This window comes from Streptoalloteichus tenebrarius (assembly GCF_024171885.1).
Lineage (GTDB): Bacteria > Actinomycetota > Actinomycetes > Mycobacteriales > Pseudonocardiaceae > Streptoalloteichus > Streptoalloteichus tenebrarius.
Genome location: NZ_JAMTCP010000010.1, coordinates 101868 through 156331, shown reverse-complemented (window position 1 = coordinate 156331; position 54464 = coordinate 101868). Strand labels below are relative to the sequence as shown.

Sequence of the window (54464 nt, the reverse complement as noted above, 5' to 3'; positions counted from 1 at the left end):
CTCCCACCGGCCGTCATGTTCATCGCTGCTCAACAGGATCAGCGCAAGTCGAGCTTACCGAGCTTCGCTGCCGCGACGAACGCGGTCAACGTCCCAGAAGCCACGACCAACACCGGCCCCGTGGGATTCTTGCTGTCCCGAAGAGCACCAGCACCGCCGTCGAACGCCAACTCAACACACTCTCCGTTGGGAGTGCTGCGAGAGGACTTTCGCCAGGCCCATCGGCACATCATGGGGACAGTCATCCAGCACACCCCTTCCTAGCCGTGATCCCGCCCGATCCGCGAGACGAGATCGACAGACTCCTGAGGTTCCAGCGCCAGTTCCGTCAGACGCTGGAAGGTTAGCTCACAGCGCTCAACATCATCTTCTTCCTCCACGAACACGCCCCTGGTGAGGGCGTCCGTGTACGCGACCGGGGCCGAGTGGTCGCCGAGGTGGAGGAGGGGAGAACGAGACACCCATCGCGGGATGCGCTCCGACCTGCTCACGAAGCACCTGAATCGTGATGTTGGGCAGCTCCGCCATCTCCACCAGGTGCAGCAGTTGTGCCCGTATCGTCTCGGGGCCGCCGACGGGCGCACGGAGCGCGGGTTGGTAGATCACCGCATGGAGGTGCAGCGGAGGTTCCGCATGCAGCCTGGCCTGTCGCTGAACTCGTACGGCGGTCCGATCCTCCACCACGTCGTCACTCGGACCCAGCTCCCAACCTCTGGCGATCGCCTTCGCGTAGTCCTCCGTTTGGAGAAGCCCGGGGACAACGGTGGTCTCGAAGTCGTCCAGCTTGACGGCTTCGGACTCCAGCTCGATGAAGTCCTTGAGAGATCCGGGGAGAACGTCCGCAGGGAACCGGCGAAGCCAGTCCACCCGAGTGCCCTGGCGGGCCAACCCCGCGTACTCGTCGCGTTCGGCCTCGCTGATTCCGTAGATGGTCGCGAGCACGATGACCTCCGCCGGTCCGGCGATGGTCATGGCCGTCTCCAGTCGGCTGAGCTTGGCCTCGGACCAGCCGCACCGACTTCGAGGACAGGCCCCAGGGCGTGTCTGATGATCTTGTTGTTAGGGGTCGGATGCGGCGCGGGGCCGTGTGGGAGCCATTGTTGCCGGATCGGTCGCCGCGTCGGGGCGGCAGGCCGGAGCGGGTGATCGCGGACAAGGGGCTACTCCAGCCGCGCCAACCGGGAACACCTGGCCCGAACGCGGTATCAGATCGACCCTTCGGGAGAAGGGGTGGCCAGGTCGAGAATCCGTCGCCATCACGGCTCGGCCGGCGGGCGTCCCCGCACCTTCAGTAAGCAGATCGACCAGCGACGCCACTGCGGTCTAGCGCTGCTTCAACCGGTTCAAAGGTTGTCACGGCATCGCCACCCGCTACGACCGGCTGGTCCGCGACTACCTCGGCGAGCTGAACCTTGTTGTTGCTCGACTGGCTCCATGATCCGTCAGACGGGCCCTAGGCCGGCACGGCTCTCCTGGCGGGCACGGGGACGCGGACGAGGTCCTCGGCGACCACGATCTCGCCGCCGAACAGCTCGGCGGCCTCGTGGTGGAACCGGGTCGGGTCGTCGTACCGCTGGGAGAAGTGGGTCAGTACCAGCCGGCGCACGCCGCACTCCTCCGCCACCCTCGCCGCCTGGGCCGCCGTCAGGTGCCCGTAGTCGGCGGCCAGCGCGCGGTCCTCGTGCAGGAAGGTCGACTCGATCACCAACAGGTCGGCCTGGTCGGCGAGCGCGTACACGCCGTCGCACAACCGGGTGTCCATGACGAACGCGAACCGCTGGCCGGGGCGCGGGGCGCTGACGTCCGCCACCCGCACCGTGCGCCCGTCCACCTCCAGCGACCCCCTGCGCTGGAGCTCGCCGACCAGGGGACCCCTGATCCCGAACTGGGCCAACAGCTCCCGCACCATCCGCCGCCCGTCCGGCTCGACGAGCCGGTACCCGTAGGACTCCACCCCGTGGTCGAGCCTGCGGGCCTCCAGCATGCCGAATGGGCCGGTCGCCACCGGCCCGTCCCGCTCGACCGGCTCCTCCCGCAGGTCCGCCGTCTCGTGGAAGGCGCAGGCGTGGCGGAGCCTGGCGAAGAACTCCCGTCCCGAGGCGGGGTAGTGGGAGTGGACCGGGTGCGGAACGCGGTCCAGGGACAGGCGCTGGACGACGCCGGGAACGCCGAGGCAGTGGTCGCCGTGGAAGTGCGTGAGACACAGGCGGGTCACGTCCGAGGCGGCCACGCCGGCGAGCAGCATCTGCCGCTGCGCGCCCTCGCCAGGGTCGAACAGCAGACCCTCGCCGTCCCACCGCAAGAGGTACCCGTTGTGGTTGCGACGCCGGGTGGGAACCTGGCTGGCCGTGCCGAGGACGATCAGCTCCCGTGGTGACACGTGCGGACGATACCGGGGCACCGGTGTCTCACCACACCGCCGAGAGGTGCTCGCTCAGTCCTCGGAGGTCGTGCGACTTGACTGCCTGGAGTCCACGGCGGAACCCCGCACGCCCGCGAGTCCGCGGATGCTCGACCTCGCCGGAGGATGGGTCGCGGTCGGGGACGAGTTGTGCGCCCAACGGCCGGGGTGGCGCCGGCGCGGGGCGGCGCGGGGATCTTTCAGCCGGTGAAAGCGATCACTGCGGGGAGGTGCTCGTCCCCGCTAGCGTCGTCGCGACGGCGACCGGGACGGACGACCGGGAGGGCGGGCATGGCGGAGCACGACGAGCTGCCGGCGGGCGAGTGCCAGGTCTGGTGGGTCCGGCCCGACCCGGCGCTGGCCGGGCTGGCCGGCCTGCTGGACGACGACGAACGCCGGAGGTACGGCCGGTTCCTGCGCGAGGGCGACCGGTGGCGGTACGTGGCGGGGCACGCCCTGGTCCGGCTCGTGCTCGCCCCGCTGGTCGGGCGCTCCCCCTCGGAGCTGCGCTTCTCCACGGTCTGCCGGCACTGCGGGGCCGGCCACGGCAAGCCCCGGCTCAGCCCGGGGTCGGACGTGGAGTTCTCGCTCTCCCACTCCGGCGACCGGGTCGTGCTCGCCGTCGCCAGGGGGGTCGAACTCGGGGTCGACGTCGAGGAGCTGGGCCGCCGCACCGAGGAGGGGCTGGCCGAGCACGTGCTCTCCCCCGCCGAGCAGGCGGCGCTCGCGGCGCTGCCCGAGGACCGGCGGCACGCCGGGTTCTTCACCTACTGGACCCGCAAGGAGGCCGTGCTCAAGGCGACGGGGCACGGGTTGGCGATCGCCACGCAGGCGGTCGAGCTGTCGGGTCCGACCGAGCCCCCGCGCCTGGTGCGGTGGTCGGCCGAGGACCCGCTCGACTCCCCGGTCCTCCTGCACGACCTGCACCCCGGCGAGGGCTACCTGGCCAGTGTCGCCCTGTTGACCGACCGGCCGCACAGCGTGGTGGAGCGGGACGGCGATCCCGTCCTGCGCCGGGCGCTCGCCGAGCTGCCCGCCGTCGGCTAGCGGACCCGTCCGTTCACGCCAGCGCGTCGCCCCTGGCGGCGAGCAACGCGCGCACCCGGCGGAGCCGGTCCAGCCACCAGTCCCGGCGTCGGTCGTCGACGGGTTCGGCGGCGGCCAGCAGCTCGGGGTCGGGGACCGGCGGGGCCTGGGGCACGCGGATCTCGCCGTCGACCGGCCGCAGGCCGTCAGGGAGCAGGTCGCCCTCGAACAACGCGAGCGTGCCCAGGCCGCAGGCGAAGTCCAGCTCGGGCAGGGCGGCGGCCAGCGCCACCTGCGCGGCCAGCCCGACGCTCGTCTCCAGCGCGGAGGACACCACGCAGGGCAGCCCGCACGCCTCGGCGACCCGCAGGGCGCGGCGGACCCCGCCGAGCGGGGTGCACTTGATCACGGCGATGTCGGCCGCGCCCGCGACGGCGACCCGCATCGGGTCCTCGGCCCGCCGGATGGACTCGTCGGCGGCGACGCGCACGTCGACCCGGCGCCGCACCGCCGCCAGCTCCTCCACCGTCGGGCAGGGCTGCTCGACGTACTCCAGCCCGCCGGCGGCGCGGTCGAGCTGGCGGATCCTGGCGACGGCGGTGTCCACGTCCCACCGCGCGTTGGCGTCCACCCGGACGCGCCCGTCGGGGCCGAGCGCGTCCCGCACCGCCTCCACCCTGGCCACGTCCTCGGCCGCGGAGTCGGGGTGGTCGGCCACCTTCACCTTCGCGGTGCGGCAGCCGGAGCCGGCCACGATCGCGGCGGCGCGCTCCGGCCCGACCGCCGGGACCGTGCAGTTGACGGGGACGCGGTCCCGCACGGGCGCGGGCCAGCCGTGGTCGGCGGCTTCCAGCGCGGCGGCCAGCCAGCTCACCGACTCACGGTCGTCGTACTCGGAGAACGGGCAGAACTCGCCCCACCCGACCGGTCCCGGCACCACGACGCCCTCCCGCACGGTGATGCCGCGGAAGCGGGTCCGCATCGGGATCGCGTACACCCTGGCCTGCTCGACGTCCACGTCCGGATCCTGCCACCCGGTCTTGACGCGTGTTTGGTAACACTGTTTCATAACAGCGTTACCACTCGTTACCACTCGTTGCCGCCGGAGGCCCCCATGCGGACGCTCATGCTCAGCGCCCCGTCCCGCCTGATCGCCGGACTCGTCCTGCTCACCGTGGTGACCATCGAGGTCGGCGGCTGGCACCTGACCCGCGTGGCCGCGGGGCGGGTGCCCCTGACCGACTTCCAGAAGGCGTTCGCCAGGGCCGGCCACGCCCACGCCGGCGTCCTGGTCACCCTGGGCTTGGTCTGCCTGGTGCTCGCCGACGCGGCCCGGCTCGACGGCGTGCTCGGCTGGGTGGCCCGGCTCGGCGTCCCGTCCGCGGCGGTGCTCATGTCGGCCGGGTTCTTCCTGTCCTCCCTCGGTCGCAGCGTCACCCGCCCCAACGGGCTGGTCGCCGTGTTGTGGGTGGGAGCCGCCGCGCTCGCCGCGGGCGTGGTGACGCTCGGGGTCGGACTCCTCGCGAGCTGACCGCCGTCGGCCGCGCGCGACACGACCGGGACCTGTTGCGCCGGGCCGCCGGACGCGGGCAGGCTCCCTGGCGTGCCGCGGCTGCTGATCGTCCACCACACGCCCTCACCCCACCTCCAGGCGATGTTCGAGGCGGTGGTGTCCGGCGCGACGACTCCGGAGATCCGCGGCGTGGAGGTCGTCCGGCGCGCGGCGCTCGCCGCCACGGCCGTGGACGCCCTCCACGCCGACGGCTATCTCCTCGGCACCCCGGCGAATTTGGGATACATGAGTGGCGCGCTGAAAAACTTCTTCGATCTCGCCTACTACCCGTGCCTCGACTCGACTCAGGGCCGCCCGTACGCCCTCTACGTTCACGGGAACCAGGGGACCGAGGGCGCGGTCCGGAGCGTGGAGAGCGTCGCGAAGGGCCTGTCCTGGAAGAAGATCGCGGATCCCGTGGTGGTCATGGGCGAGCCGACCAGGGCTGATCTGGAGGCCTGCTGGGAGCTGGGGGCCACGGTGGCCGCGAGCCTCGCCGAGGACGTCGACTGAACCGAGATGACGGCCCGTGACGATCACGGGAATAGTCCCCTCCTTCAGGTGAAAGTGGGTCCGCGGCCCTCCCTCCCAATCCGGTGATTGGCCCGGCTGCGGTTTCGCGGTTCGGCCAGGGCGGTCATGCTCGGTTCATCGCCATTACCGAGGGTGTTCCCATGACTGCCAGCAACCAATTGGCGCACAAGGCGCACGACTCCGCGGTGCCGGTCGGAGAACGCGAGTTGTCGTTGACCGACTTCCTGGCCGGCTGCCTGGACACCGCGCGCGGCTCCGGCCCGTGCGACGCGGAGCTGGCCGACGCCCACCGGGCGTTCCTGGCCGCCGGCATGGCCGCGCTGCGCGCCGGAGCCGAGCAGCGGGAGTGGACGCAGGTCGGGCTCGCGGCACGGCCGGACGCGCAGACCGTCCTCCCCGGACTGGTCGCCGACACCGCGCGCGAGCTCCTCGACCACGGTCTGGCCGTCAACTTCTTCTTCATGCACAAGCCGCCGGGGCTCCGGGTCCGGTTCCAGGCGGCGCCCGGCCGGTTCCCCGAGCTGCGCCGGCGCGTGCTCGGCTGGGCCGAGGAGCTGCGGGCGCGCGGCACGGCGCAAACCGTCCTGCCCGCCGTCTACGAGCCGGAGACCCCGCTGTTCGGCGGCCCGGTCTCCATGCGCCACGTGCACGAGCTGTTCACCGCGGACTCCCTGGCCTGGCTGGAGGTCCACCGGCACGCCGACGCCAGGGAGGACCTCGCCCCGCCGTGGGCGATGTCGTTGTTGTTGCTGCGCGCCGTCTTCGACGGACTGGAGATCGTCGGCTGGGAGCACCGGGACGTGTGGCACCGGGTCCAGTGGGAGACCGGACGCCGGTTCCCCGCCGAGGCCCGCTCGGTGTCCGGCCTGGCCACCGCCGCCGAGGGCATCCGCAGGATGTGGGAGCGCCCCGACGCGCTGTTGCGCCGGCTGCCGCCGTGGGCGCAACGGGTGGCCGAGCGCCACCGCGCCGCCGCGCTGGACATCGGCCACCGGTGGCGCGCCGAGTACTTCCACACCGTGGGCGCCGACGTCGGCCCGCGCAGGGCCGCGGCGTTCTACGTCGTCTTCCACTGGAACCGGGGCCGCCTGTCCGCCGCGCGCCAGTCCCTGCTCGCCGAGGCGCTGGCCAGCCCCGGCCGCGATCCCGCGGAGGTCGGGGACGGTGTCGGCTAGTCACCCGGGTCACCAGGGCACGGCGTTGCTCCGGCTGGCGGGCCTGCCGGTGCGGCTGTGGCTGGCTGGCTCCTGCCCCCGCCTGTTCACGCTGCTGGCCGAGGCCGACCGGTCGGCGACCGACTACCGCGCGGCGGCCGGCCGGCTCGCCGAGCGGATCGGCGAGCACCTGGTGCCCCGCCCCGAGCTGACCGACAGGGACCGCGCCCGGCTCCTGGACCTGCGGCGCGCGCTGCACAACGGCCACCCGGTGGACGCGCGGCGCTGCGCCGCCGTCGCCGGCCTGGTCGCCGACCTGCCCGAGCCCGCGCCCGAGATCGCTGGGGAGCTGGGCTCACTCGCGGAACGCGCCCGGTGGCTGCGCGCGCTCGACGCCCACATCGAGAGCGAGATCGCCGGGGAGCGGGCGCGGCTGCGCGGCCTCCCGTGGCGGCTCCTGCGCTCCTCGCCGGCCGGGGCCGCGACGCTCGCCCACGACGCCGCCGAGGTCGTGGCCGACATCGAGTCCCGGCTCGCGGCCGGCGAGGACTGGGAGGCGAAGCGGCTGCGGCAGCGCGGGGACTACCTCTGGCGGTTGATCGGCCGGGGCGCCGTGAAGACGACACCGCGCTCCTGGCTGGGGCAGGTCGCCGTGCTCCCCGTGACCGGTTCCACCGGTTCCACCGGTTCCGCCGGTCCCGTCGGTCCCCCCGCGGGCGGCGGTCGCCCGGCCGGAGCGGCGGGCGCGACCAGCCCAGGGGACGACGCTCTTCTGTCCGGTGTGGACGGTCAACCGCCGACCGCCCACCGGTACGCGGTGCACCAGGTGTCCAATGTGCACACCGCGCGCGAGCGGCTGGCCGCCGACCGCCCCGACCGCGGGCCGGAGCGGGCCGGGCGGACCGCGCGCGCCGAGGTGACCCTCACCGGCCTGCACTGGCCGGACGGGGACGACCTGGTCTGGTGGGTCGTCGACCCGGCCGACCGGAACCGGATGCGGGAGGTCAGGCTGCGGGCCACGCCCGCGCTGCGGGCCGTCCGCCGGGTCCTGGCCCAGGGCCCGCTGCCCGTGGCCGACCTGCTGGAGCGGCTGCTGGGGCCGGGGGCCGACGGTCCCGGACCCCGCGCGGCCCTCGCCGGGTTCCTCGACCACCTGGCGGAGCTGGGGGTGGTGCAGGGCACGGCCGAGGTGTCCGACCACCTGTCCGACTGGCGACACACGCCCACCCTGGAGTCCACTCAGGACGGACCAGCGTTCGTGGACGTGTACCGGCAGGTGCGGGCCGTCGTGTCCGCCCCCGCCGTGGAGCGGGTGCGCGCGGCGACCGGTCAGGCGCTCCGCCTGGCCGCCCTGATCGACCAGGAGCGCCGGGACCGGCGCCACCCCGCGCTCGCGTTGGTCGACGACCGCCCCAGGACCGTTCCCGACCTCGTGCGCCGGTTCCTCGACGAGCACGGGGACACCCCCGGCCCCGACCACCGGTGGCCGGGCTGGCCCACCGCCGACCGCCCCGACTCCGGGTACGCGCGGCTGCTCGCCTGGCTGGCGGACCGCTGCGACCGGGGCGAGGACCCGATCCGGCTGGACGAGGGGCTGTGGGACGCGGTCGGCGCGCCCGAGGTCGACGAGGACTGGCCGCTGGACGTCCTGCTCCGCCCGCTCGCGCGCGGCGGGCCGCTGGCCGTGCTGGAGACCGCCGCCGCCCCCGCGGCCACCGACGCCCGCTTCGCCCACGGCCTGACCAGGCTGCACGGCGAGCCCTCCTCGGTGCGGGACTACCGCGCGTTCCTGCGGGAGCTGGAGCGCCGGGACGGGGGCCGGTTCGTGGAGGTCCTCGTGCCCCCGATGACGGAACGCGCGGCGAACGCCGTGCGCCGCCCCCGGTACACCGACCTGTGGACGGGCGATCCCGACCACCGGCCGTACCACGCGCCGGGCGGCTCGTGGGAGGGCGGGCACGAGTACGTGCCGTTGCACGAGATCACGCTGCGCCGGGTGGACGACCGGGTCGTCGCGGAGGCCGACGGGCGCGTCCTGTGGCCGATGTACCACGCGACGCGCGTCCCGCTGCCGCCGTGGGACGTCGTGGTGACGCTGCTCTGCGCCGCCGCGCCGGAGGGCGCGCGCCGGGGATGCCGGTGGAGTCGCCCGCTGGCCGCCTTCCCGACCAGGGACCACCTCCCCCGCGTCCAGATCGGCGACGACCTGGTCCTGTGCCCCGCCCAGTGGCGACTGCGGCGGAGCGAGCTGTGGGCGCCGGGGGCCTCGCTGGGGGACAGGTTGCGCGTGCTGTCCGGGCTCATGCGGCGGCGCGGGGTCCCGCGCTGGGTCTTCGCCACCCGGGACGGGCACACCCGCCCGGTGCCCGTCGACCTGGCCGGCCTGCCCGCCGTCCGGGCGCTGGACCGGCTGCTCGCCGCGCCCGACACCGCCGGGCTCGTGGTCGAGGAGATGCTGCCCACCCCGGAGCAGTTCCTCGTCACGGACACCGCGCACGCGCCGGGCGACCGGCTGGCCGCCCAGCTCCTGCTCCGCCTGCCGGTCGGGGTGACGCCCGCCGAGCTGGCCGCCCGCGCCTCCCGACGCACCCCCGCGACCGAGCCGGCCGCGGGGGCGTGAACCGACGACGTCCCACTGGAAGGAGGAAGTCATGGAAGCCACGCTGGAGCTCGAGGACCTGGACGGCCTGATCGAGGACCTCGAGACGAGGGTGAACGAGATCCGACTGCCGGATCGCGGACTGGACAACGCGACGAGCCTGATCGCCTGGTGCACGGTGGGGTGCACCGACCACGGCAGTCACTAGCGGCCCGGGTGGGCGCGGTGCGAGCGCGCCCACCCAGCCCGGGCCGGTCACCGACGGGGCGGGCGGTGACATCCCGGGCAGGCGAGGTCGACCGCACCCGACGCCGAAGGAGGCGAGCGATGGGCGAGTCCCTCCCGCTCCGCGACCTTGACCAGCTCATCAGGGACCTGGAGGCCCGCACGGCCGAGTTCCGGCTCCCGGACCCGCCGGACGGCGGGCGGCTGAGCAACCTGCTGTGCAGCGTCCTCGACCCCGAGTGCCAGCCCCGCACGGTCCTGGGCTGCCAGTGACCGCTCCCGCCCCTGGCGGGGCGGGAGGCCGCGAGGGGCTCCCCGCCGTCGGGGAGGACGTGCCGGGGGCGCCAGGGGCCCCGCCCGGCGGTGGGGGCCGGTGATCCCTGGGACGCCGGGAGGGGCCGGGCCGGCACGGGGGGCGGGCCGTGCCGGCGGGCGGGGCCACCGCGCGCGGGGCCGTTCCCCTCGGCGGGCGTGACCGCTGACCGGTGGGCCGGGTGACGCGACCCCGCGCCACCCGGTCCACTGTGGACGTTCCTAGCGGGACGGTCCCGGATGGACAGTCTCGGATGGACAGTCCCGGATGGACAGTCTCCGAAGGTCAGTTCCGGGCGGGCGGTCCCGGCGGGAGCGGACACAGCCGAACGGACCCAGCCGAGCGGACACAGCCGAACGGACACAGCCGAGCGGACACAGCCCCTGGGTCGCGCGACGTCTCGTCGCGCCCGGCGCTCGCCGGCACCGGGGCGGCGCGGCCCACCGCCCCCACGCCGCCGGGGCGGACCTCGCGGCGAGGAACGAAGAACCGAAGACCACGAGACTCTCCCGGAGGATGTCGTGACCAACCCCCGTTTCCCGGCCCGCCGACCCGGCGGTCGCTCCGCCGGCCAGGGTCCCCGTCGGCCAGCGGCCGGGACGACCGGCCCCGCCGCCCACCCCGACCCGGGGGTGAGGTCACGATGACCACGAGACTGGAGCCCGGCACCCCGAGCGCCGCCCTCGACCTGGCCGGGTGGGCCCTGGCCACCTGGGCGGCGCGGGGCCGCCGGACCACCGACCCCGGCCCCGCGGTGCTGGCCTTCCTGCTGGGCCCCCGGCACTCCGCGGTCGCCCCCGCGCTGCGGCGGTGGCTGACCGAGCTGGACGACCCCCAGCCCTCCCCCGGCCTGCTCGACGGCGGCCTGGCCGGGCAGCTCGCCGGCCTGCGCCTGCTCTCCCCGCTCTACCCCAGGGTGTCCCGGGTGGCCGAGGCGGTGTCCACCGCGCTGACCAACGCCGCCAACCGGGGCCACTGGTCGGCGGACGCGGTCGGGTTCGCCACCTACGACCTCGTCAGCGGACCCGCGGGCGCGCTGCTCGCGCACTGCGTGCACGGCCCGAGGGAGGGGGAGCTGGCCCCCTTCGCCACCGTCCTCGCGAACCTGTGCTCGCGGCCGGACCTGGCCGGGCTGCGGTGCACCGCGTACGCGGGGCACGACGTGCTCGGCTGGCACCAGGGTCGGATCAACGCGGGCCTGGCCCACGGCGTCCCCGGGGTGGCGGCGGCGCTGGCGGCCGCCGTGCGCGCGGACTCCTCGGACGACCGCGTGGCCGCCGCGCTCCGCAGGGTCGGCCGGTGGATGGCCGCCGAGGCGTTCCGGGACGAGCGCGACATCCAGACGTGGACCTGGGCCGGCAGGGACGGGGCGGCGCCCCCTCGGGAGGCGAGCCCCCGCCAGGCGTGGTGTTACGGCTGCCCCGGCGCGGCGTGGGCGTTGCGCGAGACCAGCGCGGCCCTGGCCCAGCACGGCATGTCCGGTGTCGCGGCCGAGCTGGGCCAGGTCGCCCTCGTCGCGATGCGGTCGCTGGCCCAGAACTTCGACGAGGACTTCCACCTCGTCGGCGAGTCGACGGCCGACCGGCTGGCGGTCTGCCACGGCGCGGCCGGCGTGCTGGCGGTCGCGGACGCGTTCGCGCACTGGACGGGCATGCCCGACGCGGCGGCGCTGCGGGACCGGCTGCGCGCCCACGTGCTGCTGCGGCTGGACGAGGTGGCCGAGCTGGTCACGACGGACATGGGACTGCTCGCGGGCGCGGCGGGCGTGCTGGCGGTCCTGTTGACCGTCGACGGCGGCAACCGCGCCTGGCTCCCCCTGCTCGCCCTGCGCTGAACGTTCCGTGGACCGGGGCCGGGGGACGGGCGCGCGCGGCGCCCGGCCCCGTTCATCCACTGTGGACACTGTCTCGGCGGCCCAGTCCTGTCGCCCATATGTCGTCGCCCTCCGGTGGCATTCGGACGAACCGACCGCGAGGGAGGAGTGGTCGCCGCCCTCCGCCCGGTGACCCCGCCCGTCGCCCTCCGGCGGAGGGAAGGCACGGCGCCGGGGCGCCGGGCATCGGCGCGCCGGGCGCGCGGGACCAGCGCCCTGACCGGCACCCTGACCGGCGCGTGCCCGACCTCGTCCCCGTGCCGGGGGTCGCCGTCAGCCGGGTGGTCCGGACCAATGCCGGGGCGGTCCCCCGCCGCGGCACGGCCCGCGCCGCCGACTACGCCAACCAGGTTCTGTTCGCCGACCACACCCCCCGTTCGTCGGAAGGGGTGCGGACGGAAGGCGTACCCGGGACCGGCCGCGCCCCGCGTCCCGCCCACTAGCCTCGACCACGCCGGCTCGTGTGGGGGAGGCAGTGGTGATCAGAGTGGGCATCGCGGACGACGAGGCGCTCGTCCGCGCGGGTGTCCGCGGGATCCTGGAGACCGCCGACGACCTGGAGGTGGTGGGGGAGGCCGACGACGGCCGGTCCGCGGTGGAACTGGTCAGGACCCTGCGCCCCGACGTGCTGCTGCTCGACGTCCAGATGCCCGGCATGGACGGGCTGCTCGCCGCCGACGTGGTCCGCGACACCGCCCCGGAGACCGCGGTCGTCGTGCTGACCACGTTCGACTACGACGAGTACGTGATGCGGGCGCTGCGGGCCGGGGCGGTCGGCTACCTCCTCAAGGACACCGACCCCGCCGAGCTGGTGCGCGCGGTCCGCGTCGTCGCCGACGGCGACGCGGTGCTCTCCCCACGGGTGACCCGCACCCTGGTCGAGCACTTCAGCGGCGGCTGCGGGCTGACCGCGGAGCGGTCGCGGAGCCGGGTCGCCTGCCTCACCGAGCGCGAGCTGGACGTGCTCACGCTGATCGGGAGGGGCATCTCCAACTCGGAGATCGGCCACCGGCTGCACCTCAGCGAGGGCACGGTGAAGGCCCACGTCAGCCGGGTGCTGACCAAGCTCGGCTGCGAGAACCGGGTGCAGGCCGCGATCATCGCGCACGAGGCGGGCCTGCTCCGCACGCCGTGAGCGCCGCGAACACCGCGAGCACCGCGCGACCGCGACGCCGTCGGGCGCGACGCTGTTGGGGCGCGACGCGTGAGGCCGCGGCTCAGCGGCGCGCCGGCACCTCCCCGACGGGAACGCGCACCAGCACGAGGTAGTCGCCGCCGGCCTGCCGGCCGTGCTCCAAGGACCCGCCGAGCAGCGCCACCCGCCTGGTGAGCGCGGCCAGGCCGGTGCGCGCCCCGGCGGCGGTGCTCGACGGCGGGGTGTCCGGGGCGGCGTTGCGCACCTCGATGCGCAGCTCGTCCCCGACGACGCGCAGGCTCAGCCGGGTGGGCACCGCCCCGGCGTGTTTGTGCACGTTGGTGAGCGCCTCCCGCACCACCCGGTGCGCGGTGCGCCGCAGGACCGGGTCGAGCCGCCACACGGCGTCGTCGACCGACTCGTCGACCGGGACGCCGGCGCGCCGGGAACTGTCCACCAGCTCGGCCAACGCCCGGTGGTCGGCGTGGTCGAGCGGCTGGTCGTCGCCGTCGCCGTCCCGGAGCACGCCGATCACCTTCCGCAGCTCCCGCATCGCCTCCTGGCCGGTGCGCCGCAGCAGCTCGGCCTGCGCGCCCTGCCGCCCGCCGAGTTCCAGCGCGCCGGCGTGCAGGACGATCAGGCTCAGCTTGTGCCCCAGCGAGTCGTGCATCTCCTGGGCGATGCGGTGGCGTTCCCGCAGGATCGCCCGTTCCGTCGCGATCCGCTCCTGGCAGGACAACGCCTCGGCGCGGTCCCGGTACGCCGCCAGAAGCTGGCGGGTGCGCCGCAGGTGCAGGCCGACGAGGAGGGGTAACACGACCTGGAACGCCAGTTCGAGGAGCCGGTCCATCGGGGACGCGTCCGGCCACGGCGCGAGGGCGAAGGCCAGCACGGCGGCGCCCGAGGCCGCCACGCCGCTCCCCCACCGCGAGCGCACCCCGACGGTGTAGGCGGCGCAGCCCAGCGCGGGGAAGACGTTGGGTCCGGCGAACGCGTGGATCGCGATGGTCCCGACCAGCGCGAGCGCGGGCGCGGGGCGTCGCAGCACCAGCAGGAGCGCGGCGGCCACGCACCACCACAACGCGGTTCCCGACTCGCCGATCAGCGTCGCGCCGCCCCACAACAGCACCGCCAGCGCGTCCGTCACCAGCTCGCGCCAGCGCGCGGGCACGGCGTACCAGCGGTCCTCCCACACCGTCCGGCCCGGATGTTCACCCGACGCGTCGTCCCCGTGCTGCCCCACCCCGTCCACAGGGCTCCAGTCTGCCCAGCCAAGGGCGCGCGGGACAGCGTTCCGGCAGGTCGTCAAGGGTTCAACCGATCCTTCGGCAGGTCAGGCGCGGGTCGGGCGCGAGGTCGCCTAGGGTTCCGCTGGTGAGGACATTCCGCGTCGCCCTCGTCGGTTACGGACTCGGCGGGTCCGCCTTCCACGCGCCGTTCCTGGCCACCACGCCGGGACTGGAGCTGGCGGCCGTCGTCACGGGCAACCCGGAGCGACAGGCCGCCGTACAAGAGCGCCACCCGTCGGCGGAGGTGCTGCCGTCCCCGGACGCGCTGTGGCGCCGGGCCGACGAGTTCGACCTCGCCGTGATCACGACCCCGAACCGCGAGCACGCCCCGCTGGCCAGGACGGCGCTGGAGCGCGGGCTGGCCGTGGTCGTGGACAAGCCGTTCGCCGCCACCAGCGCCGACGCCGCCGGTCTCGCCGAGCTGGCCGACGCCAGGGGCCTGCTGCTGTCGGTCTTCCACAACCGGCGCTGGGACGGGGACTTCCTGACCGTCCGCCGCCTGGTCGAGGAGGGGCGGCTGGGCCGGGTGCACCGCTTCGAGTCGCGGTTCGAGCGCTGGCGGCCCGAGGTGCGCCCCGGCTGGAAGGAGAGCGCGGACCCGGCCGACGCCGGCGGCATCCTCTTCGACCTGGGCAGCCACCTGATCGACCAGGCCGTCACCCTGTTCGGCCGGCCGAGCCGGGTCTACGCCGAGGTCTCGACCCTGCGCGGGGGCGCGGTCGTCGACGACGACGCGTTCGTCGCCCTCCACCATGCCCCCGCGCCCGGCGCCGCGGGACCGGGCGTCGTGTCGCACCTGTGGATGAGCGCCCTGGCCGCCGACCTGGGGCCGCGCTTCCGGGTGCTCGGCGACGAGGCGGCCTTCGTCAAGCACGGCCTCGACCCGCAGGAGGCCGCCCTGCGCGCGGGCGAGACGCCCGGCGGGCCGGAGTGGGGCGCGGAGCCGCCGGAGGCATGGGGCCGGGTCGGCGCTGGCGAGGACGTCGAGCTGGAGCCGACCGATCCCGGCGCCTACCAGCGGTACTACGCGGGGGTGGCCGAGGCGCTGGCGACCGGCGGCGAACCCCCGGTGAGCGCGGCGGACGGGGTGGCGGTGCTGGAGGTCATCGAGGCCGCGCGCCGCTCCGCGGAGGAGGGCCGCGTCGTCACGCTCCCCGCATGAGGTGGGTCCGGCCGCCGGACGGGCGACAACGCGCGTCGACCGGCGGCCGGGCCTCCGCGCCCGTGGTTAGGTGCGGAGGTGACCGACTACTGCCAGGTCGTGACGACGACGGACTCCTACGAGGCCGCTGAGGAGTTGGCCAGGGGCGTCGTCGAGGCCAGGTTGGGCGCGTGCGTGCAGATCATCGGTCCGATCCGCGGCGTCTACCGGTGGCAGGGCGAGCTCCAGGTGGACCAGGAGTGGCAGTGCGTGGTCAAGACGACCACGGCGCGCCTGCCCGACCTGACGGAGTACGTCCGCACCCACCACGACTACGAGGTGCCCGAGGTCCTGGTGACCCCGGTCATCACCGGCAACCCCGACTACCTGGCCTGGTTGGCGGACGAGACCTCGTGACCCCGGGCGGCGTCGGCCGCCCCGATCACACCCGCCCCGATCACGGCCAGCCCGCGCGGCGTTCCCGGCTCCGACGGCGGTGACCCGCCCGCCACGGCGTCATTCGTGCCGTCCGTGCCATCCATGTCGTCCGTGTCCGTGCGCGCGGTCCGTGACCGTGTCGTCCGTGCCGGGCGCGCGAGCGGTGATCAGGCCGGGAGCAACGCCCGGGACGGCGAGGCCGACCGGCCGAGCCGGTCGAGCGCGCCGCGCAGGTGCGTGTCCGCCACCCGCCACCGCACCGACTCCGGCACGGCCAGGCCCGCCGCCCTGGCCGCCCGCAGGCCGAGAGTGGCCACGGCACGGGGGAACGGCTGGTGGCCGTGCAGCTCCAGCGCCCAGTCCGGCAGCAGCGAGTAGGCCAGGTGCCCGATCGGCTGGTAGGCGACGGCCCTGGGCGGGACCAGCCACCAGGGCACCGGGGGCTGGTGCAGGAAGTCGTAGATCACCTCCGACTCGGGCGTGCGCCGCAGCTCGGGGCGCATCCTGGCGAAGTACTCCTCGAACTCCGCCACCGAGCCGGGCACCTCGTCGGCGCGCAGGCCGACCAGCACGGCGGACCGGCGTTGTTCGGCGAGGTACCGGTCGGCCTGGGAGGCGGAGAGCCGGAATCCGGCCCTGCGCACCACCGTGAGGAACGAGTAGACCTCGGCGCAGTGCACCCAGAGCAGCAGTTCGGGGTCGTCGATGCGGAACCGCCGCCCGGTGCGGGGATCGACGGCGCGCAGGGCGCGGTGGACCGCCCTGACCCTGGCGGCGGCCCGGTGGGCCTCGGCCGTGGTGCCGTAGGTGATGACGCCGACGTAGGCGGCTGTCCGGAAGAGTCGGCCGAACGGGTCTCTGCGGAAGTTCGAGTTCTGCACCACCCCCGCCACCGCCAGGGGATGCAGTGCCTGGAGGTACAGCGAACAGATCCCGGCCACCCACATGGCGGGGTCGGCGTGCAGTTGCCAGGTCACCGAACGCGGCCCGAACAGCCCCGTCTCGACCGCCTCCGTCGTCGCGAGTCCTTGACGCACAACAAGAGTCAAAGGATCTCAGATCGGCGGCGCAAGCGCCGCCCGCGCCGCCAAGTCCACCCGTTCGGCACGCGGGGTTCATCCAGACAACGGCGCGGAACCGCGCCGATCCGGGGGCCTGCCGCCGGCATCACTCTTGACTTCCATGTATCTTGGCCATCAAGATAGTTGACGAACGAGGGACTTGGTCCCGGAACGGAGGGGGTCATGCACGACATCCGTGTCCCGGTGCTGGTGGTCGGCGCCGGACTGGCCGGCGCGTCCACCGCGTGTTTCCTGGCCGCGCGCGGGGTGCCGGCGTTGGTCGTCGAGCGCCGCGCCGGCGCGTCACCACATCCCAGGGCGATCGGCCAGAACGCGCGGACGATGGAACTGCTGCGCTGGGTCGGGCTGGAGGAGGCCGTCCACGAGGCGAGCCCGGTCATGGACGGCCGACTGCGGATCGTGGTCGCCCAGAGCGTCCACGGCCCCGTGCTTCACTCGATCGTGGAGGGCACGACGCCCGACACCAGCCACCTCAGCCCCGCGAGCTGGGGGCTGGCCGGCCAGGAGCGCATGGAGGCCCTGCTGCTGCGCCGCGCCGGGGAACTCGGCGCGACCGTGCGGTTCCACACCGAGCTGGTGGAGTTCGCGCAGGACGAGGACGGCGTCACCGCCGTGCTGCGCGACCGCGCGACCGGCGAGGAGGAGCGGGTCCGCGCCGACTACCTCGTCGGTGCGGACGGCAACCGGAGCCAGGTCCGCGAGCGGCTGGGCGTCGGCACGCACGGCGCCGGGACGTTGACGTACAACATCAGCACCCTGTTCGAGGCGGACCTGGGACAGATCGCCGACCCGGGCGAGCAGGTCCTGTACTACCTCCAGCACCCCGAGTTCATCGCGGCCCTGGCCACCCCGGCCGGCGACAGGGGCCGGCACGTGTTCTCCGTCGAGTACCACCCCGACCGGGGCGAGTCGCCAGAGGACTTCACCGAGGAGCGGCTCACCGAGCTGCTCCGGGTCGCGATGGACTCACCCACCCTGCGCCCCCGGTTCCTCAGCCACGGCCCGTGGGAGATGGCGGCCCGGGTGGCCGACCGGTTCCGCGTCGGACGCGTGCTGCTGGCCGGCGACGCCGCCAAGGTGACGCCGCCGACGGGCGGGCTCGGCGGCAACACCGCCGTGCAGGACGGGTTCGACCTCGCGTGGAAGCTCGCGGCCGTGCTCGACGGGGTGGCCGGCCCCGGCCTGCTGGACAGCTACGACGCCGAACGCCGGCCGTTCGCGGAGATGGTGGTGGGCCAGTCGCTGCGCAACGCCGCCTTCCGCATGGCGCCGCACCTGCTGGACGGGCAGCTTCCGGAGGAGATCGACCCGGTCGACATGGTGCTCGGGTTCCGGTACCGGTCCTCGGCGGTGCTGGCCGAGCCCGGGGAGGACGACGGCGCGCCGGTGGAGAGCGCGAGCAAGCCGAGCGGGCGCCCCGGCTTCCGCGCGCCGCACGTCGCGCTGTCCAGGTCGGGGGAGACAGTGTCCACTGTGGACCTCTTCGGCACGGACTGGGTCCTGCTCACCGGGCACGCCGGCGGCCTGTGGCACGAGGCGGCCCGGCACGTCGCTGACCGGCTCCGCGTGCCGCTGCGCGCCGTCGGGCTCGACGGGCAGCTCACCGACCCCGAGGACCGGCTCGTCGAGGCCTACGGCATCGGCGACGGCGGGGCCAGCCTCGTCCGACCGGACGGCGTGGTCGCGTGGCGCAGCGCCGTCGAGGTGCCGGACCCGACCGCGACGCTGCACCGCGTGATCTGCCAGCTCCTCGACCGCGCGGAGTGAGGGGGGCCGCGGGGTGACGACGGGACGGGCTTCGGCGACAGCCGGACCCGCGTCACCCCCACGGCGGCTTCCCCACCTCACGGATCGCCCGCGCGGCCCCGCGGCAGGAGAGTGGAGACGCCGTCGCCGCCGTCCGGGGCGACCGGGAGGAGGAGGGACCATGGCCACGCCGTTCGCCTCGTCCGCCGACCTCGCCGAGCGGACCGAGACGTTCGAGGTCCTCGCCGACGGGGTGTACGCGCTCACCGCCGAGGGTGACCCGAACGTGGGCGCGATCGAGGGCGAGGACTTCCTGGTCTGTTTCGACGCGCGGGCGACGCCCCTGATGGCCGAGCGGTGGCTGGGCCGGCTCAGGGAGCACACCGGCAAACCCGTGCGCTATCTCGTGCTGTCGCACTACCACGCGGTCCGCGCGCTGGGCGCGGAGGCGTTCGACGCGGAGATCGTCGTCGCCCACGCCGCCACGCGCCGGCTGATCGCCGAGCGGGGAGAGCAGGACTGGGCCAGCGAGCTGGGACGGATGCCCCGGCTGTTCCAGGGCCACGAGTCCATCCCCGGGCTGACCTGGCCGACCCTGACCTTCACCGACCGCGTGTGCCTGGACCTGGGCGGCGACCGGGGCGCGCTGGAGCTGGCCTGGTTCGGGCGGGGCCACACGGCCGGCGACGTGGTCGCGTGGCTGCCCCGGCAGCGGGTGCTGTTCGCCGGCGACCTGGTGGAGACCAGGGCCGCGCTCTACACCGGGGACGCCTACCACCACGACTGGCTGCGGACGCTGGACGCGCTGGACGACCTCGGCGCGGAGGTCCTGGTCGGGGGCAGGGGCGAGGTGGCGAGGGGCCGGGAGGCAGTCGAGGCGGCGTTCCGGCTGACCCACGACTTCCTGACCACGCTGCTCGGCTGCGTCACCGCCGTCGTGCGCACCGGCGGGAGGCTGGAGGAGGCGTTCCGGGCCGCCGACAACGCCCTCACCCCCACCTACGGGCGGATGCCGATCTACTCGCACGTCCTGCCGTTCGACGTGACGCGGGCGTGGGAGGAGCTGACCGGCGAGGAGCACCCGGAGATCTGGACGCCGGAGCGCGACCGCGAGGTGTGGCGGCGACTCGTGGGGTGATGACCTCGGCGCCCCGCCGCCCTCACGGTGCTCGCCGGGCCGAGTGACACACTCCTCGGTCGGCGGCTCCCCTGCCAGGACTACCGTCGCTGGAGTGGACGACGGGCGGGAACGGACGCGCTGGCCACGACGGGTCTACGGGGTCGGGGAGGAGCCCGACCCCCGGTTCAGCCTGGCCAACGAGCGAACGTTCCTCGCCTGGCTGCGGACCTCGCTGGCGTTGATGGCCGGCGGCATCGCCGTGGAGGCGGCGCGGCCGTTCGAGGGGGTGCCGCAGTCGGCGCTCGCGCTCGGCCTGCTCGTCGTGGGGATCCTGACGGCGGGCAGCGCCTTCGTCCGCTGGATGACGACCGAACGGGCGATGCGCGCCGGCCTCCCCCTGCCCGCGCCCCGGCTGGCCGCGGTGCTCAGCCTGTGCGTGGTGCTCGCCGGGACCGTCTCCGTCCTCCTCATGGTGGCGCGATGAGCCCGTGGGACCCCGGGCTCCAGCCCGAGCGCACCGCGCTGGCGTGGGTCAGGACGTGCCTGGCGTTCCTCGTCGTCGTGCTCGTCGCGGTGCGGTTCACCGCCAACCACAACGTGGTCGTGGCCGTGGTCTCCGCCGTGGTCACGCTGCCCCTCGCCCCGGTGCTCGGCGTGCTCGTGTGGGGCCGTTACCGCCGGGGCCGGCGGCGGCTGCACGCCGAGCGCCCGCTCCCGGACGCCAGGCTGCCGGCCGCGGCCACCGCGCTGGCCGTGCTCGTGGGCCTCGTCGGCGTCGGGTACGTCCTGCTCGGCTGATCCCCCGCCCGGCCCCGGCCCTTTCGGCGGCTTCGCCGACCCGCCCGCCCGGCTATGCCGGGAAGACTGCGCGACGAGCCGAACTTCCTCGGACTCACCCCCGGCAATGAGCCGAACAGCCTGGTTGCCCCCACCCGAACTCCGATCGTCCCCGGCACTCGCGATCTCGGCTCAGGATGCGCCCTCCGAAGATCTGTGCCGTCACCATCCGTCGGCTGGCTGCCAGTCCACGCATGTCGGCCGGAGCCCACCGGACTCGTGGAACTCGTGGACGGCGGCCCGGAGCTGGTCGAGGGTGATGGCCGCGTTGGCGGGGAACGGGGTGGCGGAGTCGATGTCCCGGTACAGGGAGCGGGAGTTCGCCAGTGGTGGAGTGGACAGCGTCATCGAGGGGCCGCCACCCCCCGGGCCGAAGTACGCCAACGCCGCCACCTCGGCCCCGTGGGCGATGTCGATCTTCAGACCGTGGTCGGGGATCTCGGCGGGGCCGAAGGTCGGGCGCTCCACGACGTGCACGGTCGGGTTGTGATCGTAGGTACCGGCGGCGGCGACGACGCGGTCGAGCGCGGCGTCCACCTCCTCCGCGGTCCGGGCGGTGATCGTCGCGTCGTCGGCTTCGGCTTGGAGGCCGAACTCCAGGGTGTACGTCATGTGCGCCTGCCCTTCCCTTCGTAGACGTGGGTCCCGCGCGGGTCGTGGATGACCAAGGTCTGTCCCGGGGCGAGCACGTACGGTAATAGGCGATGGCATCCGTATTTCTTGGTGTCGACGTTGTTGTTGATCGCTAGCTCGACGTGCTGGCTGCCGCTGGTGCGCATCCGGTACGCCACCTTCAGCTCCACGTGCGTGGCGGCTCCTGGCCTGGTCATGTCGGGCGGCACGAGACCGGCCTCCACCATGTACCGGGCGAGGTCCTTGTCCAGCCCGTCCTCCTCCGCGCCTGATCGGACCGGGTGGTCGATGCCGTCGGAGTCGATGTAGCGGCCGTGGGTGGGGCCATGCTCATCCCTGCGAACGGGCAGTGCGGCACGGTCTCGTTGTCCCCACTCGCGGTCCACGGGGAAGGGGCGCTGCGCTGCTGGCGCGGGTGCGGGCGCTGGGGCTGGTGGTGGTGCGGGCGCCAGGGTTGCCGGTGTGGTGGGGCGGCCAGGTTGTCGGCGAGGTGGTTGAGTCTCGCGCGGAGTTCGGCGAGGAGCTGGGTGACCTCCGCCAGTTGGTGGAGGGCGGAGGCGAGCCAGGTGGAGACCAGGGCGGGTTCCTCGGCCCAGCTCCCCTCCATGACCGCCGCGAACACGGTGTGGCAGTCCTGGAGGGCGTCCACCGCGATCGCGATCTCCTGCTCGGGGAGGCGGTCGGCGATGGCGCGAACAGCGGCGGCGACCTCCTCGATGGCGGACACGGGGCGAGCTTCGCGATCCCCACCGACAGAAGGAGGGACGTTCGCCGCAAGATCACCTGGACAGCGGAACGCTCGCCTTCTGCGCTCGGGTTCCGGTTGCCAGCGCGGCATCCCAGTTCAAGGGGCGCGATGGACTTCCCAATCCACGAGGATCGAGCCGCGCCCAGCGCCGCACCGCCGCGATCGATCCCTGATGACACCGGCGTGGATGCGACTGGCCGAGGACGGCCTGGGCATTGCGGTCGTGCTCGGCGAGATGGCCGATGACGCCGGGCAGCTCGCCGCGGGCGCGATCACCCATCTCATTCGTCCAAAGAGGACACGAACCTGAGGCGCCCCGCCGCGCCGGGCGCGGCCGGCCCCGACATCCCGGAGGCCGTCGTGCGCCGCCTCCGGTAGGCGGCGGCCAGCACCAGGACGATCGGACCCCACGCCAGGATGGGGAGGTAGAGCAGACCGACGTCCCAACCGGGAGGTTGCCGGACGGCGTCGGCCGGGCCGACCAGCACCGGAGCCCGGTCCACGAAGCGGAAGACGGTGTTGAGCACGCCGTACAGGCAGAGCGCGAGGACCAGCGACGCGCCCACCACGGCGGTGGTCACGACCAGCCGGGCAGGGATGACGCGACCCCCGACGCCGGGCACCCACTCCGGCACCCGCTCGCCCCACCGGTGGACGAGACCGGGTGTGAGCATCGCGAACCCCAGGGACAGCGCGGAGAGCAGCAGGAGGTACCACCCCTCGTCCGCCATGCTGGTGTCACCGTTGAACGCCTCGGTCGTGCGCCAGACCGCCGAGGGCAGGACACAGAGGGGCACGGCGTACGCGGCCCACACCGCCCATCGCGGCGCGGGTGTCGTCCCGCCCCGCTCCGTCGTCGCCTTGGTCATGACTCTCCCGTCGCCGAACGATCTCCGTCGATCTCCGTCGATCTCCGTTGATCTCCGGCGTCGAGCCTCGCCGTTCCGGAGCGCGGTGACCTCCCACGACGGAACCAACGCGCTCCCCCACGAGAGGGATGTCGCGAAACAGGGCGCACCACGCTGACACGGACGTCGCCCGCCACCACGCAGGGCGCGGTGACGGGCGACGTCCTCCCCGGTCAGTGGCACCAGGCTCGGGTGGTCAGCGAGAGCGTTGGGGAGCCTGCACCGCCCAGCGCCACGCCGCCTCGATCGGCCCCTGCCGGAACCGGCGCTGCCACAGCTCGCTGAAGACCACCAGGACGACGGCGATGCCGAGCCAGGCGATCGGCGTCCAGAGTGGACGGTGGTCGACGAGTGCCGCGGCGAGGCCGAACCCCCAGCCGTAGCAGAGGACCGAGGCCAGGATGTTCTGGAGCATGTAGCAGGTCAGCGCCATCCGCCCGACGGCGGCCAGCCGCGCGGCCAGCCACCCCTGGCGCGGCCGGCGGTGCACCCACCACCCGATGAGCCCGAGGTAGCCGAGCGCGACCAGCGGGGGCAGGACGTAGCGGTCGACGAAGAACAGGTCGCCGGACAGCGACGTCGCCAGGTTCAGCGGGAAGCCGATCCCGAGCCCGAGGACCATCAGGCGACGCCGCAGCACCGGACCCCGCCCGTCGGCCGCGAACGCCCCCGCCCGGTACAGCCTGGCGCCCAGCAGGAACAACGTGACCCCGAGCGGGATCGTGAAGATCGCCTCCGCGCGGAACAGCCCGGCCTGCTGGAGCCGGAACTGGATCTGGTCCAGGTAGCCGCCGTCGGTGTAGATCGTGACCGGGTCGCCCTTCCCCGGACCCGCGCCGCTGACCGCCGAGGTCATCAGGCCCATGAGCAGCAGGTGGACCGCGCCGGCGACGAGCATCCACCGGCGTTGCGCCCGCTCGCTGGTCAGCACCAGGTACGAGACCACGACGCCGGTCACGGCGTAGCCCATGAGGACGTCGAACTCGACAACGAGCACGTAGTGCAGTACGCCGTCGAGGAACAGCAACGCCATCCGCCAGAGGTACCAGCCCGGCCAGCGCCTCCCCCTCCGCGCCGCCGACGCCCGCTGGATCTCCAGCCCGACGCCGAACAGCATCGTCAGCATCGCCAGGAACTTCCCGTTCGCCAGGAAGCGCAGGACGACCTCGACCGGCCCTGACCGCTGGTCCCCCGTGAGCATGCCGATGATGCCGTTCGGATCGGTGAAGATCCAGATGTTGGTGCCCAGCGTGCCCAGGATCGCGATCCCGCGCAGAACGTCCAGCAGGACGATCCGCTCCCCCTCGCCCCGTGCCGACCGCCGGCCGGCCACGGTGTCCATCGCGTTCGTCACGCGACCTAATTTGACACAGTCGTGTTAAAACAGGCCACACCCAATCGGGTGTTGTGACTGGAGTCACGAACCAGGGGGTCGGCGCCACCCAGGAGCGGCCGAGGCGGCCGTCACCCAGCTCCCGGCCGCGCCGCGCCGAGCGCCGGGGTTTCGCGTCTACTGTGGACAGTGATCACGGCGAGAAGACGGTCCACCGCAACGGTTCTCGGTCCTGCGCCGGAACCTGGTCACCTGACCATCTCCGTGGGCACACGGAACGGCCGGTGGCCCGCCGAGGAGAGACCCCGGCGGGCCACCGGCCGTGACGTCCTGGCGGTCAGGTCAGCGACGCCACCAGACGGGGAACAAGCTCGATCGGCGTCGGCTGGGCCTCGATCTCGTCCCGCACCTCCTCCGCCACCGACCGCAGGGCGGCGTCGGAGAACAGCGTTCGCACGGTGTCGGCGTCGAGCGCGGTCTCCTCCGGCGCGAGGCCGAGGCCGCGCTTGACCACGGCCACCGCGTTGAAGTGCTGGTCGGCGCCCTGCGGCAGCACGATCTGCGGCAGGCCCGCCGTCATGGCGGTCATGGTCGTGCCGGAGCCGCCGTGGTGCACGATCGCATCCGAGGCCGCCAACAAGGCGTTGAGCGGCACCCAGTCGGTCACGCGGACGTTGTCCGGCAGCTCGCCCAACGGCGACGGGTCGGCGCCACCGAGGGCCAGCACGAACTCCACGTCCAGCTCCCGCGCGGCGGACACCAGGCTCCGCAGCGCCGTCACGTTCTTGAACACGGTGCCGAGCGTGACCGCCACCCTCGGCCGGGTCCGCTCGACGAGCAGCCACTCCGGCAGGGCCCCGCCGGCGTTGTACGGGACGTACCGCATCGTCCACGCCTGGTCGTCGCCGGTGTACATGCTGGGCGGAGCGATGCTGATCACCGCGCTGCGGGGCGGCTCCCCCGTCACGCCGAACCGCTCGTAGACGGGCGCCATCTTCTCGCGGAGCAGCGCGCGCCGTTCCCTGCTCGCCGTGACACCGAACTCGTGGGCGACGGCCGGCACACCGAGCCGGGCCGCCACCAGCGGGCCGACCCCGTCGATCGGCGAGTGCACGACCAGGTCGGGGCGCCAGTGGTCGGCGAAGGCGACCCCGCGCTCGACCAGGTGCTCCGCCACGACGGTGAACAGCTCCGTCCCGATCTCGATGATCCCCCGCCCTGTCATGTCCTCGGGGGTCAGCCGCGCGAACCGCTCCCGGAAGGGGGCGCCGATCGGCTCGAAGTCGAAGTCGGGCCGGAGGTCCACCGCCGGGAGGCCGGCCGCGACGGCGGCCTCGGTGACCTTGGCCGCCGTGGCCACCACCACCTCGTGGCCGGCGGTCCGCAACGTCCACGCGACGTTGACGAGCGGGAACAGGTGACCGATTCCGGGAGACGACGTCAGGAGGACACGCACGGGCGTTCCTTTCCGCGGAAGTGACGTGATCTTCCCAAACTATCTCTGCGGCTAAGAGTCTTGAAAAGTGATTTACAACAGGGCCGCGAGGGATTGACACGTCACACGCCTCGCCGGCCCACGTCCGCGAGCCCCTGTCCGCGAAGCGGCGGTGGCGGGCTCCCGACGGCGGGCGGCGCGCCCCTCGCGCGCGTCCCGCCGTTCCCCGCGGAACGCTCGGGGCTGGTGTCTCCGCTCTGCCCGCATCCACCCGGCCACGCACCGGCATGATCAGGGATCGGTAGTCCGCCAGCGGGCGCGTGAGCGGGAGAAGACGCCGGCGACCAGCCGTGCACGGGGGGCCGACGGACGTCGGAGCTGGAAAAGAAAGGGGCGGCCCGCTCAACCGGCCTGGGGGTCACCGGGAGCGAGCCGCCGCGTATAGCTTAGCCGCCCCACCAGCGTTGTGGGCAGCAGATCGGCAATCTCCCCCCAAGAAGGGGGAAGGTCCGCCCGTCCGGGTGGCATCTGCCCGCAAACGAGTGATGTTGCCGTGATCTGGTGCGCTCTCCCACCCCCACCACCGATGTCCCCAGCGAACCGAAGCGACGCCGAGCGAGGAGTGCGCCGCCGGACCACCGGCGGCGCATGGGGTGCGTGCCGATGACCGAGCAGCGCTGGTGGGTGGCCTGCCGTGACGCCTTCGGGCGGGACAGGGCGGTGACCGTCCTGGTCGACCACGGCGAGGTGGTGCTGGTGGCGCCACCCGGCGAGGCCGCCGTGCTCTCCGCCCAGGAGACCACGAGGTTGCGCAGCGCGCTCGACGAGGCGGCCAGTTCGAGCGACGGGCGGGCCGCCTCCTAGGACTCCTGGGAGCGGTGTCAGCGAGACGTCCGCCAGGCGCGCCCCACCCGGCACGCGCCAGGACGCCGACGAGGGTGCGGATCACCGCACGGGGACTGGAGGTGGGATGAACCACGTGACGTGGCGAGGGTCGATCCCGGCGTTCGGACGGACGCGCGGCCGCGCGACCCGCTCGTCGGGGGCGACGCCGGACGCCGGGCCCGGCGCCGGCACGGGAACCGCGACGGTCGAACGGCACGGCCACCCGGGCGCGGCGTCCGGCGCGGCGACCGCGCCGGCCCAGGAGCAGGAGGACGGGCTGACCATCACGGCGGTGCTCGACCGGCTCGCCCTGCTGGACCGACTGGCCGCCGAGGGAGAGCCCTCGGCGCTGCTCCCCCTGGCCCGCACCGAGATCCAGCGGCTCGCCGAGGGCTGGCGCCTGCTGCTGCTGGTGCACCAGCCGAACGCCGACGGCCGCTGTCGCGCGTGCCCCGGCCTGCTGCGCCGGCGGCGCCGGTGGCCCTGCCAGCTCTGGCTGACCGCCCACCGCCACCTCATCGGCGACGGCGCGCCGAACCGGGACCGCCGCCGCCCCCTGCGCAACACCCTCGAACTGCTGCGCCGCGCGCGCCTGGCCCGCACCGCCCAACCCGCCCGCGCCGCCGCCCGGCGCCCGGCCGTGCCCGTCGTCCCGCCGGAGGAGCCCGCGGAGATCACCGCCGAGCTGCCGGCGGTCGACGCGGCCCCGCCGTCGCCCATCCCGATCGGCGGCCACCTGGAGACGGACGCCACACGGATCTACGTCGCCCCCGTCGTGGAGCGCTCCGCCCCGGACGGTCGACCCCCTGGCTGCTGCGCCTGACCATGTGTGACCCGGGCTAACCCGGTCTGGTGACCCGCGCTCATACGGCAGGATGACCCTTTGAGTTGCCACCGGTCATCCTGGAGGACGCGTGCACGACGGCAGCGGCCGGATCGTGGTGCAGGGCCTGACGAAACAGTTCGGCCCCGTCACCGCGGTGCAGAACCTCAGCTTCACGGTCGAGCCCGGCTCCGTGACCGGGTTCCTCGGCCCCAACGGCGCCGGCAAGACCACCACCCTGCGCATGCTGCTCGGCCTGGTCACGCCCACGGCGGGCACCGCGACCATCAACGGTCGCCGGTTCGACCAGCTCGGGAACCCGGCGCGGGTGGTCGGCGCGGTGCTGGAGGCCCAGAGCTTCCACCCCAAGCGCACGGCACGGGACCACCTGCGGGTCTACGCGGCGGCCATCGACGTGCCGGACGCCCGGGTGGACCAGGTGCTCGCGCTGGTCGGCCTGACCGAGGCCGCGCGCCGCAAGGCGGGCGGCTTCTCCCTCGGCATGCGGCAGCGCCTGGCGCTGGCCACGGCGCTGCTGGGCGACCCCCAGGTGCTCGTGCTGGACGAGCCGGCCAACGGCCTCGACCCCGAGGGCATCGCCTGGCTGCGGCACTTCCTCCAGCAGTTCGCCCGGTCGGGCCGGACCGTGCTGGTGTCCAGCCACCTGCTGGCCGAGATCGAGCAGACCGTGGACCAGGTGGTCATCATCAGCCGGGGCCAGACCATGTACTACGGCCCGCTGGAGCACCTGCGGCAGTCCCAGAGCACCCGCGTGCTCGTGCAGCCGGCCGACCCGCACGCGCTGGTCGCCGCGCTGAACGAGGCCGGGCTGCACCAGGTCGAGCCGACCCCGGACGGCCGGCTCGCGATCACCGGGGCCGAGAGCAAGCAGGTGGCCGACATCGCCCTGGCGGCCGGCGTCGCCGTCTACGGCATCCAGCAGGAGGCCGTCGACCTGGAGCGGATCTTCTTCCAGCTCACCAGCGGCCAGTACGCGGCGGCCGGGGCCAACCCCTACGCGCAGGCCGCGCCCGCCGGGTACCCCCAGCAGGGCTACCAGGCCCCGCCTGGCTACCAGGCCTCATCCGGCTACCAGGCTCCGCCCGGCTACCAGGTCCCCCAGGGGTACCAGCCTCCGGCCGGCGCGCCCGCCCCCGGGCAGCAGCCGGACCAGCCGACGCAGCCGCCGCAGGGCTACCAGCAACAACCGCCGGGCCAGGGACAGCAGGGCGGTTCCAGTGGTTTCGGAGGTAACGCCTGATGGGCTCCCTGATCAGGGCCGAGTTCCGCAAGATCTTCACCACGAACCTGTGGTGGGGCCTGTTGATCCCGACGGTGCTGCTCGGCGTGTTCTGGAGCTGGGGCTTCTCCGCGCTCGGCACCTCCCTGGTCGAGGGGCTCCGCAGCAGCGAGGCCTTCGAGGGGATCGACGCCGACTCGTGGATGACGTCGGTGTTCGGGTTCGCCAGGGGCGCGAACCTCTCCACCCTGTTCCCGATGATCTTCGGCGCGCTGGCGGTGACCGGCGAGAACTACCGCAGGACCATCACGACGACGTTCCTCACCGCGCCGTCACGCGGCGCGGCGCTCGGCGCCAAGCTCGTCGTCTACGCCCTCATGGGCCTGGGCTTCGGCGTCGTGGTGGCGCTGTCGACCAGCCTCGGCACGGTGCTCGGCGCCGGCAGCACGCCCCTGCCGGGGGCCACGGGCTGGTTCCTGCTGATCCTCTCCACCATCCTGGAGACCGTGCTGTGGACGCTGCTCGGCGTCGGCCTCGGCGCGCTGGTCGGCAACGTCTTCGCCGCCGTGATCGGCCTGTTGTTCTACGCGCTGCTCGTCGAGAACGTGGGTGTGATCGCCCTGAGCAACGTGGTGGGGACGGCGTTCCCGACCGTGCTGCCCAACAGCTCGGCCAGCGGCATGCCGGGCGCGGTCGCCGCCGACCTGTTCCTGAACGGGGTCGGGCCGATCCACCCGATGTTCGAGAAGGAGGCGCGGCTGCTCGTCGAGGCGGCGGCCGGCGCCCAGGGCGCGTTCCCGTGGTGGGCCAACACGCTCATCTTCACCGGCTACACCGCCCTGTTCGTGGTCCTGGGCTGGGTGGGCAGCCGGCGGCGCGACATCAACTGAAGCCCGTCAGACCCGGTCGGCCCGCCGTGACCCGCAGCGTCGCGGCGGGCCGACCGCCGTTCCGGGGCGCGCTCCCTGCCGACCGCGGGGACGGTGTGGCCCACGTCGCCCTCCACTCCGACGAACCGGACGTCATCGGGGGTCGCGCCTAGCCTTGGTCGCGTGACCACAGCGCCCGCGAGCACGAACGCCGACCCGACCGAGGAGGCCGCCGGCCGGGGCCGGTCCGGGCGGGGATGGCTGCGGCGCCTGGCGGCGGCGTGCTGGCGGCACCCGAGGACGGTGGCGCTCTCGGTCGGGTCCTCGGTGCTCGGCGTCAGCCTCCAGGCCGTGGGCCCGCTGCTCACCAGGATCGCGGTGGACGACGCGGTCGCCGGCAGCACCGCCCGGCTGGCCTGGGTGGTCGCCGGCCTGGTCGGGCTCGCGCTGCTGTCCTACGGCGCCGCGTTCGTCCGCCGCTACCTCGGGGGGCGGCTCGCCCTCGACGTCCAGCACGACCTGCGCCGGGCGGTCTTCGCCTCGGTGCAGCGGCTCGACGGCGGCAAGCAGGACGCGATGCGCACCGGCCAGGTGGTGTCGCGCGCCATCACCGACCTCCAGCTCGTGCAGTCGCTGCTGATGATGGTGCCGCTGAGCGTCGGCACGGTCGTCTTCGCGGTGGTCGCCATCGCCGCGATGCTGTGGCTCTCCCCGCTGCTGACGGTCATCGCCCTGCTGGTCGTGCCCGCGGTCGGCGTGGTCGCCTCGCTCGCGCGGCGGAGGCTGTACCCGGCGACCTGGTCGGCCCAACAGCGCGCGGCCGACCTCGCGCAGCACGTCGAGGAGACGGTCACCGGCGTCCGGGTGGTCAAGGGGTTCGGCCAGGAGGACAGGGAGGTCTCCCGGCTGGAACGCGCGGCGCTGCGCCTGTTCGGGGAGCGGATGCGCGTCGCCCGGCTCTCCGCGCGGCCCTCGGCCACGTTGGCCGTGCTCCCCGCGCTCGGCCAGGTCGCCATGCTCGGCCTCGGCGGCTGGCTGGCGCTGCGCGGCGAGGTCAGCCTCGGCACCTTCCTGGCCTTCGCCAGCTACGTCGCCAGCCTGGTCGGACCGGCCCGGCTGATCTCCAGCCTGGTCATGCAGGCCCAGCTCGCCAGGGCCGGCGTCGAGCGGGTGTACGAGCTGGTCGACTCCCAGCCGGAGGTGCGGGAGGCCGACGACGCCAGGGACGTGCCCGACGGGCCGGTCGGGGTGCGGCTGGACGGGGTGCGGTTCGGCTACACGCGCAGCGAGCCGGTGCTGGACGGCGTGTCGCTGACGGTGGCGCCCGGCGAGACGCTCGCGCTGGTGGGCACGGCGGGCTCGGGGAAGTCGACGGTGTCGCTGCTCCTCCCCCGGTTCTACGACCCGCACGAGGGCTCGGTGCGGATCGGGCCGCCCGGCGAGGAGATCGACGTCCGCGAGCTGCGGCTGGCCTCGCTGCGCGGGACCGTGGGCGTGGTCTTCGAGGAGGCGTTCCTGTTCTCCGACTCGGTCAGGGCCAACATCGCCTACGGCCGGCCGGACGCCTCCCCCGCCGAGGTCGAGGCCGCGGCGCGGGCCGCGGAGGCGCACGGCTTCATCAGCGCGTTGCCGGAGGGCTACGACACCAGGGTCGGGGAACGCGGCCTGACCCTGTCCGGCGGGCAACGCCAGCGCATCGCGCTGGCCAGGGCGCTGCTGAGCGACCCGAGGGTCCTCGTGCTCGACGACGCCACCTCGGCGGTGGACCCGGCCACCGAGGCCGCCATCCACGCCACCCTGCGGTCGGTCACGGCGGAGCGCACGACCATCCTCATCGCCCACCGGCGCTCGACGCTGGCGCTGGCCGACCGCATCGCCGTGCTCGACGGCGGCCACGTCGTCGACGTGGGCACGAGGGAGGAGCTGGAGCGGCGGTGCCCGCTGTTCCGCGCGCTGCTCTCGGGCGCGGGCGACGACATCGAGGACCCCCGGGCGCAGGCTCCGGTCGACCTGGAACCGGGCCGGGACGGCGTCACACCCGCCCTGTGGCCCGACCGGGAGCCGGACGAGGCGGCCGGCGGAGCCGTCGCCTCCCGCTCGGACCGGCTGCCGGCCGTGACCGGGGCGCGCACTCCGCGCTCGGGCCGCGTGCTGGGAGCGGCGGGCGGGGCCGCCGACGCGGTGGGCGCGCAGCCGCCCACACCGGAGCTGCTGGCCAGGGTCGAGGCCCTGCCGCCGGCGACCGACCGGCCGAGGCTGGACGGGGTCGACCCGAGGGCCGCCGACCCGCGCTTCCGGCTCCGCCGGCTGCTGCGCCTGGTGCGGTGGCCCCTGCTGGTCACGGTCCTGTGCGTGGCGGGGGACGCCGCCATGTCGGTCCTGCTGCCCTCGCTCGTGCGGCACGGCGTGGACTCGGGCGTGCACGTCGGGCAGGGCGTCGCGCTGCGGGACGCCGTGCTCGTCGGGCTGGTCGTGGTCGCCGTGGGGTGGCTGCTGGTGGCGACCCAGGCCGTGGTCACCGCGCGCGCCGGCGAGACCCTGCTCTACGTGCTCCGCGTGCGCAGCTTCGCGCACCTGCAACGGCTCGGGCTGGACTACTACGAGCGCGAGCTGGCCGGCCGGATCATGACCAGGATGACCACCGACGTCGACGCGTTGTCGACGTTCCTCCAGACCGGGCTGGCCACGGCCGTGGTCAGCCTGCTCACCCTGGTCGGCATCACCGGAGCGCTGCTGCTCATCGACCTGCCGTTGGCGCTGGTGGCGCTGAGCGTGCTGCCCGTGCTGGCCGTGGCCACCCTGGTGTTCCGCCGGTTGTCGTCCCGCGCCTACGCCGAGGCCAGGGAGCGCGTCAGCGCGGTCAACGCCGACCTCCAGGAGAACGTCTCCGGGCTGCGGGTGGCGCAGGCGTACACCAGGGAGGAGCGCTCGGCCCAGGCATTCGCCGAGCGCAGCGACGCCTACCGGCGGTCGCGGCTGCGCGCCCAGCGCTACATCGCCACCTACTTCCCGTTCGTCACGTTGTTGTCCGACCTGGCGCAGGCCGCCGTGCTGGCGGTCGGCGCGCACCGCGTGGCCGCCGGCACGCTCACCCCCGGCGTGTTGCTCGCGTTCCTGCTCTACCTCGGGCTCTTCTTCACGCCCGTGCAGCAGCTCTCCAACGTCTTCGACGGCTACCAGCAGGCCAGTGTCGGCCTGCGGCGCATCGGCGACCTGCTGCGCACCCCCACCTCGGTGCCGCCGGCCGAGGACCCGGTGCCGGTGCGGGGCCGGCTGCGGGGCGAGGTGGAGCTGCGGGACGTGGTCTTCCAGTACTCCGACACCGACCGGCCCGCGCTGGACGGCGTGTCGCTGCGCGTCGCGCCCGGCGAGACCGTCGCGTTGGTCGGCGCGACGGGCGCGGGCAAGTCGACGCTGGTCAAGCTCATCGCCCGGTTCTACGACGCGACCGGGGGCCAGGTCATGGTCGACGGCGTCGACGTGCGGCGCTACGACCTGACCGCCTTCCGCCGCCGGCTCGGCGTGGTGCCGCAGGAGGCGCACCTGTTCACCGGCGACGTCGCGGACAACATCGGCTACGGCCGGCCGGACGCCGGCCCGGCCGAGATCGAGGCCGCGGCCAGGGCCGTCGGCGCGACACCGATGGTGGCCTCGCTGCCCGCCCGGTTCCGGCAGGAGGTCGGCGAGCGGGGCCAGGGCCTGTCCGCCGGCCAGCGCCAGCTCGTCGCCCTGGCCAGGGCCGAGCTGGTGGACCCGGACGTGTTGTTGCTGGACGAGGCCACGGCCGCGCTCGACCCTGCGACGGAGGCCGCGGTGCTGGCCGCCAGCGACCGGCTCACGCAGCGCAGGACGACGTTCGTCGTGGCGCACCGCCTCGCGACGGCGGCGCGCGCCGACCGGGTCGTGGTGCTGGAGGGCGGCCGGATCGTGGAGGAGGGCAGCCACGCCGAGCTGCTCGCGGCCGGCGGCGCGTACGCGCGTCTGTGGGCGGCCGGGTCGGGCGGGGACGGTTCGGTCGTGGACGGCTCCCCTGAGGGAGCACCGGCGGGAGCACCGGAGGGAGCCGCGGAGGCGGTCGGGGACGGGGCCGGAGGGCGGCGGGCGGTCCTCGGGCGCGACGGCGGGCAGCTCGCGGCCGGCGGCGGTCCGTCGGCGTGACGGCCACCCGCACGTGCCGGGCGGTTCTTGCCCCGGGGTGACGTGGGCGCGGGACGGCTCACCCGGCCGCCCCGACGTGACGCCCCGACGCCACCAGTTGATCACTCAGCGTGACAGGCGGTCGGCGACCGTTCGGCGCAGCGCGGCCGCCGCCCGGCGCACGCGCCCGGGGCCGGCGGCGCTCCGCCACCACACCCCGGTGCGGTGATCCAATCCGGCATTGGGTCCGAACCCGACAACGAGGAGTAGTCACAGCCGGGGCGTTCCGTCGGACGAGTCAGACCAGAGTGGTGAGAGACAGGGCCGAACGAGTGACGGAGGGTCTTCCGGATCGATCCTGTGACCCACCCCTCTCCCCCAGGGGGCGACCGTGTACCAAGACGCGCCCGCGGGGGACTAGCCTGAAAACCGAGTGTGACTACCCCGAGCAGATGGATCGAGGCGAGAGCCAGCCGTGTCCAGCAGCAGCCCTGCGAGTCCTGCGTCACAGTTCGGCCCCAATGAGTGGCTCGTCGAGGAGATGTACGAGAAGTTCCTCGCCGATCCCTCGTCAGTAGACCCGGCGTGGCACGACTTCTTCGCTGACTACAAGCCGACACAGAGGGCGGCCGCCGGCACGCAGGCCAAGCCTGCCGCCGCGACGCCCCAGCCCGTGACCCAGACGACCACCACCCCGGACAGCAACGGCCAGGTTCCGCCCGCCATGACCGCTCCCACCACGCCCAGCGCCACGCCCGCCTCGACCGCGCCCGCCCCGTCGGCCGCCGCCCAGCCCAGCGCGAGCACCGCCGCGACCGCCGCCGCCACCCGCAAGCCCGCGCCGACCCAGGCGCCGAGCGCGGCCCCGGTGAAGTCGGCCGCCGGCCCCGAGCGCAAGACGCTGCGCGGCGCCGCCGCGGCGATCGCGAAGAACATGGAGCAGTCGCTCACGGTGCCGACCGCGACCAGCGTGCGCGCGGTCCCGGCCAAGCTGCTCGCGGACAACCGCATCGTCATCAACAACCACCTCAAGCGGACCAGGGGCGGCAAGGTCTCCTTCACGCACCTCATCGGCTACGCCGTGGTGCGGGCGCTGGAGAGCTACCCGAACATGAACCGGTGCTTCGCCGAGGTGGACGGCAAGCCCACCCTGGTGACGCCCGAGCACGTCAACCTCGGCCTGGCCATCGACCTGCCGGGCAAGGACGGCCAGCGCTCGCTCGTGGTGGCCTCCATCAAGGGCTGCGAGAACATGACGTTCTCCCAGTTCTGGCAGGCCTACGAGGAGCTGATCCGCAAGGCCCGCGCCGGCAGCCTGACCGCCGACGACTTCTCCGGCACCACGATCTCGCTGACCAACCCGGGCACCATCGGCACCAACCACTCGGTGCCGAGGCTGACCAAGGGCCAGGGCGCCATCATCGGCGTCGGCGCGATGGAGTACCCGGCCGAGTACCAGGGCGCCAGCGAGGCCACCCTGATCGAGATGGGCATCAGCAAGATCATCACGCTGACGTCCACCTACGACCACCGGATCATCCAGGGCGCCGAGTCCGGCGAGTTCCTGCGGCGCGTCCACCAGCTCCTGCTGGGCGAGGACCGCTTCTACGACGACATCTTCACCTCGCTGCGCCTGCCCTACGAGCCGGTGCGCTGGGTGCGGGACATCCCGGCCGGCGCGGTCGACAAGACCGCCCGCGTGCTGGAGCTGATCGACGCCTACCGCACGCGCGGCCACCTGATGGCCGACACCGACCCGCTGAACTACCGGCAGCGGCGACACGAGGACCTCGACATCCTCTCCCACGGCCTGACCCTGTGGGACCTCGACCGCGAGTTCGCCGTCGGCGGCTTCGCCGGCAAGGAGCGGATGAAGCTCCGCGACGTGCTGGGCGTGCTGCGCGACTCGTACTGCCGCACCGTCGGCGTCGAGTACACGCACATCACCGACCCGGAAGAGCGGCGCTGGCTCCAGGAGCGCATCGAGGTCCCGCACGAGAAGCCGGCGGCCACGGTCCAGAAGTACATCCTGTCGAAGCTGAACGCGGCCGAGGCGTTCGAGACGTTCCTCCAGACCAAGTACGTCGGCCAGAAGCGGTTCTCGCTGGAGGGCGGCGAGAGCGTCATCCCGCTGCTGGACGCGGTGCTGGACAAGTCCGCCGAGCACAACCTCGACGAGGTCGTCATCGGCATGCCGCACCGGGGCCGGCTCAACGTGCTGGCCAACATCGTCGAGAAGCCGATCTCGCAGATCTTCCGTGAGTTCGAGGGCAACCTCGACCCCGGCCAGGCGCACGGCTCCGGCGACGTGAAGTACCACCTCGGCGCCGAGGGCAAGTACTTCCGCATGTTCGGCGACGGCGAGGTGAAGGTCTCGCTGACCTGCAACCCGTCGCACCTGGAGGCCGTGGACCCGGTGCTGGAGGGCATCGTCCGGGCCAAGCAGGACCTGCTGGACAAGGGCGGCGAGGGCTTCACCGTGCTGCCGGTGCTGCTGCACGGCGACGCCGCGTTCGCCGGACAGGGCGTGGTCGCCGAGACGCTGAACCTCGCGCTGCTGCGCGGCTACCGCACGGGCGGCACGCTGCACGTCGTCATCAACAACCAGGTCGGCTTCACCACCGCGCCGGAGCACTCGCGCTCCAGCCAGTACTGCACCGACGTGGCCAAGATGATCCAGGCGCCGGTGTTCCACGTGAACGGCGACGACCCCGAGGCGTGCTACTGGGTGGCCAAGCTGGCGGTGGACTACCGGCAGGCGTTCGGCAAGGACGTCGTGATCGACATGGTCTGCTACCGGCGCCGGGGCCACAACGAGGGCGACGACCCCTCGATGACCCAGCCGGGCATGTACGACATCATCGACGGCAAGCGCAGCGTCAGGAAGACCTACACCGAGGCGCTGATCGGCCGGGGCGACATCTCGGTCGAGGAGGCCGAGAAGGCGCTGCGGGACTACGCCAGCCAGCTTGAGCACGTCTTCAACGAGGTGCGGGAGCTGGAGCGGCACCCGGCGGCCCCGAGCCCGTCGGTGGAGTCCGACCAGCAGGTGCCGGCGAAGGTGCCGACCAACATCCCGGCCGAGGTGGTCCAGCGGATCGGCGACGCCTACGTCAACCTGCCGGAGGGCTTCACCCCGCACCCCAGGGTCAAGCCGGTGCTGGAGCGGCGCGCCAAGATGTCCCGCGAGGGCGGCATCGACTGGGCGTTCGCCGAGCTGCTGGCGTTCGGCTCGCTGGTCATGGAGGGCCGCATGGTGCGGCTGGCCGGCCAGGACTCGCGGCGCGGCACGTTCGTGCAGCGGCACGCGGTGCTCATCGACCGCAGGACCGGCCAGGAGTACACCCCGCTCCAGAACCTGGCCGACGGCCAGGGCCGGTTCCTGGTCTACGACTCGGCGCTGAGCGAGTTCGCGGCGCTGGGCTTCGAGTACGGCTACTCGGTGGCCAACCCGGACGCGCTGGTGCTGTGGGAGGCGCAGTTCGGCGACTTCGTCAACGGGGCCCAGTCGATCATCGACGAGTTCATCTCGTCCGGTGAGGCCAAGTGGGGCCAGCGCTCCGACGTCGTGGTCCTGCTGCCGCACGGCCACGAGGGCCAGGGCCCTGACCACACCTCGGGCCGGATCGAGCGGTGGCTCCAGCTCTGCGCCGAGGGCTCGATGACCGTGGCCGTGCCCTCGACCCCGGCGAGCTACTTCCACCTGCTGCGCCGGCACGCCCTCGACGGCGTGCAGCGCCCGCTGGTGGTGTTCACGCCGAAGTCGATGCTGCGGCTCAAGGCGGCCACCAGCCCGGTGAAGGAGTTCACCGAGGGCCGGTTCCAGACCGTGCTGGACGACCCGCTGGTGACCGACCCGGCCAAGGTGACCCGCCTGCTGCTGTGCAGCGGCAAGATCGCCTACGAGCTGAACAACGAGCGGGAGAAGCGGGGCGCCACCGACACCGCGATCCTGCGCGTCGAGCAGCTCTACCCGGTGCCGAAGCGCCGGCTGGCCGAGCTGCTGGAGCGGTACCCGAACGCCACCGACATCCGTTGGGTGCAGGAGGAGCCGGCGAACCAGGGCGCGTGGCCGTTCTTCGGCCTCACCCTGCCGGAGCTGCTGCCCGAGCGGCTGACCGGCATCCGCCGGGTGTCGCGGCGGCCGATGGCCGCGCCGTCCTCGGGCATGAGCAAGGTGCACGAGGTCGAGCAGCAGGAGATCCTGACCAAGGCGTTCAGCTAGTCGACGCCTATGCTGTTGGCGAGCCGCCGGGTCCGATCGGGCCCGGCGGCTCGGCCGTTCCACCTCATCTGGAGGACTCGTGTACTTCACCGACCGGGGCATCGAGGAGCTGGAGGACCGCCGCGGCGACGAGGAGGTCACCCTCGCCTGGCTGGCCGAGAAGATGCGGGCGTTCGTGGACCTGAACCCCGACTTCGAGGACGCCATGGAGCGCTTCGCCACGTTCCTCGCCCGGGACGACGACGCCGACGAGTGATGTGTCGGACCGGGGTGTGACGAGCGTTCGTCCCACCCCGGTCGACGCCCCGCTGGCGCCTCTCGCCCGAACGCCACGGTGCCGTCGGCGCCGTGGCGTCGGCATGTGCGCCCCCTCCCTCTCCGGAGGTCCCTCTCCGGAGGTCGCGGTCTCGGGTCCGTGCGATCAGCAGGAATCCGACCTTGACGACGATGAGTCGCGGGGTGGTTACCCTCGGAACATGGTCTCGGCGGAGGTGGGCCGGAGGTTGCGGCAGATCCGTCACGCGCGGGGGAAGACGCTGACGGTCGTGGCGGATCTGGCGGGGATCTCGCCGTCCTACCTGTGTCGGCTGGAGTCCGGTGACCGCGCCCTGGACCGCCGGTCGCTGGTCCTCGCGCTGGCCGAGGCGCTGGAGGTCGCCCCGAGCGAGATCACCGGCGCGCCTCTCCCCGTGCCCAGGGCCCGGGCGGAGGACCGGGCGCTGGGAGAGGTGCGCCTGGCGTTACTGGCCGCGGGCGTGGGGGAACCAGGCGGCGAGGTGCGGCCCGTGGAGCGACTGTCAGCCCGCGTCGCCGAGGTCGTCGCGGCGGAGAACGCCGCCGACAGCGACAGGGCGGGGGCGGCCCTCCCCGGACTGATCCGGGATCTCCACACCACGCTCGACGCCCACCGGGACGAGCGCGCCGTCCTCCGCCTGCTGACGGTGGCCCACGTGCAGGGCGCCCAGGCCTGGTTGACCACCGTGGGCGCGCCGCTCGACCTGGCGTGGCAGGCCGCCACCCTGGCGAGGGACGCGGCGGAGCGGCTGGACGACCCGGTGTGCCGGGGAGTCGCCGCCTTCGGGACCTCGTTGGGACTGCTCGGCATGGGCGCGTTCGACCTCGCGTCACGCGCCGCGGGTTCGGTGGCGGTGCCGACCGACACGCCCCAGGGCATGCGGGTCGCCGGCATGCTCGCCCTGGTCTCGTCCCTGGTCGCGGCGGCCCGACGGGACCACGCCGGCCGAACGTCCGCGCTGGAGCACGCGGCCGAGCTGGCGGAGCGGACCGGTGAGGGCAACGCGCTCGGCCTGGGCTTCGGCCCGGCCAACGTGGCCGTGTGGCGGATGCAGGTCGCGCTGGAGTCCGGGGAGCACGCGGAGGCCGCGCGGATCGCGTCCGCGGTCGACCCCACCGCGCTCACGGTCCGAGCACGCGAAGCCGTGTACTGGCGGGAGTTCGGGCACGCGCTGGCGAGGCTGCCCGGACGCCACGACGACGCGGTGGCCGTGCTCCGCAGAGCCGAGCGGATCTCTCCCCACCACGTCCGCCGGCACCCGTTCACGCGGTCGGTCCTCACCGAACTCCTGGGGAAGGTCCGGCGCGCCCCGGTGAGCCGTGAGCTGCGGGGGATGGCCCACCGGGCCGGCCTGCTGGTGTAGCCGGGTGTAGACCAAGGTCCGCCGCGCCGACGCGACGTGCCAGCGCGTCATGCTGGCGTGACGCGCCGGCGAACGGAGGCGGACGTCGTCAGCGGACGCGGACGCCCTTGCGCCAGACGGCGTGGGTGAGGGGGACGCCAGGGCGGTAGGCCAGCCAGGCCGCGCTCGGCGCGTCCAGCACGTGCACGTCGGCGCGGGCGCCGGGGCGCAGGACGCCGACGGCGCCGTCCCCGCTCTCCCTGCGCAGCGCCCGCGCGCCGCCCCAGGTCGCCGCGCGCACGGCCTCCTCGACGCTCATCCGCATCTGGAGCACGGCCGTGGCCACGCAGAAGGCCATGGAGGAGGTGTAGGACGAGCCGGGGTTGCAGTTGGAGGCCAGGGCGACGGTGGCCCCGGCGTCCAGCAGCTCACGCGCGTTGGGCAGCGGCTGCCGGGTGGACAGGTCGCAGGCCGGGAGCAGGGTCGCCACGGTCTGCGAGGCGGCGAGGGCGTCGATGTCGTGCCCCTCCAGGTAGGTGCAGTGGTCGACGCTCGCCGCGCCCATCTCCACGGCCAGCGGCACACCGGGTCCCGGGCCGAGCTGGTTGCCGTGCACGCGCAGCCCCAGCCCCCGCGCCTTCGCCGCGGCGAGCACGGCGCGGGACTGGTCCTCGTCGAACGCGCCGCTCTCGCAGAACACGTCCACCCACCCGACGTGCGGGGCGACCGCGTCCAGCATCTCGCCGCAGACCAGGCGCACGTACTCGTCGGCGTCCCAGCCCTGGGGCACGAGGTGGGCGCCGAGGAAGGTGACCTCCTCGACCTCCTGCGCCGCGATCCGCGCGGAGCGCACCTCGTCGGTGACGGTGAGGCCGTAGCCGGTCTTCGTCTCGAAGCAGGTCGTGCCCTGGGCGACGGCCTCGGCGACGTGGCGGCGCAGCCCGGCCGCCAGGTCGGCGTCGCTGGCCGCCCTGGTGGCGGCGACGGTCACCGCGATGCCGCCGGCCTGGTAGGGCTGGCCGGCCATGCGGGCGGCGAACTCGGCGGTGCGGTCCCCGGCGAACACCAGGTGGGTGTGGCTGTCCACCCAGCCGGGCAGCACGGCGCGCCCGCCCACGTCGACCCGCTCGTCGGCGTCGGGCGCGCGGTCGGCCGGCCCGACCCAGACCACCCGGTCCTCGTCGAGCACCACGGCCGCGTCCGGCAGCGTGCCCAGCTCGTCGTCGTTGGTGGTCAGCTCACCGATGCCGGTGATGAGCACGCTCATGCCCAGAGCCCTTCGATCGCCTCGGCCAGCAGCCGGCCGACATCTCCCAGAGTCTCGTGCCGCCCCTCGCGGGCTACCACCCGGCCGCCCACGACCACGGTGTCCACGTCGGACGCGGTCGCGGCGAGCAGGAGCTGTTCCGGCAGCGCGCCGGCGGTGCGGGGCGTGTCGGTCCTGACGGCCACCAGGTCGCAGTGCGCGCCGACGGCGATGCGCCCGTCGCCGGCCCAGCCCAGGCTGTCGTGGCCGTGCGCCGTGGCGGCGGCGAGCAGTTCCTCGGGGCGCAGCCGCCCCCGGTGGTTGCTGCGCAGCCGCTCGCCGTACTCCAGCGCCCGGATCTCCAGCAGTGGGTCGACCACGGCGTGCTGGTCGCTGCCGAGGGAGAGCGGGCAGCCGGCGTCGGCGAGGTCGCGGGCCGGTCCGATGCCGTCGGCGAGGTCCCCCTCGGTCGTCGGGCAGAAGCACGCCACCGTGTTGGTGTCCCCGAGGAGTTCGATGTCCTGCTCGGTGACGTGGGTGACGTGGACGGCGGTGGTGCGCGGGGACAACGCGCCCGCCTCGTGCAGCAGCTCGGTCGGCGTGCGGCCGTAGGCGGCGAGGCACGCCTCGTTCTCGGCCGGCTGCTCGGAGACGTGCGCGTGCAGCGGCCGGGACGGCCCCGCTCCGGCCACGACGTCGGGCAGCATCTCCCTGGGCACGGCCCGCACGGAGTGGATGGCCGCGCCGATCCGGGTGGTGGGGTCCGAGGCGACGGCGGCGTCCTCGGCGAGCGCGGTGACGCGCTCCGCCCACGCCGCGGCCGTGCCGTCGCCGAACCGGAGCTGGGTGCCGGTCAGGTCGTGCCCGATGCCGCCGGCCAGGTAACAGGTGTCGAGGAGGGTGAGGCGGACGCCGGCCTCGGCGGCGGCCTGTCGCAGGGCGTGGCCCATCGCGTTCGGGTCGGCGTAGCGGCGGCCGCCCGGCGCGTGGTGGAGGTAGTGGAACTCGCCGACGCAGGAGACCCCGGCGAGCGCCATCTCCGCGTAGGCGGCCCTGGCGAGGGCGAGGTAGCTGTCGGGGTCGAGCCGGTCCGCGAGCGCGTACATGGCGTGCCGCCATGTCCAGAACGTCCCGCCGTCGCCGTGGGTCCTGCCGCGCAGCGCGCGGTGGAAGGCGTGCGAGTGGGCGTTGGCGAACCCGGGGAGCGCCACGCCCCGCAGCCGGTGGGCCCCGAGCGGTGGAGTGTCCACAGTGGACACGTCAGAGATTCGCCCAGCGCCGTCGGCCCTGACCAGGACGCCGGAGGCCATCCCGGTCGGCAGCCAGGCGCGCTCACACCAGTACGCCACACCGGTCACCGCGCGCCTCCCGCCAGGTGCTCCAGCACCGAGACCAGGGCGGCGACCCCGGCCTCGCAGTCGTCGGGCTCGGCGTGCTCGGCCGGGGCGTGACTCACGCCGGTGGGGTTGCGCACGAAGAGCATCGCGGTCGGCACGCGCGCGGCGAGGATGCCGGCGTCGTGCCCGGCCCCGGAGGGCAGCGCGGGCGCCCCGCCGAGCACGGCGGCCAGGTCGTCCCGCAGCCCGGGGTCGAAGACGACGGTGTCGCCGTAGGACTCCTCGGTCACCTCGACCCGGCAGCCCTCGGCGGCGGCGGCCTCCCGCGCGGCGGCCGTGACGTCCTCGACGAGCGAGCGCGTGGTGCGGTCGTCGGCGGCGCGCGCGTCCAGCCAGACGTCCACAGTGGACGCGATCACGTTCGTGCCGCCGGGGACGGGGACCACGCGGCCCACGGTCGCCCTGGCCCCGGGGACGGCGGCGGCCGCGCCCCTGGCGGCGAGCACGAGGTGGGACGCGGGCAGCATCGGGTCGTGCCGGTCGCCGATCGGGGTCGCGCCCGCGTGGTTGCCCTCGCCGGTGAACCGGAACCGCCACCGGCCGTGCGCCAGGATCGACGACGCCACGCCGACCGGGCGTCCCAGGTCGACCAGTCCCCTGCCCTGCTCGACGTGCAGCTCCACGAACCGGCCGACGCGGGACAGCGCCTCGTCGTCCCTGCCGAGCCGGTCGGGGTCCAGCCCGGCGGCGCGCACCGCCTCGGCGAGCGTGGTGCCGTCCTGGTCGCGCAGCCGACGGGCCGCGTCCGGGTCGAGGGTGCCGGCGAGCAGCCGGGAGCCCAGGCAGGGCACGCCGAACCGGCCGCCCTCCTCCTCGGCGAACACGACGACCGCGAACGGCCGGGACGGGACGAACCCGCGCGCCCGCAGCTCGTCCACGGCGGCCAGCGCCGAGACCACGCCGAGCGGGCCGTCGAACGCGCCGCCGCCCGGCACCGAGTCCAGGTGGCTGCCGGTCACGACGGCGTCAGGGCCTGGCCGGCCCCACCACGCCCAGAGGTTGCCGTTGCGGTCCACCTCGACGTCGAGGCCCCGCGCGGCGGCCTCGGCCACGAACCACTCCCGGAGCGTCAGGTCGCTCCGGTCGAAGCCGTGCCGCGAGAAGCCGCCCCGCGCCCGGTCGACCCCGACGTCCGCGATCGCGCCGAGCAGGCCGGTCGCCGTAGCCATCCCACCTCCTGGTCCGGCGTGTGGCGTGCCGTCAGGCTCCCCACCCGCACGACACGCCACACGTCCTCGTCGTCACCGCCCGGTCGTCCCCACCCGGTCGTCCCCACCCGGTCGTCCCCGCACGGTCGTCCCCGCACGGTCGTTACCGCCCGGTCGTCCCCGCGCTGCGGGTCAGCCCCGCATCGGGATGCGGACGCCCTTCTCGTCGGCCACCTTCTCCGCGCGCTCGTAGCCGGCGTCAACGTGCCGGAGCACGCCCATCGCCGGGTCGTTGGTGAGCACGCGCTCCAGCTTCAGCGCCGCCAGCTCGGTGCCGTCGGCGACGGTGACCTGGCCGGCGTGCAGCGAGCGGCCGATGCCGACCCCGCCGCCGTGGTGGATCGACACCCACGTGGCGCCGGAGGCGGTGTTCACCAGCGCGTTGAGCAACGGCCAGTCGGCGATCGCGTCCGACCCGTCGAGCATGCCCTCGGTCTCCCGGTACGGCGAGGCGACCGAGCCGCAGTCGAGGTGGTCCCTGCCGATGACGACCGGGGCCTTCAGCTCGCCGGAGGCGACCATCTCGTTGAACCGCAGGCCGGCGAGGTGCCGCTCGCCGTAGCCAAGCCAGCAGATCCGGGCCGGCAGGCCCTGGAAGGCCACGCGCTCCCCCGCCATCCTGATCCACCGGGCCAGCGGCTCGTTGTCCGGGAACAGCTCCAGGATCGCGCGGTCGGTCGCGGCGATGTCGGCCGGGTCGCCGGACAGCGCTGCCCACCGGAACGGGCCCTTGCCGTCGCAGAACAGCGGCCGGATGTAGGCGGGGACGAACCCGGGGAAGTCGAACGCGCGCTCGAAGCCGCCGAGCTTGGCCTCGCCCCTGATCGAGTTGCCATAGTCGAACACCTCGGCGCCCCGGTCGAGGAACCCGACCATGGCCTCGACGTGGTCGGCCATGGACTCCCGCGAGCGGTCGGTGAACTCGTCGGGCTTCTTGGCCGCGTAGTCGTGCCAGTCCGCCAGGTCCACCCCCTTGGGCAGGTAGGCCAGCGGGTCGTGCGCCGAGGTCTGGTCGGTGACGATGTCGATCTCGACGCCGCGCCGCAGCAGCTCGGGCAGCACCTCGGCGGCGTTGCCGATCACCGCGACGGACAGCGCGCGCCGCTCCCGCTTGGCCGCCTCCACGCGCCGCACCGCGTCGTCGAGGTCGTCGGCGATCTCGTCGAGGTAGCGGGTCTCGACCCGGCGCCGGGCCCGCTCCGGGTCGCACTCGACGACCAGCGCGACGCCCTCGTTCATCGTCACGGCCAGCGGCTGGGCGCCGCCCATGCCGCCGAGGCCGGCGGTCACGGTCAGGGTGCCGCGCAGGGTCCCGCCGAACCGCTTCTCCGCGACGGCGGCGAACGTCTCGTAGGTGCCCTGGAGGATGCCCTGCGTCCCGATGTAGATCCAGGACCCCGCGGTCATCTGGCCGTACATGGTCAGGCCCAGCGCGTCGAGCCGGCGGAACTCCGGCCACGTCGCCCAGTCCGGCACCAGGTTGGAGTTCGCGATGAGCACGCGGGGAGCCCACTCGTGGGTGCGCAGCACGCCGACCGGCCGGCCGGACTGCACGAGCAGCGTCTCGTCCCCGCCGAGGGTGGTCAGCTCGCGCGAGATGGCCTCGAAGCTCGCCCAGTCCCTGGCGGCCTTGCCGGTGCCGCCGTAGACCACCAGGTCCTCGGGCCGCTCGGCCACCTCGGGGTCGAGGTTGTTGTGCAGCATCCGCAGCGGGGCCTCGGTGGCCCAGCTCCGCGCGGTCAGCTCGGCGCCGCGCGCGGCGCGCACGGTGCGTGGTCCCGGAGTCGTCACGGGTTCCTCCCGTCCACAGTGGACTTCAGAGCGGCGGCCGAGGCATCGCCGAGCAGGGGCTCGACGGCGGCCAGCAGCGCGCCGGAACGGATCAGCTCCTCGGCCGCGGCGATCTCCGGCGCGAGGTGGCGGTCGGAGCCGGGGCCGGCGACGTGCTCGCGCAGCGCGGCGACCGCGGCCGCCGTGGCCGGCGCCGGCCGCAGCGGGGCCCGCAGGTCCAGCGCCCTGGCGGCGGTGAGCAGCTCGACGGCCAGGACGGTGGTCATGCCGTCCAGGGCGCGGCGCAGCTTGCGCGCCGCGGACCACCCCATCGAGACGTGGTCCTCCTGCATGGCCGAGCTCGGGATCGAGTCCACGGAGGCCGGCACGGCCAGCCGCTTGAGCTCGGAGACGATCGCCGCCTGCGTGTACTGGGCGATCATGTGGCCGGAGTCGACGCCGGGGTCCTGGGCGAGGAAGGCCGGCAGGCCGTGCGAGCGGGCCACGTCGAGCATCCGGTCCGTGCGCCGCTCGGCCATGCTCGCCACGTCCGCCGCCGGGATGGCCAGGAAGTCGAGCACGTAGCCGACGGGCGCGCCGTGGAAGTTGCCGTTGGACTCCACGCGCCCGTCCGGCAGGACCACGGGGTTGTCCACGGCGGACGCCAGCTCGCGGTCGGCCACGGTCTCGGCGTGCGCGAGGGTGTCCCGCGCCGCGCCGTGCACCTGCGGCGCGCACCGCAGCGAGTACGCGTCCTGCACGCGGGTGCAGTCCGGGCCGCGGTGGCTGGCGACGATCTCGGAGCCGGCGAGCGCGGCGGTCATCCTGGCGGCCGACCTGGCCTGCCCCGGGTGCGGGCGCAGCGCCTGGAGGTCGGCGGCGAACGCGCGGTCGGTGCCCAGCAGCGCCTCGACGCTCATGGCCGCGGTGATGTCGGCGACGTCGAGCAGCGCCGCCAGGTCGGCGGCGGCCATCACGAGCATGCCCAGCATGCCGTCGGTGCCGTTGATGAGGGCCAAGCCCTCCTTCTCGGCCAGGCGCACCGGCTGGAGGCCGGCGGCGGCCAGCGCCTCGGCGGCGGGCAGCCGACGGCCCGTGGCGTCGACGACCTCGCCCTCGCCCATCAGGGCCAGGGCGATCGCCGAGAGCGGCGCGAGGTCGCCGGAGCAGCCCAGCGAGCCGTACTCGTGCACCACGGGGACGATGCCGGCGTTGAGCATCCCGGCGAGCGTCCGCGCGGTCTCCGGCCGCACCCCGGTGTGGCCGGTGGCGAGCGTGCTCAACCGGAGCAGCATGAGGGCCCGCACGACCTCGGCCTCGACGGCGGGGCCGGCGCCGGCGGCGTGCGAGCGCACGAGCGAGCGTTGCAGGGCGGCCCGCAGGTCCTGCGGGATGTGGCGGACCGCGAGGGCGCCGAACCCGGTGGACACGCCGTAGGTGGGCCGCTCGCCCGCGGCGAGCGCCTCGACGTGCGCCCGGCTGGCGGCCAGGGCGTCCAGCGCCTCGGCGGTGAGTTCGACCCGCGCGCCACCGCGGGTCACCGCGAGCACCTGGTCGCGGGTCAGGGCCCCCGTGCCGACGGGGACCGGACCCCCGGGGACCGGGCTCTGGGGAGTGGGGCCGACGGGGTCGGTCTGCTGCATGGACCCATCCCAACCCGAGGGGCCCGCTGGCAGAAGCCCGAGTCGGGTGACACTGTCTGGGATGCCAGACAGCACCCGGGAGGCTCCCATGACGCGCGCGCCGCTGCCCCCGCGCCGGCCCCGGCCCGGTCCCCGCCGTCGTCACCCGTCCGATGTGGACCGGCCGACACCTCGCCAGGGACGGCCCGCGCCCACGCCTCGCCCGGAGTGGGCGGCATGGGCGTGAGCAGCGACGTGCCGGCGCTGCGCCGGGGGCTGGCGGTGCTGCGGCTCCTGGCGAGCAAGGCCGGCCCCGTCTCGGCCGGCGCGATCGCCCGCGAGCTGGAGCTGCCCCGGTCCACGACCTACCACCTGCTGTCCGAGCTGGCCAGCGCCGGTTTCGTGACGCACCTGCCCGAGGAGCGGCGCTACGGGCTCGGCGTCGCCGCGTTCGAGCTGGGCTCGGCCTACCTGCGGCACGACCCGTTGGAGCGCCTGGCGCGGCCGTTGCTGCGGCGCCTGGTGGACCGGGTGGAGCGGACCGCGCACCTCGGCGTGTTGCACGGCCCCGAGGCCCTCTACCTGGTGCGGGAGCAGCCGAGGCAGCCCCAGACCCTGGTCACCGACGTCGGCGTGCGACTGCCGGCGCACCTGCCCGCCTCCGGCAGGGCGATGCTCGCCCACCTGCCGGCGGCGCAGGTGCGCGCCCTGTTTCCGGGCGCCGCGAGCTTCGTCGACCGGACCGGGCGCGGGCCGCGCGACCTGCCGGCGTTGCGCCGCCTGCTGGCGGCGGAGCGCCGCCGCGGCTGGGCCGTGGAGGACGGCTACGTGACCAGGGGGTTCGCCTCGGTGGCCGCGCCGGTGTTCGACCACGGCGGCCGGCCGGTGGCGGCGATCAGCGTGACCTTCCGGCACGACTGCGACCCGGCGGCGCCGCCCACGGCGCCCCTGCCGGAGTGCGGCGAGGAGTGGGCGGAGCTGGCCTCGGAGGTGCGCGCGGCCGCGACCGAGCTGACCACGCGGATCGGCGGGCACCCGGGAGGCTGAGGTGGTGTCCGGTTCCGGACACGGGCAGCGGGGCGGGGCCCGCCCGGCCGTCGGCGGTCCCGACGGCTCCCGCCGCGGCCCCTCGGGTCGTCGCGGTCAGGGCCTTCGCCGTTGCTCCCGGACCATGAGGGCCACGCCGCTGCCCATGACGAGCACGTACATGCCGGCGGCGACGACGAGCGCCAGCTCGGCCGACGCCGACAGCATCGACGACAGCAGTCCGACACCGAGGCCGGGGATCACGCCGGCCAGGGAGAGCTGCACCATCGCGGACGCGATGCTGCCGGGCGCCCTGACCGGCGCCTCCGACGTGGCCCTGACCCGGCCGCCGCCGGGCAGCCGGACCTCCACCTCCTGCTTCTGGAGCTCGCAGAGGACGTCGGCCCGCCCTCCGGGGTCCCCCTCTGTCTGGGTGAGATCGGTTTCCACACCTTTGCTCATTGCGGCTTGTCGCCTCTCGGATCCGGCCGTGACGCGGCGTGTCCAAGGTGTCCCCGAATGTCACGATAGCGGGTGATGTACAGCACCCATGTGCATGTCACTCATATGTCGTACAGACTTTTGCTTGACCCTGTGCGACCCCGGTGCGAACCTTGTGAGGTCGAGGTCCGTAGGAGGCGCGATGGGGCGGACGCTGTCCACGGCGCCTGGGGACGCGAGTCGCCTCCTGTCCCGGTGGGTTGGGGGTGGCTCGCACGAGGAAAGGCGAGCACATGCCCAGGAACGCTGGATCGGTGACGGACGACCGGCCGGGGGCCGGCCGGGGACACGGTTCGCTGGAGCGGGTCACGGTCAACCTCACGCCACGCTCGTCCAAGGCGTTGGAGCAGACCGTCGACCTCACCGGTGACAGCAAGACGGACACGATCAACCGCGCGCTCCAGGTCTACGCGTTCCTGGAGGAGATCATGCAGGCGGGCGGTTCCATCTACGTGCGGCAGAGCGCGGACAGCGAGCTGGAGCGCCTGCGCATCTTCTGAGCGGCTCCCGCGTGGTCGTCGGCGCCCGCGTGCTCGTCAGTGTTGAGGAGACGCGGCCCGCCGCGGGGATATCGACCATCCCGGTGATGATGAGCCGGGGCGCGTCGGACGCGGTTTGGCGCAGTCGGGCGCGGTCGGACGCGTTGCGCGTTGACAGCCTCCCCGAGCCGGCCAGGCCGTGGCGAGTTCCGGGTGTCCCCTTCTCCCGTTCCGCCACACCCCGATCGAGCGTGCGAGAGGAACCCGCGACGCGGGCGAGGAATCCGCGAGGAGAACGACAGCGGGCGCCCCGCGCGCCCGGGCGCCGACCTGATCGTCGGACCCGGCGACCCGCGGGACGCCCGCACTCCTCTCGTCCGTCCCCTCAACGGAACCTCAACGGAACCTCAGCGGAACGGGAAGCCGCGGCACGGCGGCCACCGGCTCCCGTCAGGGGCCGGACGCACCAGCGTCAGAAGCCGTTCTCCTTCAGGAACCCGGAGGCGACCTCGACCACGCTGGTCTTGTCCACCTCGATCCGGCGGACCATCGCCGCCAGCTTGTCGGTCGTCAACGCCGCCGAGACGCGGTTCAGCGCCTGCCGGCCCCGGTCGTCCACCGCGCCGGACCGCACCAGCGGCACCACGTTCTGCGCCGGATACATCTGCTTCGGGTCGGCCAGCTCGACGAAGCCGTTGACGCCGATCGCCGACGCCGTGGTGAACAGGTTCGCCACCTGGACCTGCCCCGACCGCAACGCCTCCACCGTCACCGGACCGGCCGGGTCGGTCGTGCGGATCTCCTTGAACGCGCAGCCGTAGAGCTGCCTGATCCGGCCCTCCCAGCGGCCACGCCACTCCCCCGCGGCGCCGAGCACGAGGTCACCGCACTTCGGGCCCAGGTCCTCCAGCGACGACAGCCCCCGCTGCTGGGCGGTCTCCTTCGTCACCACCAGGACGTCCTTGTCCTCGGCGGCGGCCTTCTCCAGCACCTCCAGCCCGGACGGGAGCTTCTGCCGAAGCTGGGCGTACACCTCGTCCGCCTTCGTCGCCGAGGCGTCCTTGTCGAGGTAGTTCAGCAGGTTGCCGGAGTACTCCGGCACCACCGCCAGCGACCCGTCCTGGAGCGCCCTGACCAGCACCTCGCGGCTGCCGATCCTGGGCCGCGTCTGCACCTGCGCCCCCGTCGAGCGCAACGCGCCCGCGTACAGCTCCATCAGCAGCTCGCTCTCGGCGAAGTCCGCCGAGCCGATCGCCAGCGGACCGCCCCCGCCACCGCCGCCGCCCTTCGTCGGGTCGCCCCCGCACCCGGCCAGCACCATCGTGGCGATCAACGCGAGCACCGCCCACGCGCGCTTCATCCGCTCGTTCCCTCCCTCGTCGCGGCGGCCGCCGCCACATCCGTCCCGCCCCGCTCGACCGCCCGCGCCGGCACGCGCCCCCGCCGGCCGGCCGCCAGTCGCAACCCCTTCGGCACGACCAGCCGCTGGAGCAGGGCGAGCAGCAGGTCCAACACCATCGCGAGGGCCGCGACCAGCACCGCGCCAGCGACCATCTTCGGGTAGTCGAAGGCCCTCAGCCCGTCGAGCAGGAAGCGCCCGAGCCCGCCCAGCCCCACGTAGGCGGCCACCGCCGTGGTGGCCACGATCTGGAGGACGGCGTTGCGGACGCCGCCCAGCAGCAGGGGCAGCGCGTTGGGCACCTCCACCCGCCACAGGCGTTGCCACCCGGTCATCCCCATGCCGCGCGCCGCGTCGACCACGCCCCGGTCGGTGTCCTGGATCCCCGCGTACGTGCCGGCCAACACCGGCGGCACGGCGAGCACGGTCAACGCGACCAGCGCCGAGACCTCGCCGCTGCCGAGCACGAGGAACAGGAAGGTCACCAGGCCGAGGGTCGGCAACGCCCGCATGGCGTTGCTCCCGCCGACCACGACCAGGCCGCCGCGCCCGGTGTGCCCGACGAACAGGCCGAGCGGGACGGCGACCAGCGTGGCCGCCAGCGCGGCGACCAGCGTGTACCGCAGGTGCTGGAGCAGGCGCACCGGGATGCCGTCGACGCCGCTCCAGTGCGCCGGGTCGAACAACCAGGAGAGCGTCATCGGGTCCCTCCCGCGCGGGCCCACGGCGTCAGCAGCCAGCGCAGACCCACCAGGACCAGGTCCATCACCAGCGCCAACACCAGGGTGAGCACGATCCCGACCAGGATCGGCGGCAGGTAGCTCGTCTGGAACCCCGAGGTGAACAACGCGCCGAGACCGCCGACGCCCAACAGCGCGCCGACGCTGGCGAGGCTGATGTTGCTCACCGAGGCCACCCTGACCCCCGCCACCAGCACGGGCACCGCCAACGGCAGCTCCACCGCCAGGAACCGGCGCAGCGGGCGGTACCCCATCGCGGTCGCCGCGGCGACGACGTGGGCGGGCACGGCGTCGAGCGCGTCGACGACCGGGCGGACCAACAGGGCCGCCGTGTAGATGCTCAACGCCGCGACCACGTTGACCGGGTCGAGGATCTGGGTGCCGATGATCCCGGGGATCACGACGAAGAACGCGAGCGAGGGCACCGTGTAGACGACGTTGGCCGAGCCGAGCAGGGCGGTGCGGACCAGCGGGTGCCGCTGGGCGAGCCACCCGAGGGGGATCGCCAGCACCACCCCGACCACCAGCGGGAGCAACGCGAGCGGGACGTGTTGGACGAGCTGGGTCAGGACCAGCTCGCGGTTGCTCTCACTGCCCAGGTACCGGGACAGGTCGTCGAGCATCAGCGGGTGCCTCCGGTGTGTTCCTCCGGCCCGACGCGGTGTTCGCGGAGCGCGGCGAGCACCTCCTCGGCGGTCACCGCCCCGGCGTAGCGCCCGTCCTCCTCGACGACGACGCCGAGCCCGGAGGGCGAGGACAGGGCCGCGTCGAGCGCGCCGCGCAGGGGCGTTCCCCTGGTGTAGAGCGAACCGCCGGGCAGCACGCGCTCCGCGGGTGGAGCACTGTCCCCTGTGGAGCGCGGAGGGAGCCAGCCGCGCGGCCGGTCCTCGCCGTCCAGCACGAGGGTCCACGCGTCGGGCGCGACCCGCTCCCCGGCCACCGCCTCCTCGCGGGCCGTGGGCACCTCGCGCGGCTCGATGCCTGTTCCCTCCACAAAGGACAGACGGCGGTACCCCCTGTCCCTGCCGACGAAGGACGACACGAACTCGTCCGCCGGCCGGGAGAGCAGCTCGTCCGGCTCCGCGTACTGCACCAGCCGGCCGCCCTGCCGGAACACGGCGACCCTCTCGCCGATCTTCACCGCCTCGTCGATGTCGTGGGTGACGAACACGATCGTCTTGTCCAGCTCGGCCTGGAGGCGCAGCAGCTCGTCCTGCAACCCCTCGCGCACGACGGGGTCGACGGCGCTGAACGGCTCGTCCATCAACAACACGGGCGGGTCGGCGGCCAGCGCCCTGGCCACCCCCACGCGCTGCTGCTGGCCGCCCGAGAGCTGGACGGGATAGCGCGAGCCCAGTTCCCTCGGCAGACCCACCAGCTCCAACAGCTCGGCGGCGCGGGCCCTGGCCTTCCGCCTGGTCCACCCGGACAGCAGCGGCACGGTCGCGACGTTGTCGAGGACCGTCCGGTGCGGGAACAGCCCCGCCTGCTGGATGACGTAGCCGATGCCGCGCCGCAGCGTCGCGGGGTCGACCCCCCGGACGTCCACGCCGTCCACCAGGACGGTGCCCGAGGTCGGCTCGACCATCCGGTTCACCATGCGCAGCGACGTCGTCTTGCCGCAACCGGACGGGCCGACGAACACCGTGATCGTGCCGGCCGCCACCGACAGGTCGAGGTGGTCGACGGCGACGGTCCCGTCGTCGAACCGCTTGGTCACGGCCCGGAACTCGATCACCGAGCCCCCCTGAGGTCGTGACGGCCACTCGCCGGCCGCCGCGGTCTGGTCGACCTTAGCCCGGATGGCTGACAACGGCACGCGTTCGGCGGCAGCGGCCCGCTCCGTGGGACCGCGGGCCACCCCGTAGGGTCAGGACCTTGTGAGCAGCACGGATTCCCTTGAGCAGACGGCGGCGCGCGTCGCCGCGGCCCGCGTGCACGGCCGGCGACTCCGACACGTGGTGGCACTGCTCACGGAGGACTGGCGCGATCTCGACGAGCTGGTGCGGCTCCCGGCCGTGCCGCGACGCACCGTCGAGGAACTCCTCGCCGCGATGGGTGACGACCTCGACCGCTCCGGCGACCGGTGGCGGCTGTCGCCGGACCGGGCCGCCGCGTACCGGGAGCGCCTCGGTCTCGACGCGTTGCCCACTCTGGACGAGGCCGGCGGGGTCCCCGCAGGGCACGTCGACCTGCTGGGCAGGGTGCGGGAGGACGTCGCCCGGGTCCCCCCGCCGCTGGCGGCCCTGGACCACGTGCAGGCCACGCCGGAATCCGTGCTGCGGCGGGCGTTGTGGCTGCGCGAGAACTACGACCTGGCCGGCGCGCGTGTGCTGCTGCTCGGCGACCACGACCTGACCTCGCTGGCGCTGTGCGCCGTGGTCCCCGACGTCTCGGTGACGGTCGTCGACCTCGACGAGCGCGTTCTGGAGTTCCTCGACCGCGCCGCGGCGGAACGGGGGCACGACATCCGGTGCCTGCACGCCGACCTGAGGTTCGGGCTGCCGCCGGCCGCGACGGAATGGGCCGACCTGGTCTTCAGCGACCCGCCCTACACGCCGGAGGGCATGGCCCTGTTCGCCGCGCGCGGGCTGGCCGCGCTGCGGGAGCCGGAGCTGGGCCGGCTGGTCCTCGTCTACGGCTACTCCGACCGCACGCCCGCGCTCGGACTGAAGGTGCAGCAGGAACTCCAGCGACTCGGGCTGGTGTTCGAGGCCGTCCTCCCCGCCTTCGACCGGTACCACGGCGCGCAGGCGGTGGGCAGCGCCAGCTCCCTCTACGTGTGCCAGCCGACCGCCCGCAGCCGCAAGGCCGTGGAGCGGCAACAGGTGGCGATCTACACGCACGGCCCGCAGTCGGTGGAGGGCTCCGGCGCGGCGGGCGACCGGGTGAGGGCCGAGCTGGTGCGCATCGCCGGCGCGGCGGAGTACCGCGTCGAGGGCGTCCGGGGACCGAGCTGGGATCGGCCGCTGCACGCGCCGGCGGGCCAGGCGCTCGCGGTGGACGCTTCGGCGGACCCGGGTCCGTGGCTGCTCCGGGTGCTGCTCGCCGCGAACGCGCGCCGGGTCGCCGTGCTGGTCGGCAACAACCACCCGAACGTGACGAGCGAGGAGGGGCAGCACGCGCTGGCCGACGCCCTCGCGACGAAGTTCCGCCTGCGGTACCTGCGGAGCACGCCCGAGCCGAAGACGGCCGTGGTCGTGGCGGAGGAGGTCCCGGTGGAGACGCTGGCTCCCGGGGACCGGGTGCTGCGCCACCTGCTCGACCGCGCGCACGGCAAGATCGGCAACGTCTGGCGGGAGGGGCTGGTCGCCGTGTCGGGCGGCGCGCTCACCAAGAACGCCGCCAGGGACCGCATCGCCGAGGCGGCGGAGGCGGGCGGGCTGCGAGCCCACGAACTCGCGGTTCGACTTGTCGACCTTCCCCGGCACCGGCTCGGCGCGCTGCTCGACGCGGTTCGCTCCACCCACTCGGGTTAGCCGCTTCGGCTTCCTTCCCGCGCTCCCCGAGCACTCCTGGGTGAGGCACTCGGCGGAGGCGAAGCTCTTCCGTGCCTTGGCGTCTCGGCAGACTCGGGCGGCTTCACCTCCTCGGCGGAAGGCACCTCCCCTTCTGTGTGCCCCGGTTACGCGGCGAGGTCCTGGCTTGGCGGGTTCGTTCGGGTGGAAGCGGGGCAAGGTGCCGGCTCCGGCTCGGGTTCGGTTCGGCTTCGGGCTCGGCTTCGGGTTCGGCTTCGGG

General features: G+C 74.1%; 50 protein-coding genes and 1 pseudogene. 26 read left to right on the top strand and 25 right to left on the bottom strand.

All coding sequences use genetic code 11. The features are described from left to right. Window positions 1-38: 38 nt before the first annotated feature. From LX15_RS12330 to LX15_RS12320, 5 genes and pseudogenes are all read right to left on the bottom strand, one after another. Window positions 39-230 carry a DUF397 domain-containing protein gene (locus LX15_RS12330; protein WP_308213457.1) on the bottom strand — a complete coding sequence of 64 codons (192 nt, stop codon included), beginning with the start codon at window positions 228-230 and terminating at the stop codon, window positions 39-41. A gap of 30 nt (window positions 231-260) precedes the next feature. Further along, window positions 261-461 carry a Scr1 family TA system antitoxin-like transcriptional regulator gene (locus LX15_RS33535; protein ID WP_372502652.1) on the bottom strand — a complete coding sequence of 67 codons (201 nt, stop codon included), beginning with the start codon at window positions 459-461 and terminating at the stop codon, window positions 261-263. Next, window positions 364-867 carry a DUF5753 domain-containing protein gene (locus LX15_RS12325; RefSeq protein ID WP_372502659.1) on the bottom strand — a complete coding sequence of 168 codons (504 nt, stop codon included), beginning with the start codon at window positions 865-867 and terminating at the stop codon, window positions 364-366. Before LX15_RS12325 ends, LX15_RS33535 begins: the two co-directional genes overlap by 98 nt. A 42-nt stretch (window positions 868-909) precedes the next feature. After that, window positions 910-1005 (bottom strand): annotated as a pseudogene (locus LX15_RS33530) (hypothetical protein); the annotation flags it as partial. A 448-nt stretch (window positions 1006-1453) separates the two neighbouring features. Continuing rightward, on the bottom strand, window positions 1454-2380 hold the full coding sequence (locus LX15_RS12320) for a ribonuclease Z (protein WP_253669672.1): 927 nt from the start codon (window positions 2378-2380) through the stop codon (window positions 1454-1456). 312 nt (window positions 2381-2692) lie between these two features. Here LX15_RS12320 and LX15_RS12315 point away from each other — a divergent pair, with 312 nt between their 5' ends. Further along, window positions 2693-3448: a 4'-phosphopantetheinyl transferase family protein gene (locus LX15_RS12315; RefSeq protein WP_253669671.1), complete on the top strand. Its 756-nt coding sequence runs from the start codon at window positions 2693-2695 to the stop codon at window positions 3446-3448. Window positions 3449-3461: 13 nt separating this feature from the next. On the opposite strand, the gene LX15_RS12310 is transcribed toward LX15_RS12315, so the two are convergent. Further along, window positions 3462-4496: an o-succinylbenzoate synthase gene (locus LX15_RS12310; RefSeq protein ID WP_253669670.1), complete on the bottom strand. Its 1035-nt coding sequence runs from the start codon at window positions 4494-4496 to the stop codon at window positions 3462-3464. Between the two features lie 45 nt (window positions 4497-4541). Here LX15_RS12310 and LX15_RS12305 point away from each other — a divergent pair, with 45 nt between their 5' ends. From LX15_RS12305 to LX15_RS12270, 8 genes are all read left to right on the top strand, one after another. Continuing rightward, window positions 4542-4958, top strand: coding sequence for a hypothetical protein (locus LX15_RS12305; protein ID WP_253669669.1), 417 nt, complete (start codon window positions 4542-4544; stop codon window positions 4956-4958). 72 nt (window positions 4959-5030) lie between these two features. Further along, window positions 5031-5492, top strand: a complete 462-nt coding sequence (locus LX15_RS12300; protein ID WP_253669668.1) for a flavodoxin family protein — start codon at window positions 5031-5033, stop codon at window positions 5490-5492. 161 nt (window positions 5493-5653) lie between these two features. After that, window positions 5654-6688, top strand: coding sequence for a thiopeptide-type bacteriocin biosynthesis protein (locus LX15_RS12295; RefSeq protein ID WP_253669667.1), 1035 nt, complete (start codon window positions 5654-5656; stop codon window positions 6686-6688). Next, complete coding sequence (locus tag LX15_RS33100) at window positions 6678-9287, top strand: lantibiotic dehydratase (protein ID WP_253669666.1); 2610 nt, start codon at window positions 6678-6680, stop codon at window positions 9285-9287. Before LX15_RS12295 ends, LX15_RS33100 begins: the two co-directional genes overlap by 11 nt. Window positions 9288-9318: 31 nt before the next feature. Next, window positions 9319-9474, top strand: coding sequence for a hypothetical protein (locus LX15_RS12285; protein WP_253669665.1), 156 nt, complete (start codon window positions 9319-9321; stop codon window positions 9472-9474). A gap of 119 nt (window positions 9475-9593) precedes the next feature. After that, window positions 9594-9764 carry a hypothetical protein gene (locus LX15_RS12280; protein ID WP_253669664.1) on the top strand — a complete coding sequence of 57 codons (171 nt, stop codon included), beginning with the start codon at window positions 9594-9596 and terminating at the stop codon, window positions 9762-9764. A gap of 683 nt (window positions 9765-10447) precedes the next feature. Then, window positions 10448-11638, top strand: a complete 1191-nt coding sequence (locus tag LX15_RS12275) for a lanthionine synthetase LanC family protein (RefSeq protein WP_253669663.1) — start codon at window positions 10448-10450, stop codon at window positions 11636-11638. A gap of 517 nt (window positions 11639-12155) precedes the next feature. Then, window positions 12156-12812 (top strand): response regulator, encoded by a 657-nt coding sequence (locus LX15_RS12270; RefSeq protein WP_253669662.1) that lies wholly within the window; start codon window positions 12156-12158, stop codon window positions 12810-12812. 82 nt (window positions 12813-12894) lie between these two features. Here LX15_RS12270 and LX15_RS12265 read toward each other — a convergent pair whose 3' ends face one another. After that, entirely contained in the window at window positions 12895-14064 is a 1170-nt protein-coding gene (locus LX15_RS12265) for a sensor histidine kinase (protein ID WP_253669661.1), read from the bottom strand. 122 nt (window positions 14065-14186) lie between these two features. Here LX15_RS12265 and LX15_RS12260 point away from each other — a divergent pair, with 122 nt between their 5' ends. Next, a complete protein-coding gene (locus LX15_RS12260) occupies window positions 14187-15263 on the top strand; it encodes a Gfo/Idh/MocA family oxidoreductase (RefSeq protein ID WP_253669660.1) in 1077 nt (358 codons plus the stop codon). A 78-nt stretch (window positions 15264-15341) separates the two neighbouring features. Further along, window positions 15342-15659 (top strand): divalent-cation tolerance protein CutA, encoded by a 318-nt coding sequence (cutA, locus tag LX15_RS12255; protein WP_253669659.1) that lies wholly within the window; start codon window positions 15342-15344, stop codon window positions 15657-15659. Between the two features lie 188 nt (window positions 15660-15847). Here cutA and LX15_RS12250 read toward each other — a convergent pair whose 3' ends face one another. Further along, window positions 15848-16717 (bottom strand): oxygenase MpaB family protein, encoded by an 870-nt coding sequence (locus LX15_RS12250; RefSeq protein ID WP_253669658.1) that lies wholly within the window; start codon window positions 16715-16717, stop codon window positions 15848-15850. A 207-nt stretch (window positions 16718-16924) separates the two neighbouring features. Between LX15_RS12250 and rdmE the strand changes: the two genes are divergently transcribed. The 4 genes from rdmE (at window position 16925) to LX15_RS12230 (ending at window position 20426) form a co-directional block, all read left to right on the top strand. Further along, window positions 16925-18529 carry an aklavinone 12-hydroxylase RdmE gene (gene rdmE / locus LX15_RS12245; RefSeq protein WP_253669657.1) on the top strand — a complete coding sequence of 535 codons (1605 nt, stop codon included), beginning with the start codon at window positions 16925-16927 and terminating at the stop codon, window positions 18527-18529. A gap of 160 nt (window positions 18530-18689) precedes the next feature. Continuing rightward, window positions 18690-19646 (top strand): MBL fold metallo-hydrolase, encoded by a 957-nt coding sequence (locus tag LX15_RS12240; protein ID WP_253669656.1) that lies wholly within the window; start codon window positions 18690-18692, stop codon window positions 19644-19646. A 94-nt stretch (window positions 19647-19740) separates the two neighbouring features. Further along, window positions 19741-20112, top strand: a complete 372-nt coding sequence (locus tag LX15_RS12235; RefSeq protein WP_253669655.1) for a YidH family protein — start codon at window positions 19741-19743, stop codon at window positions 20110-20112. Further along, window positions 20109-20426, top strand: a complete 318-nt coding sequence (locus tag LX15_RS12230; RefSeq protein WP_253669654.1) for a DUF202 domain-containing protein — start codon at window positions 20109-20111, stop codon at window positions 20424-20426. The genes LX15_RS12235 and LX15_RS12230 overlap by 4 nt, the downstream gene beginning before the upstream one ends. A gap of 201 nt (window positions 20427-20627) precedes the next feature. On the opposite strand, the gene LX15_RS12225 is transcribed toward LX15_RS12230, so the two are convergent. The 7 genes from LX15_RS12225 to LX15_RS33090 all read right to left on the bottom strand — a co-directional run bounded on the left by LX15_RS12225 (window position 20628) and on the right by LX15_RS33090 (window position 25543). Next, window positions 20628-21077, bottom strand: coding sequence for an Imm1 family immunity protein (locus LX15_RS12225; RefSeq protein ID WP_253669653.1), 450 nt, complete (start codon window positions 21075-21077; stop codon window positions 20628-20630). Further along, window positions 21074-21403 carry a DddA-like double-stranded DNA deaminase toxin gene (locus tag LX15_RS12220; protein ID WP_253669688.1) on the bottom strand — a complete coding sequence of 110 codons (330 nt, stop codon included), beginning with the start codon at window positions 21401-21403 and terminating at the stop codon, window positions 21074-21076. The genes LX15_RS12225 and LX15_RS12220 overlap by 4 nt, the downstream gene beginning before the upstream one ends. Further along, entirely contained in the window at window positions 21292-21825 is a 534-nt protein-coding gene (locus tag LX15_RS33095) for a hypothetical protein (RefSeq protein WP_253669689.1), read from the bottom strand. The genes LX15_RS12220 and LX15_RS33095 overlap by 112 nt, the downstream gene beginning before the upstream one ends. Window positions 21826-21877: 52 nt before the next feature. Beyond that, window positions 21878-22126: a hypothetical protein gene (locus LX15_RS12210; RefSeq protein ID WP_253669652.1), complete on the bottom strand. Its 249-nt coding sequence runs from the start codon at window positions 22124-22126 to the stop codon at window positions 21878-21880. A 1-nt stretch (window position 22127) separates the two neighbouring features. Next, a complete protein-coding gene (locus tag LX15_RS12205) occupies window positions 22128-22715 on the bottom strand; it encodes a hypothetical protein (RefSeq protein ID WP_253669651.1) in 588 nt (195 codons plus the stop codon). Between the two features lie 235 nt (window positions 22716-22950). Beyond that, window positions 22951-24108, bottom strand: coding sequence for a DUF418 domain-containing protein (locus tag LX15_RS12200; protein ID WP_253669650.1), 1158 nt, complete (start codon window positions 24106-24108; stop codon window positions 22951-22953). A 316-nt stretch (window positions 24109-24424) separates the two neighbouring features. Next, complete coding sequence (locus LX15_RS33090; RefSeq protein WP_253669649.1) at window positions 24425-25543, bottom strand: nucleotide disphospho-sugar-binding domain-containing protein; 1119 nt, start codon at window positions 25541-25543, stop codon at window positions 24425-24427. A 642-nt stretch (window positions 25544-26185) separates the two neighbouring features. Here LX15_RS33090 and LX15_RS12190 point away from each other — a divergent pair. From LX15_RS12190 to LX15_RS12155, 8 genes are all read left to right on the top strand, one after another. Continuing rightward, complete coding sequence (locus LX15_RS12190) at window positions 26186-26386, top strand: hypothetical protein (RefSeq protein WP_253669648.1); 201 nt, start codon at window positions 26186-26188, stop codon at window positions 26384-26386. Window positions 26387-26492: 106 nt separating this feature from the next. Beyond that, window positions 26493-27230 carry a hypothetical protein gene (locus LX15_RS12185; RefSeq protein ID WP_253669647.1) on the top strand — a complete coding sequence of 246 codons (738 nt, stop codon included), beginning with the start codon at window positions 26493-26495 and terminating at the stop codon, window positions 27228-27230. Between the two features lie 91 nt (window positions 27231-27321). Further along, window positions 27322-28491 (top strand): ATP-binding cassette domain-containing protein, encoded by a 1170-nt coding sequence (locus LX15_RS12180; protein ID WP_253669646.1) that lies wholly within the window; start codon window positions 27322-27324, stop codon window positions 28489-28491. Next, window positions 28491-29360, top strand: a complete 870-nt coding sequence (locus tag LX15_RS12175; protein WP_253669645.1) for an ABC-2 transporter permease — start codon at window positions 28491-28493, stop codon at window positions 29358-29360. The genes LX15_RS12180 and LX15_RS12175 overlap by 1 nt, the downstream gene beginning before the upstream one ends. Before the next feature lie 162 nt (window positions 29361-29522). Next, on the top strand, window positions 29523-33497 hold the full coding sequence (locus tag LX15_RS12170) for an ABC transporter ATP-binding protein (RefSeq protein ID WP_372502647.1): 3975 nt from the start codon (window positions 29523-29525) through the stop codon (window positions 33495-33497). 520 nt (window positions 33498-34017) lie between these two features. Beyond that, window positions 34018-37701, top strand: a complete 3684-nt coding sequence (locus tag LX15_RS12165) for a multifunctional oxoglutarate decarboxylase/oxoglutarate dehydrogenase thiamine pyrophosphate-binding subunit/dihydrolipoyllysine-residue succinyltransferase subunit (RefSeq protein ID WP_253669644.1) — start codon at window positions 34018-34020, stop codon at window positions 37699-37701. A gap of 79 nt (window positions 37702-37780) precedes the next feature. Further along, window positions 37781-37957: a DUF6104 family protein gene (locus LX15_RS12160; protein ID WP_253669643.1), complete on the top strand. Its 177-nt coding sequence runs from the start codon at window positions 37781-37783 to the stop codon at window positions 37955-37957. Window positions 37958-38177: 220 nt separating this feature from the next. Continuing rightward, complete coding sequence (locus LX15_RS12155) at window positions 38178-39359, top strand: helix-turn-helix domain-containing protein (RefSeq protein WP_253669642.1); 1182 nt, start codon at window positions 38178-38180, stop codon at window positions 39357-39359. A gap of 88 nt (window positions 39360-39447) precedes the next feature. Here LX15_RS12155 and hutI read toward each other — a convergent pair whose 3' ends face one another. The 5 genes from hutI to hutH all read right to left on the bottom strand — a co-directional run bounded on the left by hutI (window position 39448) and on the right by hutH (window position 46602). Then, window positions 39448-40605, bottom strand: coding sequence for an imidazolonepropionase (gene hutI, locus LX15_RS12150; RefSeq protein WP_253669641.1), 1158 nt, complete (start codon window positions 40603-40605; stop codon window positions 39448-39450). Beyond that, window positions 40602-41942, bottom strand: a complete 1341-nt coding sequence (locus tag LX15_RS12145; protein ID WP_308213455.1) for a formimidoylglutamate deiminase — start codon at window positions 41940-41942, stop codon at window positions 40602-40604. Before LX15_RS12145 ends, hutI begins: the two co-directional genes overlap by 4 nt. Continuing rightward, entirely contained in the window at window positions 41939-43150 is a 1212-nt protein-coding gene (locus tag LX15_RS12140) for an allantoate amidohydrolase (protein WP_253669640.1), read from the bottom strand. The genes LX15_RS12145 and LX15_RS12140 overlap by 4 nt, the downstream gene beginning before the upstream one ends. 171 nt (window positions 43151-43321) lie before the next feature. Next, on the bottom strand, window positions 43322-44980 hold the full coding sequence (gene hutU / locus LX15_RS12135) for a urocanate hydratase (RefSeq protein WP_253669639.1): 1659 nt from the start codon (window positions 44978-44980) through the stop codon (window positions 43322-43324). After that, a complete protein-coding gene (gene hutH / locus LX15_RS12130) occupies window positions 44977-46602 on the bottom strand; it encodes a histidine ammonia-lyase (RefSeq protein WP_253669638.1) in 1626 nt (541 codons plus the stop codon). The genes hutU and hutH overlap by 4 nt, the downstream gene beginning before the upstream one ends. A 216-nt stretch (window positions 46603-46818) precedes the next feature. Here hutH and LX15_RS12125 point away from each other — a divergent pair, with 216 nt between their 5' ends. Beyond that, the gene (locus tag LX15_RS12125) at window positions 46819-47628 is read left to right on the top strand and encodes an IclR family transcriptional regulator (RefSeq protein WP_253669637.1); all 810 of its coding nucleotides are present in this window, start codon (window positions 46819-46821) and stop codon (window positions 47626-47628) included. A 96-nt stretch (window positions 47629-47724) separates the two neighbouring features. On the opposite strand, the gene LX15_RS12120 is transcribed toward LX15_RS12125, so the two are convergent. Then, the gene (locus tag LX15_RS12120; RefSeq protein ID WP_253669636.1) at window positions 47725-48057 is read right to left on the bottom strand and encodes a hypothetical protein; all 333 of its coding nucleotides are present in this window, start codon (window positions 48055-48057) and stop codon (window positions 47725-47727) included. 305 nt (window positions 48058-48362) lie between these two features. On the opposite strand from LX15_RS12120, the gene LX15_RS12115 reads away from it, so the two are divergent. Beyond that, the gene (locus tag LX15_RS12115; protein ID WP_253669635.1) at window positions 48363-48608 is read left to right on the top strand and encodes a ribbon-helix-helix domain-containing protein; all 246 of its coding nucleotides are present in this window, start codon (window positions 48363-48365) and stop codon (window positions 48606-48608) included. 451 nt (window positions 48609-49059) lie between these two features. Here LX15_RS12115 and LX15_RS12110 read toward each other — a convergent pair whose 3' ends face one another. The 4 genes from LX15_RS12110 to LX15_RS12095 are packed head-to-tail and all read right to left on the bottom strand — an operon-like array spanning window position 49060 to window position 52464. Then, on the bottom strand, window positions 49060-49947 hold the full coding sequence (locus tag LX15_RS12110; protein WP_253669634.1) for an ABC transporter substrate-binding protein: 888 nt from the start codon (window positions 49945-49947) through the stop codon (window positions 49060-49062). Next, the gene (locus tag LX15_RS12105; RefSeq protein ID WP_253669633.1) at window positions 49944-50687 is read right to left on the bottom strand and encodes an ABC transporter permease; all 744 of its coding nucleotides are present in this window, start codon (window positions 50685-50687) and stop codon (window positions 49944-49946) included. The genes LX15_RS12110 and LX15_RS12105 overlap by 4 nt, the downstream gene beginning before the upstream one ends. Further along, the gene (locus LX15_RS12100; RefSeq protein ID WP_253669632.1) at window positions 50684-51349 is read right to left on the bottom strand and encodes an ABC transporter permease; all 666 of its coding nucleotides are present in this window, start codon (window positions 51347-51349) and stop codon (window positions 50684-50686) included. Before LX15_RS12100 ends, LX15_RS12105 begins: the two co-directional genes overlap by 4 nt. Then, complete coding sequence (locus LX15_RS12095) at window positions 51349-52464, bottom strand: ABC transporter ATP-binding protein (RefSeq protein ID WP_253669631.1); 1116 nt, start codon at window positions 52462-52464, stop codon at window positions 51349-51351. The genes LX15_RS12100 and LX15_RS12095 overlap by 1 nt, the downstream gene beginning before the upstream one ends. Before the next feature lie 142 nt (window positions 52465-52606). On the opposite strand from LX15_RS12095, the gene LX15_RS12090 reads away from it, so the two are divergent. Then, window positions 52607-54205: a bis-aminopropyl spermidine synthase family protein gene (locus LX15_RS12090; RefSeq protein WP_253669630.1), complete on the top strand. Its 1599-nt coding sequence runs from the start codon at window positions 52607-52609 to the stop codon at window positions 54203-54205. Window positions 54206-54464 lie beyond the last annotated feature (259 nt).

Coding starts and splice junctions, on each gene's coding strand:
- LX15_RS12330 (WP_308213457.1), bottom strand. CDS start 230: ATGTGCCGATGGGCCTGGCGAAAGTCCTCTCGCAGCACTCCCAACGGA.
- LX15_RS12315 (WP_253669671.1), top strand. CDS start 2,693: ATGGCGGAGCACGACGAGCTGCCGGCGGGCGAGTGCCAGGTCTGGTGG.
- LX15_RS12310 (WP_253669670.1), bottom strand. CDS start 4,496: ATGAAACAGTGTTACCAAACACGCGTCAAGACCGGGTGGCAGGATCCG.
- LX15_RS12305 (WP_253669669.1), top strand. CDS start 4,542: ATGCGGACGCTCATGCTCAGCGCCCCGTCCCGCCTGATCGCCGGACTC.
- LX15_RS12295 (WP_253669667.1), top strand. CDS start 5,654: ATGACTGCCAGCAACCAATTGGCGCACAAGGCGCACGACTCCGCGGTG.
- LX15_RS12285 (WP_253669665.1), top strand. CDS start 9,319: ATGGAAGCCACGCTGGAGCTCGAGGACCTGGACGGCCTGATCGAGGAC.
- LX15_RS12280 (WP_253669664.1), top strand. CDS start 9,594: ATGGGCGAGTCCCTCCCGCTCCGCGACCTTGACCAGCTCATCAGGGAC.
- LX15_RS12275 (WP_253669663.1), top strand. CDS start 10,448: ATGACCACGAGACTGGAGCCCGGCACCCCGAGCGCCGCCCTCGACCTG.
- rdmE (WP_253669657.1), top strand. CDS start 16,925: ATGCACGACATCCGTGTCCCGGTGCTGGTGGTCGGCGCCGGACTGGCC.
- LX15_RS12240 (WP_253669656.1), top strand. CDS start 18,690: ATGGCCACGCCGTTCGCCTCGTCCGCCGACCTCGCCGAGCGGACCGAG.
- LX15_RS12230 (WP_253669654.1), top strand. CDS start 20,109: ATGAGCCCGTGGGACCCCGGGCTCCAGCCCGAGCGCACCGCGCTGGCG.
- LX15_RS12225 (WP_253669653.1), bottom strand. CDS start 21,077: ATGACGTACACCCTGGAGTTCGGCCTCCAAGCCGAAGCCGACGACGCG.
- LX15_RS12210 (WP_253669652.1), bottom strand. CDS start 22,126: ATGGGTGATCGCGCCCGCGGCGAGCTGCCCGGCGTCATCGGCCATCTC.
- LX15_RS12205 (WP_253669651.1), bottom strand. CDS start 22,715: ATGACCAAGGCGACGACGGAGCGGGGCGGGACGACACCCGCGCCGCGA.
- LX15_RS12190 (WP_253669648.1), top strand. CDS start 26,186: ATGACCGAGCAGCGCTGGTGGGTGGCCTGCCGTGACGCCTTCGGGCGG.
- LX15_RS12185 (WP_253669647.1), top strand. CDS start 26,493: ATGAACCACGTGACGTGGCGAGGGTCGATCCCGGCGTTCGGACGGACG.
- LX15_RS12175 (WP_253669645.1), top strand. CDS start 28,491: ATGGGCTCCCTGATCAGGGCCGAGTTCCGCAAGATCTTCACCACGAAC.
- LX15_RS12165 (WP_253669644.1), top strand. CDS start 34,018: ATGTACGAGAAGTTCCTCGCCGATCCCTCGTCAGTAGACCCGGCGTGG.
- LX15_RS12155 (WP_253669642.1), top strand. CDS start 38,178: ATGGTCTCGGCGGAGGTGGGCCGGAGGTTGCGGCAGATCCGTCACGCG.
- hutI (WP_253669641.1), bottom strand. CDS start 40,605: ATGAGCGTGCTCATCACCGGCATCGGTGAGCTGACCACCAACGACGAC.
- LX15_RS12140 (WP_253669640.1), bottom strand. CDS start 43,150: ATGGCTACGGCGACCGGCCTGCTCGGCGCGATCGCGGACGTCGGGGTC.
- hutH (WP_253669638.1), bottom strand. CDS start 46,602: ATGCAGCAGACCGACCCCGTCGGCCCCACTCCCCAGAGCCCGGTCCCC.
- LX15_RS12125 (WP_253669637.1), top strand. CDS start 46,819: ATGGGCGTGAGCAGCGACGTGCCGGCGCTGCGCCGGGGGCTGGCGGTG.
- LX15_RS12110 (WP_253669634.1), bottom strand. CDS start 49,947: ATGAAGCGCGCGTGGGCGGTGCTCGCGTTGATCGCCACGATGGTGCTG.
- LX15_RS12105 (WP_253669633.1), bottom strand. CDS start 50,687: ATGACGCTCTCCTGGTTGTTCGACCCGGCGCACTGGAGCGGCGTCGAC.
- LX15_RS12100 (WP_253669632.1), bottom strand. CDS start 51,349: ATGCTCGACGACCTGTCCCGGTACCTGGGCAGTGAGAGCAACCGCGAG.